Below are 57241 nucleotides of genomic sequence, written 5' to 3' on the forward strand. Positions count from 1 at the left end.
AGTGGCTGGCGCAGTTCGGCGCCGGAGCCGTAGCCGAGCATCAGCGGCAAGGCGCCGAGCAGGGCAGCCAGGGTGGTCATGATGATCGGCCGAAACCGTGTAAGGCACGCCTGATAGATGGCCTCTTCGGGGCTCAGTCCACGGGTGCGCTGGGCATCGAGGGCAAAGTCGATCATCAGGATGCCGTTTTTCTTGACGATACCGATCAGCAATACCAGCCCGATCAGCGCCATGATCGAAAAGTCCTGGCCACATATCCACAGCATCAGCAGCGCGCCAAGCCCGGCCGAAGGCAGGGTGGAGATGATCGTCAGCGGGTGCACGAAGCTCTCGTACAGCACCCCCAGAATGATGTACACCGCCACCAGCGCCGCGAGGATCAGCCACGGCTGGCTGGCCAGTGAACTTTGAAATGCCTGGGCCGCGCCCTGGAAATTGCCGCTGATGGTGCTTGGCATGCCGATATCGTTTTTCGCCTGATCGAGCATCAGCACCGCATCGCCCAGGGCCACGCCGGGCGCGAGGTTGAACGACAGGTTGGCAGCCGGGAACATGCCGTCATGGCTGATCGACAACGGCCCGCTGACGGGCGCATCGACCTTGGCCACGGCTGACAACGGCACCATATCCCCGGTCAGCGGCGAGCGCAGGTAGAAGTAATTGAGGCTCTCGGCCTTGCCGCGCTGCTGCGCGTCGACTTCCAGGATCACGTTGTACTGGTTGGTCTCGGTCTGGAACTCATTGACCTGACGCTGGCCGAAGGCGTCGTACAGCGCCTCGTCGACATCGGTGGCCGTCAGGCCGAAGCGGGCCGCGGCATTACGGTCGATGCTGATATGGGTGATGCTGCCGCCCAGTTGCAGGTCGTTGGAAAGGTCGCGAAAGGCCGGGTTGGCGCGCAGTTTTTCGGTCAGGCGCTGGGTCCAGGTGGTGAGAGTCGGCCCGTCGTTGCTCTTGAGCACATATTGATACTGGCTGCGGCTGGGGCCGGAGCTGAGGTTGATGTCCTGGCCCGCGCGCAGGTACAGCACGATGCCGGGGACCCTGGCCAGTTGCGGGCGGATGCGGTCGATAAACTCGCTGGCCGAGACATCGCGCTGGCCACGGTCCTTGAGGGCAATCCAGAAGCGGCCGTTGGCGATGGTCTGGTTGCTGCCGGTCACGCCCACGGCATGGGAGAACGCCTGCACGGCCGGGTCGTTGCCGATGATCCCGGCCAGCGCCAGATGCTTTTGCGTCATGTCCGGGAATGAAATGTCGGATGCCGCCTCGGTGGTGCCGAGCACAAAGCCGGTGTCCTGCACCGGGAAGAAACCCTTGGGGATCAGCACATAACCGGCGATGGCCATGCCCAGGGTCACGGCGAAAATCCCCAGCATCAGCCGCTGGTGCGCCAGGGCCCGCTTCAGGCCCTTTTCATACAGGGCCAGCAGACGCTCGCCAAAGCCCGGTTTGGCATCAGGCTGGTGTACCGGTGCGCGCATAAACAGCGCGGCCAGGGTCGGCGCGAGGGTCAGTGATACCAGCACCGAAATCATGATGGTCGAGGTCGCGGTCAGGGCGAACTCCTTGAACAGGCGCCCGACCACCCCGCCCATAAACAGCAGTGGGATAAATGCCGCCACCAGCGAGAAGCTGATGGATACCACGGTAAAGCCGATCTCGCTGGCGCCCTTTATCGCCGCGTCGCGCATGCTTTCGCCAGCCTCCAGGTGGCGGTGGATGTTCTCCACCACCACGATGGCATCGTCGACCACAAACCCAACGGCCACCACAATCGCCACCAGCGTCAGGTTATTGATGCTGAAGCCCAGCACATACATCAGTGCGAAACTGGCGATCAGCGATACACCGAGCACTGCCGACACGATCAGGGTGGCTGACCACTGGCGCAAGAACAGCGCCATCACCGCAATCACCAGCAGCACGGCAATCAGCAGGGTGATTTCCACTTCATGCAGGGAGGCGCGGATGGTCTTGGTGCGGTCGCTCAGCACCGTGACCTCGACCGAGGCCGGGAGCATCGCCTGCAGGCCGGGCAGGGCGGCCTGGATACGGTCCACGGTGTCGACGATATTGGCCCCCGGCTGGCGCGAAATCACCAGGTTGAGCCCCGGCTGATGGCCCGACCAGGCCTGCACATAGTCGTTCTCGGAACCGTTGATAACCCGTGCCACGTCGCGCAACTGCACGGGGGCGCCGTCCTTGTACGAGACGATCAACTGGCCGTATTCATCGGCGTCGAACAACTGGTCGTTGGTCGACAGCGTGGAGATGCTCGACGGGCCATACAGCGCGCCCTTGGCCAGGTTGAGGCTGGTTTGCTGAATGGCCAGGCGGATATCGGCGAGGGTCAGGCCGATGGCGGCCAGTTTGTCGGCCGAGGCCTGCACGCGGATCGCTGGGCGCTGCTGGCCGGTGATATTGATCAGGCCCACGCCGTCGATCTGGCTGATTTGCCGGGCCAGCAGGGTTTCAACGTAATCGCTCAGCTCGGTGCCGGGCATTTGCAGCGAGCTGATGCTGAGGATCAGCACTGGGCTGTCGGCCGGGTTGACCTTCTTCCAGGTCGGTAGCGTGGGCATGTCCTTGGGCAGTTTGCCGGACGCGGTGTTGATCGCCGCCTGTACTTCCTGGGCGGCGGTATCGATGCTTTTGTTGAGGGTGAATTGCAGGGTCAGGGTGGTCGAGCCCAGGGCGCTGCTGGAGGTCATCTGGGTCATGCCGGGGATGGCGCTGAATTGCACCTCCAGCGGGGTGGCCACCGATGAGGCCATGGTGTCCGGGCTGGCGCCGGGTAGTTGCGCCGACACCTGGATGGTTGGGAACTCCGCTTCGGGCAAGGGCGCCACGGGCAGTCGCGGGAAGGCAATCAGCCCCACCAGCACCAGGGCGAAGGTCAGTAGTACAGTGGCCACCGGGTGATCGACACACCAGGCGGACAGCGAGCGGCTGCGGGTCATGGCTGCACCCGGGCGGCCGTTGGCTCGCTCAGGATTTCAACCCGCGAGCCGGGCTTGAGCCGCGACTGGCCATCGCTGACCAGCGCATCGCCGGGGTTTACGCCGGTGATGATGCTCAGCTCGGTGTCCTGAAATGTCAGTTGCACCGGGACGGTTTCTACCTTGTCGCCGCTGACCCGGTAGACGAAGTAATTATCCAGCCCGCGCTGCACCACCTGCGGTGGCACCACCAGCGCGTCGCGCTGCAGGCCGGTCTGGATCTCGACATTGACCAGTTGGCCAGGCCACAGGCTTTGCGTGGGGTTGTCGAATTGGGCCTTGGCCTTGATCGTACCGGTGGTGGCCGAGACCTGATTGTCGATCAGGCTCAGACGGCCCTCGCCCAGTGGCGTGGCGCTGTTGTCGGCATTGCCGATAAAGGCCTTGACCCGGGCCGGCTCCTTGGCCATAAGCAGCTCGTGGAGCAGGGGCAATTGCTGCTGGGGCAGGGAGAACTCCACGGCAATGGGGTCGATCTGGGTCACGGAAAACAGCCCCTGGGCATCGCTGACCCGCAAGAAATTGCCTGCATCCACTGCGCGAATGCCCACGCGCCCGCTGACCGGAGACTGTATTTGCGTATAGGACAACTGCACCTGCGCTGCCGCAATGGTTGCCTGGTCACCCTGTGCCGAAGCCTTGAGCTGATTGACCAGGGCTTGTTGCTGATCGAGGGTTTGCCTGGACACACCATTGTCCACGCTTAACAACTGGTAGCGCTTGAGGTCGACCAGTGCCACTTGCAGCTGTGCCTGATTCTGCCCCAGCTGGGCCCTGGCCTGATCGAGGCTGGCCTTGATTGAGCGGTCATCGAGTGTCGCCAGCAGGTCGCCCGCGTTGACCGTCTGGCCTTCCTTGACCCGAATATCAGTGAGGATGCCGTCGATCTGCGGGCGGATGATCACGCTGTGCAGCGACAGTACGGCGCCAATCCCGTTGATATAGCGCGGTACATCCTGTTGCTGCACATGGGCAACCCGCACCGGTATGGGTGCACCAGCCACTGATTTTCCGGGAGCAGGGCGGCTCAACCACCAGATACCGCCGCCGATAAGAGCAAGCACCAGTGTGCCCAGCAAGATTTTTTTGGTTTTATTGGGCATGCGGGATAAGCGCCGTGTGCGTGGAGTAAGGGCTTGTATAAGGGTTATAGCGTGCGGACCCGGTCAGTACAGTGACGGCTAACTGACATTACTGACAGTTTTGAGATTCGTAGCAGCTGCCTCGTTCCTTCGGCAGCTGCTACATCATTGTTTTTTTACGACCAGCGAGTGCAACGCATACTGGGTGCGCAGGTATACTGCGCGGCATTGCGCCACTTGGCCTGTTTATTTCCCGTATTTCGGAGCTTTCATGACTTCTCCTACACCAACGACCGCTCCTGATGACGTGAGCGCCGAGAACCTCGATACCCCGGAAAAACCGGTAATCCCTGCGTTCACCTTCCCGTTCAAGCCTTCCGAGTTTGCCAAGGCCAAGTCCCAGGGCAAGGCGTACTACCAGAAAAGCGGCCTCGGCGGTCACGATAAAACCCCTAACGCTCCGCCTCATGGCACCCGTAAAACCATGGGTAAGCGCTGATTTAATGCCCCAAAAAGTGGCAATATGCCATTAGTGTTTGTTCAGGCCTGATTAACTCATTTAGTCATGCGCCAGATCAGTATTTGCTTAATAGGTGCGCTTAGAGTCGACGACCCTGCCGACTCTTCCTAACAATCCGAGCGCGCCTGACATGAAAATCAATCTACCGATTACCGGCCGATCCGTTGATTTTGCCCCCGACGCCAATATCCTCTCCACCACCGATCTCGACAGTACCATCACCTACGCCAACCCTGACTTTATCCAGGTCAGCGGCTACGAGCTGAGCGAGTTGCTGGGCTCCCCGCACAATCTGCTACGCCACCCCGACATGCCCGCCGCCGCCTTCAGCCATATGTGGCAGACCCTCAAGGCCGGGCGTTCGTGGATGGGCATGGTAAAAAACCGCTGTAAAAACGGTGACCATTATTGGGTCAGCGCCTATGTCACGCCGGTCATGCAAAACGGCGAAACCGTCGAGTACCAATCCGTGCGCACCCAGCCTGCACCCGAGCGGGTCGCGGTTGCCGAGGCGCATTACGCCGCCCTGCGTGCGGGGCGCAAGCCGTGGCTGCCGGTGGGGTTGCGCCTGGGGCTGGGTGGCAAGCTGGGGTTGTTTGTGAGTGCTGTCTTTGGCGCCGTCAGCGCCGTGGGCACGCTGTTGCTGGCCAGCGTCGATGCCCGGGCCGGGCTGGTGATCTGGTTGCTGGGCAGTCTGTTGAGTTCGGCAGCCATCGCCTGGATGCTGCGGCCTTTGCATGCCTTGACCCGTCGCGCCAAAGACGTGGGCGACAACCCCTTGAGCCAGCAGATTTATACCGGGCGCCGTGATGAATTCGGCCAGATCGAGTTTGCCCTGCATATGCTGGAGGCGCAGGTCGGCGCGGTGGTGGGGCGTATCGGCGATGCCTCGCAGCGTCTGGCCGGGCACGCCGGCGAGCTGGTTCAGCACTTGCAAAGCAGCCATGCCAGCACCTTGAATCAACAGCTTGAGACCGACCAGGTGGCCACTGCCATCAACGAAATGGCGGCCAGCGTGGCGCAGGTTGCAACCCATGCCCAGCAGGCCTCGCAAACCGCCGACCAGGTGCAGATCGAAACCCGTGAAGGCCACCAACTGGTGATGCAAAGCCGCAGCACGGTGCAGCACCTGGCATCGGAGCTGGAACGGGCCACCGAGGTGGTGCATCACCTGCAAAGCCACAGCAGCGATATTTCCTCGGTGCTGGAGGTGATCCGCAGTATTGCCGAGCAAACCAACCTGCTGGCGCTCAACGCTGCCATCGAGGCGGCACGGGCGGGCGACCAGGGCCGTGGCTTTGCCGTTGTGGCCGATGAAGTGCGCGGCCTGGCCCAGCGTACGCAGCAATCGACCTGTGAAATCCAGGCCATGATCAGTGCCCTGCAAGAAGGCGCGCAGGCGGCGGTGCAGGTGATGCAGCAAAGCAGTGAGTATGCGCAAAACAGCGTTAACCAAACGCAGATGGCCAGTTGTGCGCTGGACGGGATCAGCCTGCAAGTGCAGAAAATCACCGAGATGAGCGTTCAGATCGCCGCCGCGGTCGAGGAGCAAAGTGTGGTTAGCGAAGACATCAACCGCAATATCGCCGGGATCCGCAGTGCCTGCGAGGTGACGGTGGATGCCGGCCAGCAAAGCCATCGCCATTCGGGGGATGTGGCCGACCTGGCTGCAAGCCTGCGCTCGCTGGCGCAGGAGTTCTGGCAGACCCGGCGCTAAAGCGCTTCGCGCCGGATCAGGGCCATGCCGTGCTGCTCATAAAGGCGCCGGGCCCTGTGATTGTGTTCCATGACCTTGAGGTCGACGCAGGCCTCATGGCGCTGGCGGAACACTTCGAACACATGGCTCAGCAGCGCGCTGCCCAGGCCCTGACCCTGATGATGCGGGTGCACCACCAGGTCCTTGAGGTAAGCGCTGGTCCAGGCTTGAGCCACCGCGATCACCTGGCCTTCATGGAGGATGACAAAACACAGCTGCGGGTCGTACTCGGCGTCATGCAGCAGGTCGTTTTGCCAGCTATGCAAGGGTTCGACGCTGCCCCGGCCGTCGGCGTAACCCAGGCACAGCAGGGCATGCACGGGTTGCATTAACGCCTCGCTAAGTGTCACCAGGCTAAAGCCTTCCGGCCACTGCGCGGCGGGCAATGGCTTGCGCAGGTCCTTGCGCAGCAACAGGCAGTAGTCGCTCATTATGCTCAGAAACCTTGCTCGGCCACCGTGCGCGCGGCGAGGATCAGGCACTGGGTCAGCTCCGGCGAAGAGAACTTGGTCAACACCGCATTGGCCCCGGCCAGACGCGCTTTTTCGCTGTTCATCGCGCTGTTCAACGAGGTGTGCAGCAGTACATACAGGTGGGCAAAGTCCGGAGTGTCACGCACGGTGCGGGTAAAGGCGTAGCCGTCCATTTCGGACATTTCGATATCTGACACCAGCACGTTGATCTGGTCCGGTGTGCCTTGCAGCTCCAGCAAGCGCTCGATGGCTTCCTTGGCGCTGCGCGCGGTGTGGCAGTGCAGGCCCAGGTTGCGCAGGGTAATTACCGACTGCTGCAGCGCTACCTGGCTGTCATCGACCACCAGAATGCGGGCATTGGCCAGCAACTTTGACTCTTCCTTGCTGAGGGTTTCGCCAGTGCTTTCAACTTTCGCCGGGGCGATGCCGTGGATGACTTTCTCGATATCCAGCACCTGCACCAGCACACCGTCGACCTGGGTCACGCCGGTGATGTAGGAGCGCTTGCCGGAGCCGTAGGGCGGTGGACGGATATCGGTGCTCAGGCAGTGCACGATTTTGCTGACGGCCTGCACATGCAGCCCCTGCTTGGAACGGCTGACATCGGTGACGATCAGGCAGCCGCCATCGGGGTCGAGCAGCGGTTGCTCACCGATGGCACGGCTCAGGTCGATCACCGACAGTGACGCGCCGCGCAACACCGCGATGCCTTTCACGTTGGGGTGGGATTCGGGCATTTTGGTCAGTGGCGGGCAGGGAATGATTTCGCTGACCTTGAGCAGGTTGATCGCCAACAACTTGCCGCTGCGCAGAGTGAAGAGCAGGAGGGAGAGTGAATCTGCGCGGGCATTGTTCGATGACATAAAAATCTTCTGTGGTGGGAGCGATACAGGGTTATCGGCGTGAATAAAGAATCCTGTAGCCGCTGACGAGGCACGAGGCTGCGATGTGGGCCGCAGGACCACCGCTTGGGGCCGGGGGGCAACCCATCGCAGCCTCGTGCCTCGTCAGCGGCTACAGGTCGGGGTTATTTCAAGCCCAGGCGCTTGGCCATTCTGCCCAGATTCGCCCGGTCCAGCCCCAGCTCCCGTGCCGCACTGGCCCAGTTGTGCTGATGGCGTTCGAGGCAGGCGCTGATCAATTGGCGCTGGTAGTTTTCGGTGGCCTGGCGCAAGTCGCCCGCGGCGTCCGGCACGCTCTGGGGCTCGATCACCGCAGCGCTGGCGCTGGAGGTCGGCAAGTCCAGATCCGCCGCGGTCAGGGTCAAAATCCGTGGCCGCGTGCTGCAATTGCCCAGCGCTTTAAGGGCGCTGCGGCCAATCAGGTGTTCCAGCTCGCGAACATTGCCCGGCCACGAATACTGCACCAGCGCCGCCTGGGCGTCTGGGCTCAGGCGCAAGCTGCCCAGGCCCATGCGCGAGCGGTTCTGTTCCAGAAAGAAGCCGCTCAGCAGCAACACATCGCGGCCGCGTTCACGCAAGGCCGGCACCCTGAGCGGGTATACGCTCAAGCGATGGTAGAAGTCGGCCCGGTAACGGCCGCTGCGCACTTCTTCGGCCAGGTCGCGGTTGGTGGCCGCGATCAGGCGCACATCAACCCGGTGTTCCTGGTCCGAGCCCAAGCGCTGTAACTGCCCGCTTTGCAGCACCCGCAGCAACTTGGCCTGCACGGTCAGCGACAGCTCGCCCACCTCGTCGAGAAACAGCGTACCGCCATTGGCCAACTCGAACTTGCCGCGTCGATCCTGGGTGGCGCCGGTAAAGGCGCCGCGCACATGGCCGAACAGCTCGCTCTCCACCAGGGTGTCGGGCAGGGCCGCGCAGTTAAGGCTGATCAGCGGTTTGTCCGCGCGTGGCGAGGCGGCATGAATGGCCTGGGCCACCAGTTCCTTGCCGACCCCGGTTTCGCCGGTAATCAAGACCGTCAGGTCACTGCCACCCACCAGGGCGATTTCTTCAAGCAGGCGTTTATGCACCTTGCTCTGGCCAATCAGCTCCTTGTTGGGCGAATCGTTGGCCTGTCGATAGAGTTCGGCTTTTTGTCGTTCATCCTCAACCCGCAACGCTAGGCGCTCGATGCGCTGAGCCACATTGACCGTGGCCGCAGCCAGGCTGGCAAAGGCCTGCAGGTCATCCAGCGAGACCGGTTCGAAGCGTTTGGAGTCCAGTGCGTCGAGGGTCAGCAGGCCCCAGGGACGCTCTTCGACAAACAGCGGGCAGCCCATGCAGTCGTGGACCTCCAGGTGCTCGGCCAGCCCGTCGACCAGGCCATCATAGGGGTCAGGCAGCTCGCAGTTGCTGGGGAAACGGGTGGGCCCGGGGCTGGCGAGCAACGCCTGAAAGCGCGGGTGCTCGCTGACTTTGAAGCGTCGCCCCAGGGTATCCAGGCTCAAGCCGTCGACGGCCAGCGGCACCAGCCATTCGCCGTCCAGTCGCAGCAGGGCTGCGGCGTCGCAGGGCAGCAGGGTGCGCAAGGCATGCAGCAGGCGCCGATAGCGTTCGCCCTCGGGCAGGTCGCGGGACAGATCGTCCACCAGCGGCAGTAGGGTGGTCAGCAGCAGTTTTGCAGTCATTTTGACCTCGTGTAGTCTTTAAGACTATAAGTCAGCATGAGTCATAATGACTATATATTATTTAAGTACTTGTTTTTAAAGGCTTAAATAGTTGGCACGGAAACTGATATGTAAAAGGTAATTGTTAAAGCCTACGTGCTCAGGAGTCACCCTTATGCTTACTGCTCAGGATCGTGCCATCGTAAAATCCACCGTGCCACTGCTGGAAAGCGGCGGTGAAGGGCTGATCACACACTTCTATCGCATGATGCTCTCGGAATACCCGCAAGTGCGCTCATTGTTCAACCCGGCCAACCAGGCCAGCGGCGACCAGCCGCGTGCACTGGCCACCGGTGTGCTGATGTATGCGCGGCATATCGATCAGCTCGACCAGTTGGGCGACCTGGTAGCCAGGATCATCAACAAGCATGTTGCGCTGCAAATCCTTCCCGAACACTACCCGATTGTCGGCAGCTGCCTGTTGCGGGCCATCGAGGAAGTGCTGGGCAGCGACATCGCCACCCCGCAAGTGCTCAGTGCCTGGGGCGCAGCCTATAACCAGTTGGCCGATATCCTGATTGGTGCCGAAGCGGCCATTTACGACGAAAAAGCCGCGGCTCCGGGTGGCTGGCGTGGCGGGCGTGAATTCAAACTGGCAGCCAAGGTTGAAGAAAGCGCTGAAATCACCTCGTTTTACTTCCGCCCGGTCGACCAGCAGCCGATTCTCGATTTCGCCCCGGGCCAGTATATCGGCCTGAAAATGATGATCGATGGTGAAGAAGTGCGCCGCAACTACTCCCTGTCCGCACTGGCCCAGGTGGGGCGCTACCGGATCAGCGTCAAGCGCGAGAAAGGTGGGGTGGTGTCAAACTTCCTGCATGACCGTTTGAATGTGGGCGACACCCTGGAGCTGTTCCCGCCTGCAGGCGAGTTCACCCTGACTGACAGCGACAAACCGCTGGTGCTGATCAGCGGTGGCGTGGGTATTACCCCGACGCTGGCGATGCTTGAAGCGGCGCTGGCAACCAAGCGCCCGATCCATTTTATCCACTGTGCCCGTAATGCCGATGTGCATGCCTTCCGCACCTGGGTCGATGAACTGGCTGCCCAGCACCCGCAACTGCAGCGTTTTTACTGCTACGACGAGCAGGACGAATCTGCAAATCATGTAGGCCTTTTAACGGAGGACGTGCTGGCACAATGGTTGCCGCAAGAGCGTGACCTGGATGCCTACTTCCTGGGGCCAAAAGGCTTTATGGGCGCGGTCAAGCGCCACCTCAAAGCCCTGGGTGTGCCGGAGCAGCAAAGCCGCTACGAGTTCTTCGGCCCGGCGGCAGAGCTGAACTAAGGCTTATTCGCGGGGATAGGTGGGAGCGGGCTTGCTCGCGATGCAGACCACGCGGCCTGTCAGGCAGGCCATGTCGATGCCATCGCGGGCAAGCCCGGCTCCCACAGGTCGTGCATAGCCGAAGTAGTTGCATCGTTTAATCCCCCTGCGACACTTTCCCTGTAACGTTCAGATACATCCAGGCATCCGGTCTGGGTGTAAACTGTACGCCTTACACATAAACAGGCTAAGGGACGCGGGATGACCAATGACATGTTGCAACTGGGTCGGGAGAAGCGCTTCCTGGTCCTGCTCGGGCTGATCTGCCTGGCGCTGATTGGCGGTGCACTCTATATGCAGATCGTGCTCGGTGAAGCACCGTGCCCACTGTGTATCCTGCAACGCTATGCCCTGTTGCTGATCGCCATCTTTGCTTTTATCGGTGCGGCCATGCCGAGCCGGCGCAGCCTTACGGTATGTGAAGTGCTGGTGGTGCTGAGCGCCATTGGCGGCATCATTGCTGCCGGGCGTCATGTGTATATCCTCGCCAATCCGGCAGTAAGCTGCGGTCTTGATGCCTTGCAGCCGATTGTCGACGGCCTGCCGCTGGCGGCGATCTTCCCTTTGGGATTTCAGGTCGACGGCTTTTGCTCAACGCCCTACCCGCCGGTACTCGGCCTGTCGCTGGCGCAGTGGGCGCTGGTGGCCTTTGTGCTGACCGCCGTGCTGGTGCCGCTGGGCATCTATCGCAACCGGAGCAAATCGAGCTGAGCAACGGCTAAATTGTGTTCAGGCGGCCTCGTTCTTCTTCTGGATGTGCGGGGCGTTTTTTTGTCCGTACATAAATGTAAAGAGGGTGTGAGCCGAGCGTCGAAAATGGGTGTGCGACACTGCGACATATTGTCACGGACGGCGTGTCGCAGGCCGTGCCTTTGTCTGACAAGCGGTCTTTTAAAGGTATGACTTTGTGTAACACGCCTGAGGTGTTTTGACGCTGGGGGAAGGGTTGAAAAGTGCCTGGAGAGACTCCATGCAAATTGGCTCAAGCCCTTTTTATTTGGGCGTTTAAGCGGGTTCGGGGGGAGGCGGGATGCGCTAAAAAGGGGCGTTCTGATTGAGGGGTTGTGGCGTGCTACAGCCCTGATTTTGAGGGGCGTTTCAACGCGGGGCGTAATAATAGGTGGGGATTGTTACCGTGGCCGAGAAGAATTATTTCCGAATGAGACGTGGTTTATAGAGAGCTACCTAACTACAATCGCCCGCACTGAACGTCCAGCCTGCTCATCCCTGAGCCCAAGCGGGAAGTTGAAGGCCGACTGGGTTGTTCAATACAGGCGTCCCATGCGACTCCCAGGTACTGGCAACCCTTCTAAGTTCCGCACCAAATGGAATTGGTCTGTGACAAGGCCATTGACCACGTATCGAATAAGAAATCACTGCTAACCCGGAATTTGCCCGTTCGCCTGATGGTGATAGAGCAGGCTTTCATTCAATTCCGGAAAAGAGCCAACCCTTGGCAGGGCGAAGTGTTGGCGAAAAAAACCAACTGCATTGTGCAAGCTGTTTTAGAGGTCGTGAGATGACTAAAAAAAGGTACCCCAGACTCCTTGGCTTATTGCCACTTTTCGGCACGTTGTTGCTGGGAGGTTGCAACATGACATTGCTCGATCCGGTGGGGCAGGTCGGGATCGAAGAGCGGAATCTGATCATCACTGCAACACTGCTGATGCTTCTGGTCGTGGTGCCGGTCATCATTATGACCCTGGTATTTGCGTGGAAATATCGCGCGTCGAACACCAGCGCTACCTACACACCAAAGTGGTCGCACTCCACCAAGATCGAAGTCGTGATCTGGACTGTGCCAATTCTGATCATCATCGCCCTGGGCGTGATCACCTACAAGTCGACCCACGCGCTGGACCCGTATCGTCCGCTCGAGTCTGACGTCAAGCCGATTACCATCGAAGTGGTGGCAATGGACTGGAAGTGGATGTTCATCTACCCGGAACAGGGTATCGCCACCGTCAACAAGATCGTGTTCCCGGCCAACACCCCGGTCAATTTCCGTATCACCTCTGACACGGTCATGAACTCGTTCTTCATTCCAGGCCTGGGCGGTCAGATCTACGCCATGGCCGGCATGACGACCAAGCTGCACCTGATTGCCAACCGCAACGCTGAAATGGAAGGCATCTCTGCCAACTACAGCGGTGCCGGTTTCACTGGCATGAAATTCAAAGCGATCGCGACTTCTCAGGCTGACTTCGATGCCTGGGTAAGTGAAGTCAAAGCGTCACCTAAACAGCTTGATGAAGCTGCTTATGCCGCCTTGTCCGTATCCAGTCAGAACAATCCCGTTGAGCTGTTCTCCTCGTACACACCGAACCTGTTTCAGAAAATCGTCGACAAGTACGAAGGTATGACACCAGGCAAACCGGTGAAGCACGAGAAGAAAGAAGTGGCCGGGAACGACGTGGCGGACACGAGTGAGCATTCAGCTGCCGGGGCAGAGGAGTAAACGATGTTTGGTAAATTAAGTTGGGAAGCGGTCCCGTTCCACGAGCCGATCGTGATGGTGACCATCGCCATGATCGCGCTGGGTGGTCTGGCACTGTTTGCAGCAATCACCTACTTCAAGAAGTGGACCTACCTGTGGACCGAATGGCTAACGTCAGTCGACCACAAGAAAATCGGCGTGATGTACATCATCGTCGCCATGATCATGCTGCTGCGCGGCTTTGCCGACGCCGTGATGATGCGTACCCAGCTGGCCATGGCCACCGAGGGTTCGCCTGGCTACCTGCCACCTGAACACTATGACCAGATCTTCACCGCTCACGGTGTGATCATGATCATCTTCATGGCGATGCCATTCTTCACCGGCCTGATGAACCTTGCAGTGCCGCTGCAGATCGGCGCCCGTGACGTGGCCTACCCGTTCCTGAACTCCCTGAGCTTCTGGCTGCTGGTGTCCGGCGTTGTGCTGGTCAACCTGTCGCTGGGCGTCGGCGAGTTCGCCAAGACCGGTTGGGTTGCTTATCCGCCGCTGTCGGGCTTGCAGTACAGTCCGGGCGTGGGGATGGATTACTACATCTGGGCTCTACAGCTATCGGGGTTAGGTACGACGTTAACCGGGGTCAACTTCCTGGCGACTGTTCTGAAGATGCGTGCCCCTGGCATGAAACTGATGGACATGCCGATCTTCACCTGGACCTGCACCTGGGCAAACGTCCTGATCGTGGCTTCGTTCCCGATCCTGACCGCTACCCTGGCACTGCTGACACTTGACCGTTACATGGATTTCCACATTTTCACCAATGAACTTGGTGGCAATCCAATGATGTACGTCAACCTGTTCTGGGCGTGGGGTCACCCTGAGGTTTACATCCTCATTCTGCCGGCGTTCGGTATCTTCTCCGAAGTGATCTCCACGTTCACCGGCAAGCGTCTGTTCGGTCACCACTCGATGGTCTACGCCTCCGGCGCGATCTCGGTACTGGGCTTCATGGTTTGGCTGCACCACTTCTTCACCATGGGTTCGGGTGCAAGCGTCAACGCCTTCTTCGGTCTGGCGACGATGCTGATTTCCATCCCGACGGGTGTGAAGCTGTTCAACTGGCTGTTCACCATCTACCAGGGCCGTCTGCGCTTCACCAGCCAGGTTCTGTGGACCCTGGGCTTCATGGTGACCTTCGCCATCGGCGGCATGACTGGCGTACTGCTGGCCATCCCGGGTGCTGACTTCGTACTGCACAACAGCCTGTTCGTTATTGCTCACTTCCATAACGTGATCATCGGCGGCGCAGTATTCGGTTACATCGCAGGCTTCAGCTTCTACTTCCCTAAAGCGTTCGGCTTCAAGTTGAACGAGAAGTGGGGCAAGGCAGCGTTCTGGTTCTGGATCGTCGGCTTCTTCATCGCCTTCATGCCGCTCTATGCACTGGGCTTCATGGGCATGACCCGTCGTCTGAACGCCAGCACCAACCCTGAGTGGGTGCCTTACCTGTACGTTGCCCTGTTCGGCGCAATCCTGATCGCTTGCGGTATCGCCAGCCAGCTGATCCAGCTGTACGTCAGTATCCGTGACCGTAACAAGCCAGAGAACGCCTGCGAATTCGGCGATCCTTGGAATGCACACACGCTGGAATGGTCGACTTCGTCGCCACCACCGTTCTACAACTTCGCTGTACTGCCAAAAGTCGACGGTATCGACCCGTTCACCGAAGCCAAGGAAAACGGTACTGCGTACCAGGCTCCGGCCAAGTACGAGCCGATCCACATGCCGAACAACACGGCAACGGGTGTGTACATGGGTGCACTGCTGACCGTCTTCGGTTTTGCAATGATCTGGCACATCTGGTGGCTGGCCATCGTTGGTCTGGTTGGCACCGTCGTGGTCTTCGTGGCTCACGCTGCACGTGACGACCAGGGCTACATGGTGCCGGTAGAGACTATCGAGCGCATCGAGGCCGAGCAGCACAAGCGTCTGGTAGCCGCCAAAGCAATCCCGGCTACTCGTGTTGAAACCAAGTTGGAACAGGCTTAAACCATGTCGAACTTAGCGACCACTGCTGGACACGCTCATGGTCATGACCATGGGCACGACGACCATCACCACGACTCGGGCGAGACTACCGTATTCGGTTTCTGGCTCTACCTGATGACCGACTGCATCTTGTTTGCGTCGATCTTCGCGGTATACGCGGTATTGGTGAACAACGTTGCAGGTGGCCCGTCGGGCCACGACATCTTCGAACTGCCTTATGTACTGGGTGAAACCGCCCTGTTGCTGTTCAGCTCGATCACCTACGGCTTCGCCATGCTGGCGTTGTTCAAGGGCAAGAAACAGCAGGTGCTGTTCTGGCTGGGCATGACGTTCCTGCTTGGTGCAGGCTTCATCGCCATGGAAATCAACGAGTTCCACCTGTTGATCTCCGAGGGCTACGGCCCTAGCCGTTCGGGCTTCCTGTCTGGCTTCTTCACCCTGGTCGGTACCCACGGTCTGCACGTGACCAGCGGTCTGATCTGGATGGCGATCATGATGTACCAGGTGCAGAAAAACGGCCTGACCTCGACCAACAAGACCCGCCTGAGCTGCCTGAGCCTGTTCTGGCACTTCCTGGACGTGGTCTGGATCTGCGTATTCACCGTTGTTTACCTGATGGGGACTTTGTAATGGCTAACGCACATTCCGACGGCGCCAACCACGGCAGCGTGAAGTCCTACGCGATCGGCTTCATCCTGTCGGTGATCCTGACCGTTATTCCGTTCGGGCTGGTGATGTACCCATCGCTGCCCAAATTCACCACCCTGGCGATCGTGCTGTTGTTCGCCGTGGTGCAAGTGGTTGTTCACCTGGTGTACTTCCTGCACCTGGACCGCTCGCCTGCACAACGCAACAACGTCACCGCGCTGGTATTTGCTGCGCTGGTAATTGTGCTGCTGGTGGGCTTGTCCCTGTGGATCATGTTCAGCATCCACACTGAAATGATGGCGAAGTGAGGTAAGACCCGATGTCCTTCAAGCACTTTATCCAAATCACCAAACCGGGGATCATTTTCGGTAACGTGCTTTCTGTGGCAGGCGGGTTCTTCCTGGCCTCGAAGGGGCATTTCGATCTTGCCCTGTTCCTGGCCGCGGTAATCGGCACCTCCCTGGTGGTAGCGTCCGGTTGTGTGTTCAACAACTGCATCGACCGCGACATTGACATCAAGATGGACCGCACCAAGAACCGCGTACTGGTTCAAGGCCTGATCTCCCTCAAGGTGGCACTGGTTTACGCCACCTTGCTGGGGGGCGCCGGCCTTTACCTGCTGTATCGCGTAGCCAACCCGCTGGCGGCACTGTTCGCCGCGATCGGCTTCGTGATCTACGTCGGTCTGTACAGCCTGTACTTCAAGCGCAAGTCGGTTCACGGCACGCTGATTGGCAGTCTGTCGGGTGCGATGCCGCCGGTCATCGGCTATGTAGCTGTGAGCAACAGCTTCGACATGGCCGCTTTGACCTTGCTGGTGATGTTCAGCCTGTGGCAGATGCCGCATTCCTACGCCATCGCGATCTTCCGCTTCAACGATTACCTGGCCGCATCGATTCCGGTGTTGCCAGTGAAGCGCGGGATCAAGGTTGCCAAGAAGCACATCCTGCTCTACATCCTCGCGTTCCTGATCGCGACCCTGATGCTCACCCTCGGCGGTTACGCCGGCATGAGCTACATGGCCGTGGCAGCTGCGATGGGCATGTACTGGCTGTACATGGCGTGGACGGGCTACAAGGCCGTCGACGACAAGGTCTGGGCACGCAAGCTGTTCGTGTTCTCGATCTTCACCATCACCGCCCTGAGCGTCATGATGTCCCTGGATTTCAAAGCGCCTGCCGAGTTGTTGCTGACTTACGCGCATTGATTTAGCCAGACCCGAAAAAAACCCCGCCTTCGAAAGAAGCGCGGGGTTTTTTTTGTTTGTGATTTGTTGTGTGGCAAGTGGAGTGCGTAGTCATTTCCTACATAGTCTGAGGGGATAACCCTGCATTATTTAAAATTTCCCGGTGATCCAATATGCCCGCTGAATTCAATTTATTGAGTATCGGGCAAGTAAAAATCAGGAGCATGTTGTGCAGAAACTTTTATTAAAAAAACGCCTGGTCTACAAGGCGCAAACAAGGCCAACGTGAACCTGAATGCGGGTAGAGCCCCCAAGTTCGACCGTAAGGACATGGTGTATTCCACAAGCAACAAGATTCAGGACGGCCAATGGCACGAACTTGGGCTGAGTCGCACCAATATGGGCATCGGCAACGCCAAGGCGGAAACGTCATATGAGTTTGTTTTGGACAAAATGGGTGCAGCCCCAACGTGCTGGACTGAAAGGTTGGGGTTCTGAATAGATTGTCTTGAGCATGATGTAGTGTTGGTTTTGCTGATGGGCTCTTTCTTGCTGGACTATTGCCAGCAAGAAAGAGTGTGTTGCAACAAGGTGGGAGTTAATGGCTTCGTGCGCGATTTGATCTGTGTCTCACTGAAAGGAGTCAGCAAATATTACCGTCATGAAGGTCAGCCCCATTCCATTATCGCCGGGGTGACCTTTGAGGTTGGCGCAGGGCAAAGCTGCGCCATTATCGGTCAGTCAGGTTCAGGTAAAAGCACACTGCTGAATATTATCGGCCTGCTGGATTTTGCCGATTCCGGGGAATATGTGTTTATGGGGCGCCCGGTTGCGAAAGCCCGGAGTGATGAACTGGCAACACTTCGAAAAATGACAATGGGTTTTGTCTTTCAGCATTTCAATTTGATACCGCGCTTGAATGTTATTGAAAACGTTGCCTTGCCGCTTCGTTACCGTGGTCTCGATCGCGCATGCTCTCTGAAACGCGCCATGTCCGAGTTGCAGCGTGTTGGGATGGCCCACCGCGCCAGTTATAAACCCGCCGAGCTGTCTGGTGGGCAAAAACAACGAGTGGCCATTGCCCGTGCTCTGGTAGGGCAGCCTTCGCTGATTTTGGCGGATGAGCCGACTGGAAGCCTGGATAGCCAGTCGTCAGGCGACATCCTAGACCTGTTGTTGTCGATTCAGAAAGAGCAGGGCGTGACGTTATTGATTGTGACCCACGACATGAGTGTTGCTCAGAGAATGCAGCGCCAGTTTGTAGTGCATAACGGCCTCGTTGAGGAACTGCAAGCGTGATGCGTCTGGCAGGGTCAAGACAAGTGGTGGGGGATGCGATTGACACTTTTCGGACATTGGGCAAGCGCACGGTGTTGGCGTTGCTGGGAATTGTCATTGGCAGTGCCTCGATTGTCGCCATCCTTAATATCGGTTTTAACGCCGGGCAAGAGGCCACACGGATATTTCATGACATGGGCGTCGATACCCTTGTTGCGAGTCTGAACAACGATCGGGGTGTTGACGACTCCTTGTTATCGACCGAGGTCGAGAAAATACGTTCATTGAACCTGCCCGGCCTGGTGATTTCCCCGGTTGCGCAAGTTTCAGTCAAATTGACTTTCAATCATCACCCGGTTGATGCGCGGGCGGTAGGTGTTGAACCAGCGGTCACTTCAATCCTGAAGTTGCCAATAAGGCGTGGGCGCTTCTTGCATGCTTTGGACACTGCTGAAAATGTTGTCGTGTTGGGGCACGCGGTGGCCACGTCACTGGGTGATCGCGGTATTGCTGTTGAGCCGGGTGAGTGGGTGAGAATCAACACTTATTTATTCAGGGTTGCAGGTGTTTTGCAGCCAGCCGAGGCGTCGATGATCAGCCCCGTCTTGACCGATCACTCGGTATTTATGCCGTTCGCGGCCCTGGCGCGTGTGGCTCAAAGTAGCAATGTCAGCACGGTACTGGCGCGTGTTCTGCCCCCGCTTGACAGTAGCGAAGGCGCTTCCCGGGTATTTGAAGGCTTGAGCCACGCATTTAAAACACGCCGCGTGGAAATGACAGTGCCGCAACAAATGATCGACGCGATGGCGCGACAGAACAAGACGTTTGAATATCTGTTGCTGGCATTGGGCGTCATTACTCTGGTTGGGGCTGGCGTTGCAGTCATGAATGTTATGTACATGAACGTCTGCGAACGGCGCAACGAAATAGGCTTGCGTATGGCCATTGGTGCGCGCGGGCAGGATATACGCAATCTTTTCCTTATTGAGGCACTTGCCTTGAGTGCAATGGGTGCCCTGTCGGGAGCGTGCTTGGGAATAGTGCTGGCCTGGCTTTATGCCGTGATCTCGCAATGGACATTCGAGTTGTCGATGGTGTCCATCCCCTTGGGGGTTGGCAGTACGTTACTGGTAGGGGTTTTGTCAGGATTGAAGCCCGCCCTGGCCGCCTCTCGGTTGACCCCCGTCGAGGCACTGCGTGTTTATTAAATGCTCAGCACTGGTCAGTGGCGCATGTTATGCGGTGTTGATTTCAGACCTCACTATTGCGGCTGTCAGCCAGGTTCAAGGCAGTGCCTCCCGCTACACAGAGTCACAGGGGTCGTCGTTGAGCCAGCATTCAATGGATATGTCGTTGAATGAAGCTGTGTCGCTGGGCTTGCGGCGTAACTACAACATCAGAAGCCTCAAACTCCAGCGTGCAAGGGAGAAGTTCGATCTGTATGTCACTGAAGGCATGTTCAACCCCAAATTGAAACTCAGTGGTGAACACCGGCTGGCCAGGGGCAGTGCCGACCGTAGTCGCACGACCCGTATTGCGCCTGCGGTGAATCTGTTGGGCGAGTATGGAACCAACGTTGAACTCGGTTGGAACCAGCGGTTCAGTACCACTAAAAAAACGGGCGAGCTGAACAGCGAGGGGCTGGGGCTGACGGTCATTCAACCTTTACTCAGGGGGGCAGGTAAAGAGGTGACTTCGGCGCCCTTGCGGCTCGCCCATTTGACTGAGCAAGTCAACAAACTGAACGTGAAGTCCAGCGTCTCTGAAACCCTGTACCAAATAGTCTCGGCCTATCGTGCCCTGATGAAGTCCCAGAACCAGGTAGTCCTTGCTACGAATGCACATAAACGAGCCGTTTCGCTGCTGGCGGTCAACGAGTTGCTGATCGCGTCAGGCCGCGTCGCCAAATTTGATGCTGTGCAGATTGAGGCTGACATCGCGACACAGGAATTGGCAGTAGAAGAAGCAAAAAACCAGCAGCAGGCCAGTCGATTGCTGTTGCTCAAGTTGCTGGCCCTTGACCTGTCTACGCCGATCCGTGCCAGTGACAGCCTGAAGGTGGTCAGGCTTGAAATCGATCAGGACACCGCGTTAAGGCTGGCCCAAGCCAATCAACCGCAGTTCCTGTCGACGTTGTTGCAGAGTGAACAGGCCGCTCTGAACCTGTTGCTTGCCCAGGACAAGTCTCGCTGGGACTTGTCCCTGGAGGCCGGTGTCAACCAGTTGAATGAACAACACGGCAGCACGGGTGCCAACCGCGCATGGGACAGCTACACGGGTTTGAAGCTGGAGATCCCCATTGGTGATCGCAGCAGCAAGCAAGGCGAGGTTCATGCTCAAACGCTGCTTGAGCAGCAAAAGTTGCTTGAGGAACAGGCGCTGCTTGAGTTGAAAACCCGAATCACTGACGCGATCCGAGGTTTGGACACTTTGTTGCGCCAGCTCGAAATTTCGCAGCGCGTCATTGATCTGTCTAAACGAAAGCTGGCCATTGAAACAGAAAAGCTGAATGCCGGGCGATCCACCAATTTTCAAATTATCAGCTTTGAAGCGGACTTGCGGGCGGCTGAAGATTCCAACCTGAATGCGCAGATGTCATATCTGGACGCCAGGTCTCAGCTGGACCTGCTGTTGGGGGTGATGTTGGAACACTGGGAGATTTCCCTTGAACACTTTTAAGGGCGGCACATGTCTGCGAACACTTGGCGCGCGCTCGGGGCGATGGAAATACCTGGTTGGCGTTGGCCTGGTGGTTGTCGCGCTGTTGTTGTTTTGCCTGCCGAAGGCACCTGACGACGAATCTTCGTGGGTGTCTGTCACCCGCCAGAAGCTGGAGCATGAAATCGGTCTGGTGGGAAAAATAGAACCAATGGACGCCGTCATTATCAATGCGCCTTTTGAAGGTTCTGTTCTGGCCAACGAGTTGACTCCGGGCATGCAAGTCGAGAAAGGACAGGCCTTGTTGTCATTTGATCCTGCGTTGCTTGAAATCAAGATCAGGGATGCACTGGCTAACAAGTTGAAGGCGCAGCAGAACGTTGAGTCTTACCGCCGCTGGGCTACAGGCCCTGATGTGAGGCGAGCGAAGCAGGCGCTCAGGGTTGCCGAGTTGAGCATGCAAAATCTTGAGTTGGAGTATTCGAACGTTGAGGCGTTGTATCAAAAAGGCATCGTCCCCCGTAACGAGCGAGACACCCTGGAGCAGCAACGCTACCTGCAATCACTTGAGCTGGTGGCCGCTCAGGCCGAACTCAAAAATGTGCTGGCTGTCGGTGTTGGAGAGGCCCGCACGATTGCAGATATGGAGTACATGAATGCTTCGGTTATCCACGAGCAACTAAGCCAATTGCTGGAAAAGAAAACGCTCTATGCGCCGTTTTCTGGTGTTGTTCTTTCTGTGGGAACGCCGCAGGCAACGGGAGCAGAAGCCGGGGTGCTGCAACAGGGCGCTTCTTTTACCCAGGGCTTGCAGGTGCTCAAGCTGGCCAATATGGAAGGACTCAAAGTGGTAGCCCAGGTCTCGGAAGTCGATGTGGGCAAGTTCTCCCTGAACCAGCCAGTCATCATCTCCGGTGATGGTTTTTCGGGTCAGCCATTAGGCGGTTTTATAAGCGCCATCAGTCAACTTGCCATTCAGGATGAAAATGCCGGTGCTGCAGCAAGGTTTCCGATCACCGTCACGCTGACCTCAACGTCAGACAATGATCTCCAGAGTGTCAGGTTGGGCATGAGTGTGCATATGACGATTGTGACCTATAGCAACGACAGCAGTTTCATCATCCCCCATGCGGCCATAGAGAAGGACGGTGACACGCTGTTTGTAGAGCACCGCGACGGGCTTGACGCCCCGGTTGTGCGTCGAGCCGTGACCACAGGCCAGTCCACCGTCCAAGGCGTTGAAGTGTTCGGTGTGACTTCGGGGTTTGTTCGTGTCAGGTAGTCACTTGCAGGAGCGGGGTTACCCGCTCCCACCGGCACATCATGCCGTGCGCAGCTTGCCCGCCGGTAACACTGGCAACACATTGGTCAGCCCGGCCGCCACCCCGTAAGGGCGCAGCACACTGAACAATAACCCGCTCGCCAGCAGGTAACCGCCGGAGCAGATCACCAGTGACCAGCGCAAGGCATTGACGCCCATTAGCGGGGTCAGGTGGTCGCTCAGCACGCCCACGGCCAGCGGCCCGAAACCCGCACCGATTGCCATGATCCCGAAGTTGTAGAGGGCGATCATGGTTGCGCGGCGCTCAGGTACTACCAGTTGGGCAATGGCGGTGTAGCTTGGTGCCATCCACCACATGCCGAATACCGACATGCCGAACATGAATACCGTTGCCTGCGGCACCTGCAACGCGCCCAGCGCCCAGGGGTGGCCAGCCGGGTAAAGGGCAAAGGCCATCGACATCGGCAGCGCCAGCAATGCGCCGACAATCGGCACGCCCAATTGCCAGCGGCTGTCGCGCCGGGCCAGATGGGCACTCAGCCAGCCGCTGGACAGTGAACCGATAATGGCCCCGGGGCCAGCCGCCAGGCCCATGATGATGCCCGCATCCTTGAGCGTTAGCCCGTGGCTGCGCACCAGGAACGCCGTGCTCCAGATACTGAACGCATAACTGGCAAATGCCAGCAGCGCGCCGGCTATGGCTATGCGCACAAAGGTTTTCGACGCCCAGGCCACGCGCATCACTTGCATCACGCTTTCATGGGGCACGGCAGGGCGCGCCTCGCGGGCTTTTTCCCATAGACCGCGCAAGGGTTCGGCAGCCGTAAACCGTAGTAACAGCGCGGCAGCGATGCCCGGCAGCGCCATCCAGATAAAGGCTTCGCGCCAGCCGTGGTAGTACGCGATATAGGCGCCCAGGCTCATGCCCAGTAGTGCGCCGATAGGGGCTCCGAGCATAAATACGCTGATGGCCTTGGAGCGCTGATGGGGCGGGTAGAGGTCGGCGATCATCGACATCGACGCCGCACCGCTGCCCGATTCCCCCACCGCCACGCCAATACGCGCCAGGGCCAGGGTCCAGAAGTTACTGGCAAAGCCGCAGAGCATGGCCATCACGCTCCAGAATGCGCAGCACCAGCCGATCAGGTTACGGCGGTGGCCTCGGTCGGCAAACCGCCCCAGGGGTATCGCAAACAGGCAGTAGACCAGGGCAAAGGCCAGCCCCGTCAGCAGGCCGATCTGGGTGTCGGAAACGTGAAACTCGGCTTTGATCGGCTCAATCACAACGCCCATGACCTGGCGGTCGATCAGGCTGACCGCCGAAATCAGGAACAACACAAACAAGGTGTAATGACGGCGAAATCCAGAGATGTGGGTGTTCATCATTTCAATCCCATCGAGCAATGTTCATCGGTTGCGTGGCTTACAGCGGTGCGCGTCGATCAGCCCAGGGGCTGGCCTGCTCGAGTTGCCCGGCCAATTGGAACAACAGGTCCTCACGGCACCAGCCGGCGCTGAACATCATGCCGATGGGCAGGCCTTCGCGGCTGGTGCCCAGCGGCACCGACATGGACGGTTGGCCGCTGACATTGGCCAGCACGCTGTAGCCGATGCTGCCGACGACGCCCTGGATGTAGTGCGGGTAATCCTGAGCCAGGCTGGCCACTTCCAGCTCGGGGGTGACCTGCGAGGTGACCGGGCTGAGCAGCAGGTCATAGTCGTCGAACAGGTGTTCCATGCGGCTGCCGATCAACTCGAAACTGCGTCGGGCACGGTACAGGTTTTCGGCGGTCGCGGATGCGGCGTTGTTCACCAGATAACGGCTGACGTGCTCCAGTTCGTCGTCATGCAACGGACGGCCCAGGACGGTTTCGCGATCACGCACGGCGGCCAGCAACGCGGCCGCGCCCACGGCCCCGTGAGCGGCGTAGACCTGCTGCGGGTCGACGGGCAGGGTCACGGGGTCGACCCGGTGTCCGAGGCCCAACAGCAGATCAACAGTTGTGTGCAAAACGCTGCGGATATCGGCGTCCAGTTCCACGCCGGTCATGGCTTGCTCGACCACGCCGATGCGCAATGAACCGGGGCTGCGGCGCACCGCCTCGCTGAAGGTCCCGGCCTGTGGCGCGAGCCAGTAGGGGCTGCCTTTTTCATGGCCGTGGCTGACGTCCAGAAGCAAAGCCGAGTCGCGCACGCTGCGTGACACTACATGGCCGCAGCTGGCGCCGAACCAGCCTTCGAAGGTATCCGGGCCTTGCGGGGTGCGATAGCGCGTGGGTTTGAGACCAAACAGGCCGCAATACGACGCCGGGATGCGGATCGAGCCGCCGCCGTCGGTGGCATGGGCCACGGGCACGATACCAGCGGCCACCGCTGCCGCTGCACCACCCGATGAGCCGCCAGCGCTGTGGGCCAGGTTCCACGGGTTGCGCGTCTGGCCCCACAGTGAGGACTCGGTGGTGGTGGTCAGGCCGTATTCGGGGCTGGTGGTCTTGCCGAAAATCAGCATTCCGGCGGCCTCGTAGCGCTGCACGATGGTGCTGTTGCGCGTTGCCGGCGGTGCGTCGGCAAGCATGCGCGAGCCGTTGGTGGTCACGGTACCGGTGAGGTAGGTGTTCAGGTCCTTGAGCAGCATCGGCACGCCGGCCAGTGCTCCCAGTTGTTCGCTGCCAGCATGGTGGCGGGCGCGCAGTACGCTGTCAGCATGTTCGTCGTGGCGCATGTTCACGGCATTGATCTGCGGGTTGACCGCATCGCAGCGCGCCTGGGCGGCGCTGAGCAGCATGCGGGCGGTCAGCTCGCCGGTTTTGACCGCATCGGCCATGGCCGTGGCATCCAGCGCCAGGTAGTCATTGGTGGACAGTTGATAACGTTCATCGCTCATGTGTACGACCTCGCATTAGCACCTGGGCTGCGCTGCAAAGGGCCAGGTGACGGCTATAACGGTTGGGGGCTGGCGCTTTAAAACAGGAAGTTCAGCGATTCCTGCAGCAGCAGGGCGTCGGAATGGATGGGCGTGAACACCGGGTTTTTGGTGTAGGTCAGCCCGCTGATCAAATACACGCCGGGGATCAGGCGGGCGGCATATGAAGCGGTGACCGCCAGGGTGTAGGGCGCTGCTTCCAGGCCGTAGCTCCTGGTGACGTCACGCAGATCCTTGCTGTAATAACTCTTGGTCAGGCCCACGGCGGCCATGTCGGCCGGGCGGCTGGCAAAGGGGCCGACATTGAAGGCACTGACCTGGAAGGCCTTGTTGATGGCGTTGACCGAGTCCGGCGAGTAATCGAGTTTGCTGTCCAGGTACCAGCCGCGGGCATCGCCATAGGGCTTGGTTACCTGCACGGTTTCGGCCAGGTACATGCCGTAGTTGTTGTCCGATTTCTCGCCGGTGGTGAATTCGGTGTAGTGGCTGGTGTTGTACATGGCGCCGGCGCGCAGCCACATGGCGTTGGAGTTGGCCGACGGCGCCTGCTTGTAGCCGAACTCGTTGATCAGCATGGCGCGGGCATCGGGCACCTTGAGGCGCAGGCCGCTGGGGTTGAGGTCGACGTCCTTCTGGATGCCTTCGGGGCTGACGCTGCGGGTCAGGGCGGTGCTGTTGTAGAAGCGCAGCGACGGGTCACGCACGATCACGTTGACGGTGGGCGTCGGTTCGGTGGCCGACATGCCGACCTGGAACGGCACCACGCTGCTTGGGCCCAGGGCGGCGGTCGAGGCGCTGCCGCCCAGTGCCATGCCGTAGAACAGACGCACGCCGGGGATAAAGCCGTATTCCAGTTCCAGCTGGTGATTGAAAAAGGACTGGTTGATGGCGAATACCGACACGGTTTTGACCCGCGGGTTGGCGGGGGTGTAGGTCGAGTCCACCCAGTTGCCGGCCAGTGTCAGTTGCGCGTCATTGGCAAAACCGATGCGGGTCAGGTCGTAGGTCAGGTACAGGTTGAGCGAGGTGTTATAGCTGGGGTTCTGGCCGTTATACACCTGCTTTCTGGCGTTGTTGCCCAGCACGTCATAGGTGTAGCCGTTATAGGAGGTGGCGGTAAAACCGATGCCATGCTCGGCCAGCTCCTTGCGCAGCCCCCACAGGTCGGGCTTGATCCGCGCGCAAATAGGCACGTTCTTGAAGGCCAGTTCGGCGCGGGTCAGCAGCTTTTCATACTGGGCACATTCGGGGGCAGCGGGCGTGTCGGCTGCCAGCGCATGCTGGGTGAAAGCGAAGGCGGCAAGGCTGACGGCTAACGGATACTTTGCGTAAAACATAGTGAGAGTTTCCCATCCTTAACGTTTTGTTTTCAGGACGACGCCAAGTGCTTTGGTGGTCAGCAGTAGTACTGCATATCCGTGACCAGCGAATGGGGCCAGCGGGGACTATCGATAGGGCCAGGGGCTGGTCGTGCGACTACCGTGTGGGAGCCGGGCTTGTGGGAGCCGGGCTTGCCCGCGATGGGGTCACTGCGGTTGGCCAGATGCACCGTGTTGCCTGCATCGCGAGCAAGCCCGCTCCCACAGGGGAATGTGGCGCAGGGGTTGTGGGAGCCGGGCTTGCCCGCGATGGGGTCACTGCGGTTGGCCAGATGCACCGTGTTGCCTGCATCGCGAGCAAGCCCGCTCCCACAGGGGAATGTGGCGCAGGTGTTGTGGGAGCCGGGCTTGCCCGCGATGGGGTCACTGCGGTTTGCCAGATGCACCGTGTTGCCTGCATCGCGAGCAAGCCCGCTTCCACAGGGGAAGGTGGTGCAGGGGTTGTGGGAGCCGGGCTTGCCCGCGATGGGGTCACTGCGGTTGGCCAGATGCACCGTGTTGCCTGCATCGCGAGCAAGCCCGCTCCCACAGGGGAATGTGGTGCAGGGCTTGTGGGAGCCGGGCTTGCCCGCGATGGGATCACTGCGGTTGGCCAGATGCACCGTGTTGCCTGCATCGCGAGCAAGCCCGCTCCCACAGAGGAATGTGGTGCAGGGGCAATGCAGGCGCTGTTGTGGGGCAAATGGCTTAGCCGCGCACAACCGCAGGTCGTTTTGCGTGGGCGTTGATTACCAGCCCCAGCTCGCGAATGCCGGGGGCGATCAGTTCCTGGGCGATGGAGCCAAACCCCAGGCGCAGGCAAGGCCGGGGCAGGGTGTCGGGTTCGGCACAAAACGCACTGCTGGGGTCAAACAGCACGCCCTTGGCCAGCCCCGCGTAATACAAGCTCAGCAGGTCGTGTTGGCCCGCCAGTTGTAGCCACAGCGTGGCACCGCCGCTGGGCATGACGAAATCGGCATCCGGCAGTACTTCACGCAAGGCCGTGGCCATTGCTGCTGCACGCAGTTGCAGTTTTTCCCGGGCCTGTTGCAGCAGCCGGTCGTAGTGGCCCTGCTGGATAAACAGCGCGGCGGTGATCTGGTTGTTGCCCGGGATCTGGCGAATCATCAGCCGTTGCAGCTGGCGCAGTTGCTCAATCACTGGCGCCGGGGCGACGATGAAGCCGATGCCCAGCCCCGGCGACAGCAACTTGGACAAACTGCTGAGGTAGATCACCCTATCCCCCGGATCGGTGGCCTTGAGCGCTGGCAGGGCGCGGCCGTCGTATTCGGTTTCGGGGTCGTCATCGTCCTCGAAAATCACTTGATCGTGCACCTGCGCATGGTCAAGCAATGCCTGGCGCCGCGCCAGGCTCATGGTCACTCCGGTGGGGCACTGATAACCGGGAGTGCAATACAGGTAGTCGCAAGCCGCCAGTGCCGGTGATATCTGTAACCCGTGTTCGTCGACAGGCAACGAGACTATTTGCGCGCCGTCGTGGGCAAAGGCATTGCGCGGGTCGCGAAAGCCCGGTTCTTCAACGCCAACCACGCTACCGGGGCGGGCAAACAGGCGCGCCAACAAGTAAAAACTTTGCTGGCGGCCCAGGGTCAGCAGCACTTGATCGTGGGTGGCAGCAATTCCGCGGCGCGGCAACACACGGCGAATCAGTTGGTCGATCAACTGGCTGGCACCCACGTTTTCGCCTTCCTGCCACCAGCGATCCACGGCTTTCAATTCCAGTGCCTGGCGGCTGCACTGGCGCCATTGCGTGAGGGGGAACTGCCGTGGGTCGAACTGCCCGTAAATAAACGGATAGCGCACTTCGCGCCAGGTGGGCGGGCGGTCCATAAATACCACCGGGTTACGCGGCAGGTGCATGCGCGATGCCCAGTCAGGTGGCTGCGCGGGGTGCTCGGGCAGCGGCTGGGTGCCCTGGGTGGGAGTGATGGCGGCGCCAACAAAAAAGCCGTCACGGGGCCGCGAATCCACATACCCTTCGGCCACCAACCGTTCGTAGACCAGTACCGCGGTGTTGCGCGAAACCCCGGTCAGCATTGCCAGATCACGGCTCGACGGCAGCCGCGTACCGCCGGGCAAACGCCCGTCGAGCATGGCCGTGACAAACGCGGTGCACAACTGCACTTGCAACGGCTCATCGTGCTTGCGCACTTTGGGCAGCAGCTGGCGCCACATCAAATCGTGCTGGCTGGAGCGCATGGCTTATCCGGGAATCAGGTCGGGGAGCGCCACCCTAACCCAAGACTCTTTTGCAGGGCTATGTAGTCCTTGATCAACTGACCGTCACTGTGAACCCGGTCCTGTTCGGCGTGGTAGCGGGTGCGTTCGGCATCCAGCCAGTCGAGCACGCTACTGGTACCGGCGCGGTAGCGTTGTTCGGTCAGGGCCGATGCGCGTACGGCGCTGGTTTCGACCCGGCCCAGGGTGGCCCGGCGCTGGCGCTCATTGCCGTAACGGGCCAGCGCCACATCGGCATCGCGCAGGGCGTTGAGCACGCTGCTGCGGTATTTGGCCAGGGCTTCGTCGCGGCCGGCTTCAGCCTGTTTGACCTGGGCCTGCACGCGGCCAAAATCCAGCCAGTTCCATTGCAGGTACGGCACCCCCAGAGCGCTGAAATTGTCCTTGCGCAACAGGTGGCCCGGTGCGCTGGCGCTGAAACTCAAAGAGCCGAACAGGCTGACCTTGGGGAAGGCGGCTGCCTTGTGTTCGCCAATTTGCGCCGTGCTGGAGGCCAGCCGGCGTTCTGCGGCGCGAATATCGGGGCGCTGTTGCAGCAACTGCGCCGGGTCGCCGATATTGACGGTTGCGGGCAGTGTCGGCAGCGGCGTTTCGCGGCTTAACCGGGTGTCGAGGGCGCCGGGTTCGAGGCCACTGAGCAGGGCCAATTCGTCGAGGGATTCGATCACCTCAAGCTCCAGGGCGATGGATGCGGCGCGGGTTGTTTCGACCTGGGTGGCGATGCGTTCGCGGTCCAGTTCCGAGGCGGTACCCTGGGCCAGTCGTTGCTCGGTAAAGTCCAGCAACTGGCGTTCAAGCTGCTCGGACTGGCGGGCGATGCGCAGTCGTTGTTGCTGGTCGCGCAGACCGATATAGGCCTGGCCCACTTCGGCGGCCAGTTGCACATGGGCATCGGCCATGTCGGCCTGCACCGCGTCGGCTTCGGCATTGGCAGCCTCGACCGCCCGGCGGCTGGCGCCGAAAATATCCAGCTCCCAACTGGCGTCAAAGCCGCTCAGGTACAGGTGGGTGGCATCGGTCTGGCTGTCTCCCGAACCGGTGTACAGCGCTGCCGCAGTGGCCGAGCTTTTGGGCAGCAGGTTGCTGCGTTTTTCTGCCAGCCCGGCTCGGGCCTGGCGCAGGCGTGCGGCCGCTGCTTGCAGGTCGGGGCTGTTACCCAGCGCGCTGTCGATCAATTGGTCTAGGGCCGGGTCATTCAGGTCGCGCCACCAGTCGGCAACCTGCGGGGTTTGCGCCTGTGTGCCGGCTACCTGACGGGCAAACGCCTTGCCTTGCAGTTGGCTGTCGGGCGCCGCGTTGTAGTCCGGCCCCAGGGTGCAGCCCACCAGCAGCAACGGGCACAACAGGCTCAAGGGTTTGCAAGCGATCATGGTCAGTGTCCTGTGCTCAAGGGCGTACCGGCAGGCGGTTTTTTCAGAAAGAGGGCGAGGGGCAGGCACAGCAGCAAGGCGATGCCGAGCACATAGAAGGTTTCGCTGTAGGTCATCACTTGCGCCTGCACCTGAATCTGCCCGGCCAGTTGACTGAGGGCCTGGAGCTGGGCATGGGCGAGGTCGCCGTGGTCGGCGAAAAAGCCCTGGGCGGACGCGGCCAGCTGAGTTTGCGCTTCGACCGATTGCACGCTCACGGCGTCGCGCAGGGTGGCGTCATGAAAGCTGCTGCGCCGCTCGATAAACGTGCCCAGCAGCGCCAGCCCCACCGAGCCGCCGAGGTTGCGCGCCATGTTGTAAATACCCGCAGCCTCACCAGCCTCGTGGGCCGGCACGCAGCTCATGGAGGCCTGATTGAGCGGCATCATCGCCATCACCTGGCCCAGGCCTAGCAGCAGTTGGGTGCGGGTGAAGTTGTCGCCCACGCTGTCGGCGGTCAGCCCCATTGCCAACAGGCAACTGCTGGCCAGGCAACCGAGGCCAAGCATGACCATGATGCGGGTATCCACGCGGCCGATCAGGCGCGGCAAAACGGGCATCATCAAAAACGCGGGCAAACCTGACATCAGCATCACCGCGCCAGATTGCTGGGCGTTGAAACCGGCAATATTGCTCAAGAACTGCGGCAGCACAAAGGCCACGCAATACAGCCCGCAGCCCACCACAAAGACGATGGCAATCACGCTGGCAAAGCGCGGATTGAGCAGCAGTTTGAGACGCACAATCGGCGTCTTCGACAGCTTCTGCGCCACCAGCAACAGGGCGATGCCGGCGACCGCCAGCAGGCTCAGGCCGATGATGTGCGAGGACTCGAACCAGCGTTCGCGATTGCCTTCTTCCAGCACCACGGTCAGGGCGCTCAGGCCCACCGTAAGGCCAATGATCCCCAGCCAGTCGGCCTTGATAAACGCCTGCCAGTCGCCCGCGGTTTTGTTCAGGCCCTGGCCGAGCATCAACAGCAGCAGCGCACACACCGGGATGTTCAGGAAAAAACACCAGCGCCAGCTGAAATTCTCGGTCAGGGTGCCCCCCAACACCGGCCCCAGCAGTGGCCCCAGCAGCACAATCAAACCGAACATCGTCATGCCGATGGGCATCTGATGGCGTGGCAGCCGGGTCGCCACCAGCACTTGCGCGGTGGGGATCATGGCGCCCCCGGCAAAGCCCTGGCCGAGCCGGCCGATGATCATTTGCGGCAGGGTTTCACTGATACCGCAGAGGATCGAAAACAGACTGAACAGGATCGCATTGCCGATCAAAAAATTGCGCAAGCCGAACACTCGGGTCAGCCACGCGGTCAGCGGGATCATGACGATTTCGGCCATCAGGTAGCCGGTGGAGATCCAGGTGCCTTCGGTGCCCGATGCGCCGATCTGGCCCTGAATCTGTGGCAGGGCCGAGTTGGTAATGGAGATGTCCAGTGTGGCCATCAAGGCCCCCAGGGCACCGGCCAATACCACGATCCAGTCGCTGGTGCTGGCATTGGCCCGGGGCGGCTGCAGCGCTGCGGATGCAGCCGCCGCGCTAGCCACGACGGGTGTCGACGTCGACAGTGGCCGACAGCCCCGGCAGCCATTCGATGCCGGTTTCAGGCGAGGCGTTCAGGCGAATGCGCACCGGTACCCGCTGCACGATCTTGGTGAAATTGCCGGTGGCGTTGTTGGACGGCAGCAACGCAAATTGCGAACCGGTGCCCGGGGAGAGGCTTTCGACCACGCCTTCAAACTGGATCCCGGGCCAGGCATCGATATGCACCGCCACGGCCTGCCCGGGGTGCATACGCTCGATCTGGGTTTCCTTGAAATTGGCGGTCAGGTACACCTCATCGAGCGGCACGATGGTCATCAGCCGTGTGCCGGGTTGCAGGTATTGGCCAACCCGCACCGAACGGCTGCCGACGCGGCCGGCCAGGGTGCTGTAGACCACGGTGTCCTGTTCATCGAGCTTGCTTTGGCGGGTGCTGGCCTGGGCACTGGCCAGTTGCGCGCGGGCCTGTTCAATGGCGGCGCGTTGGGTTTGCAGCTGGCGCTGGGCAACGTTGAGCGCCGCCGCCTGGGCAGCCCGCCGGGCGCTGGCCTGACGCAGGGCGTTACCCAGCTCGGCCATGCGCTCTTGCGTCTCGGCGCCGCTTTTGGCCAGGGGTGCGTAGCGTTTGACTTGCGCGGCGGCGTACTGCTCGTTGGCGCTTTCGCCCTCCAGTTGCGCCTGCACCTGGGCAATCGAGGCCGAATGCTGGGCCAGTTCCGCCTCGCCCCGGGCAATATCGGCTTCGGCGGCGCGAATGGCTGCTTCGGATTTTTCCCGGGCCGCCTGATAGGGCCGGATATCGAGGCGCACCAGCGGCTGGCCGACGCTGACGGTCTGGTTGTCGCTGACATACACCTCGCTCACCGTGCCCGAGACCTTGGCGGCGACACTCAGGCTGTCGGCCTGCAGGTAGGCATCGTTGGTGCTCTCGATAAAGCGCCCCACGCTCCACCAGTGCGCCCCCCCCACAGCCGCGCCCAGCAGCGCCCCCAGGCCGAGCACGCCCAGCGCCAGGGTTTTGCCAGGCCTGCGTTTGGGCCTGGCCTTGATCGATGGGTCTAGCGCCTGATGTGCGGTCATGGTGTTCTCAATTGTTAGCGGTTGTAACAATTATTACGATCGGTAAAATTATGTCAATCGATATAAATTCAGGCACACTCGCGGCTTCATCGATCAAGGAGAAGCCCATGACCACCATTCACCGGCGCCGACCTGCCAGCGAAGGCGGCTATACGTGTGGGGATGAAACCAGTGCGCGGATTATCGAAGCGGCCCTCAACCTGTTTGGCGAGCGCGGCTACGAGGGTGCCTCGACCCGCGATATCGCCGAGCTGGCAGGGGTGAATGCGCCAGCACTGAATTACTACTTCAAGAACAAGGAAGGGGTGTACAGCGCCTGCACCGAGTACATGGTGGAGCGGATCTGGGATTACCTGGCGCCGACCATCGAAGCGGCCCAGGCGTTGCTGGGCACACGGCCGGACACCGAACAATTGATCGACACCTTCTGCGCCATCCAGAGCAAGATTGCCGAGTTCATGCTGGTGTCCAACCGCACCAACAGCTGGCGCAAGTTCTATGCGCGTGAGCAGGCGGGGCTGGGGCCCAGTGGCGGGGAAGAAATGATCAGCCAGCGCATAGGCCAGCGCATCATCGGCGTCACCAGCGGGATTATTTCGCGGCTGATGGGCCCGGATGCCAGCGATGAAGAATGCATCCTGCGCTCCATGACCCTGACCGGGCAGTTGCTGCCGTTCCACCTGACCCGCACCAGCTCGCTCAAGTCACTGGGCTGGGACACACTGACGCCCGAGCGCTACGCCATGCTGATGGGGATTGTGCGTGAGCAGACGGTAACCCTGTTGCGCGGGTTGGGTGGGAGCGGGCTTGCTCGCGATGGTCTCGACGCGGTGTAGCAGGAAAACCCGCGGCGCCCGGATCGCGAGCAAGCCCGCTCCCACAACAGCCGGCTAGCCCCGGCCCTTCCACGGCACCAGTTTGCGTTCCAGCCAGCGCATGCCCAGGTCGAACAGCAGGGCCAGCGCACCGATCACCAGGATGCCCATGATCACCACATCGGTGGCCATGAACTTGGACGCCGTGAGCACCATAAAGCCCAGCCCTGCCGTGGCCGCGACCATCTCGGCGGCCACCAGGGTGGTCCAGCCAAAGCCAATGGCGATGCGCATGCCGGTCAGTATCTCCGGCAGGGCGGCAGGCATGATCACCTGCCTGAGCACTTGCCCGCGGCTGGCCCCCATCGAATAGGCGGCGTGGATCTGTTCAATGGCCACCGACTTGACCCCGGCCCGGGCGCTGAGTGCCAGCGGCGCAAACATCGCCAGGTAAATCAGGAGGATTTTCGAGCCTTCGCCAATGCCCATCCAGATCACCACCAGCGGCAGGTAGGCCAGCGGCGGCAACGGGCGGTAAAACTCCACCAGCGGGTCGAACACGCCCCGGGCGACCCGGTTGACGCCCATCAGAATGCCCACCGGAATCGCCGTTACCACTGCCAGGGCAAAGGCGCCAAACACCCGCAGGGCACTCCAGCCGATATGCGTCCACAGGCTGGCATCGGCAAACCCGTCGCGGCTCACCTCCACGATCTGCGCCCACACCGCCTGGGGTGAGGGCAAAAACAGTGGCTTGATCCAACCACCATTGGTGGCGATGTACCACAGGGCAAATACGACGATGAGGGTGCCCACACTCAGGCCCATGCTGGAGCCATTGCCCGGTGCGCCATATTGCTCGCCAGGTTTTGCCGGTGCGGCGCGGCGCAGTTCGTTGAGGGTGCGCAGTACGGCGTTGCGTTGTTTTTCGTCCAAAAGGCTCATTATGCTGCCTCCTCGTCACCGTGGATGATGCTCAGGATTTGCTCGCGCAGGGCAATAAAGTCGGGGCTGGACTTGACCGCGCGGGCGTCGCGGCACTTGAGGAAACGCTGGCCGAAATCCACCGCAAATTCGTGGGTGATGCGCCCCGGGCGCGGTGACATGATGATCAGCCGGGTGGCCATGAACAGCGCCTCTTCGACATCATGGGTGATAAAGAACATCATCTTTTGCGTGCGCTGCCAGATCTCCAGGATCAGTTCCTGCAGGCGTTCGCGGGTCAGGGCATCCAGCGCGCCCAGCGGTTCGTCGAGCAGCAGCATTTTCGGGTCGTTGGTCAGGGCGCGGGCAATCCCGACGCGTTGCTGCATACCGCCCGACAGTTGGTAAGTGGCGTGATTGCGAAACTCCGCCAGCCCGGTCAACTGCAAGAAATGCAGGGCGCGTTCTTCGCGTTCGGCTTTGGGAATGCCGCGCAACTTGAGGCCGAAGGCTACGTTGTCGATCACGTTGAGCCACGGCAGCAGCGCGTGCTTCTGAAACACCACACCGCGTTCGGCACCGGGGCCGGTGACCTGGTCGCGCAGCTCGGCGCCGTCGATCCGCGCGGGTACCTGACCGTGATAATCGCCCAAGGTAATCACTCCGCTGCTGGGCTGGATAAAGCCGGCCATCAGGTTGAGCAGGGTGGTTTTGCCGCAGCCTGAGGCCCCGAGGGCGACGACAAAATCACCGGCGGCAATGTCCAGATTGACCCCGGACAGAGCCCGTACCGGCTGACCCTTTTGCTGCCCGGGGTAGAGCACCGACACATCATGGATTTTAAGGCTGAGGGGCATGGAGTGTTCCTCGTTTCAGCGTTTTGGATTCCGTAGCAGCTGCCGAAGGCTGCGTCCGGCTGCGCAGCAGTCGCAAAACCAAATTTCCGGGTGCGCCTGACACAACGAAGTACCTGACTTTACGTCTGCTTCGCAGCCGGACGCAGCCTGCGGCAGCTGCTACAGGGGTTGTATGCACCTGCGGGTTATTGGGTGTTCTGCACAAACGTCGGGTTGATCGCCGCGCTGTAGTCAGGCAGCAATGCCGGGATTTTCTTTTGAGCTTTCAAAAACTCGGCGGTGGCGGCCAGTGCCTTGGCCGCGCCACCGCCCAGCCACGCCGGACCGGCCTGCTCGCTGGCCAGCGGGAACTGGTACAGCGCCAGTACCGGCGGCACTTCTTCAGGCTTGGCCCCGGACTGTTTGGCGACGTTGATGACCTGCGGCGATTCTGCGGTCCAGGTTTTCGGGGCTGCGACGTAGTTCGCCGTGCTGTCTTGCAGCACCTGGGTAAACGCCTGCATGCCGGGGCCGTTGGCGGCAGCGAACTGCTTGTCCACCACCAGGCCGTCGAAAGTGGCTTTGCCCCAATCAGTCAATTGGCCCGAGGTCAGCAGCACATGGCCGCTTTGCTTGAGGCGGCCCAGGGCCGGGTCCCAGATAAACGCTGCATCGATATCCCCGCGCTCCCAGGCTGCCGGAATGTCCGAGGGTTGCAGGTTGATCACCTTGACCTTGCCGGTCAGGCCGAACTGCTCAAGGGCAAACAACGCATGGAAGTGGGTGGTGGAGACAAAGGGCACAGCGAGGGTTTTGCCGGCCAGGTCCTGCGGCGCGACGATGCCGCTGCCATTGCGTACCACCAGCGCCTCGGCGTCGGCGATGTTGTCGAGAATCCAGAACAACTGCGCGTCCACCCCGCGGCTTACCGCTGCAGCAATCGGGCTGCTGCCCGCCACGCCGATCTGCACATCGCCCGAGGCCATCGCCATCATCACGTCGCCGCCGCTGTCGAAGTTGCGCCATTTGATATCCCAGCCGGTGGCTTTCTCGAACTGCTTTTGCGCGATGGCGTCCTTCCAGGGTGCAAACATGCTTTGCACGCCGATGGTGACGGTCTGGGCCTGGGCGTTGGCCACCAGGGCCACGGCGGTCAGTGGCAACAGCACTGCGCGGCGGATCCATTTGTTCAGGGGCTTGAGCATGGTGAGACTCCGAGCTGGGGGGAGGTCTGTTTTTTGTCAGCCCGATCTTAGGCGCTGGCTCGGCGCTTGCTTTAGATCCAGTTGCTGCAAGCTGTGGTGCCAGGGGTCGTTGCAGGCCTTGTGGGGCAAGGGCTGTAGCGCATCGGGTGCGCCATGACGGGGCGCCGGGCGAGGAGCTTGAACCATGTTGGAGCGTTATTTTCGGCCCTTCGAAGCCGGGCGGGGTTTGCAGGAGCAACTGCGCGAGAGTTTGCTCAGCGCGATCCTCGACGGGGCCATGCCGCCCAGTGAGCCGATGCCGTCCTCGCGCAAGCTGTGCGAGCTGCTCAAGGTGTCGCGCAATACTGTGGTGCTGGTGTACGAGCAGTTGGTGCAGGACGGTTACCTGATCCCGTCGGACCGGCGCGGTTACTTTATCAACGAGAAGTACCTGCGCCAGCAGCTCAATGTCAGCCTCAAGCCCGCCACGCAAAAAATCTTCGAGCGCCCCGACCATGCACCGGACTGGGAGGCACGCCTGCAAAGCAGTTCGTCGCAGCTGCGGGCCATTGTCAAACCGCGCAACTGGCGTGAGTACCGTTACCCGTTTATCTACGGTCAGGTCGAGGCCGATGAGCAAACCGCTGCCCGCTGGCGCGACTGTTCGCGCATCGCCAGCACTGGCGCACATATGCGCAGTTGGGTTGATGATCAGGTGATGCTCGACGATCCGCTGTTGATTGAACAGATCGTGCAGCGCGTGCTGCCCAAGCGCGGCATCAGCGTATCGGCGCAGGAAGTGATGATCACCATCGGTACGCAGAACTCGCTGTATATGCTCGCCCGGCTGCTGGGCCGCCCGGGGCTGGTAATGGGGCTTGAAGAGCCGGGTTATGTGGATGCGCGCAACATCTTCGGCCTGAGCGGTTGTGAGCTCAAACCCTTGCGCATCGATCGCCAGGGGCTGGTGGTCAATGAGCAACTGGCGGACTGCGAGATGGTGTTTTGCACACCCAGCCATCAGTCGCCCACTGGCGTGACCATGCCGCTGTACCGACGCCTGGAGTTGATGGCCAGTGCCCGCGAGCGGGACTTCTTGATCATCGAAGACGACTACGAAAACGAGCAGAATTTCCTGGGCAGCAACCATCCTGCATTGAAGAGTTTTGATGACAGCGGGCGGGTGATCTATCTGGGCAGCCTGACCAAAAGCCTGCTGCCGGGTGTGCGGCTGGGGTTTATTGCCGCGGATGCCGAATTGATCCACGAGTTGCGCGCACTGCGCCGGTATATCTACCGGCATCCGCCGTCGAATAACCAGCGCACCCTGGCGCTGTTTTTATCGATGGGGCATTACGACGCCCATGCGCGGCGCTTGCGTGATCGGCTGGCGCGCAAGTGGCGGGTGATCAGTCGGGCAATGGCCGAACACCTGCCGCAGCTCAATGCCAGTGGCATGGCGGGGGGCTCGTCGCTATGGGTCAGTTGCCCGGTGGATGTGGATGCCTGGGTGTTGCAGCGGCTGGTGGCCAGGCGTGGTGTGTTGATTGAACCGGGGGATATTCATTATTTGAGCGAGCAGCGGCCGTTGAATTGCTTTCGGCTGGGCTTCGGCGCGATTGCCGAAGAGTTGATTGAACCGGGGATCATGGCGCTGGGCGAGGCATGGCGGGAGATGCAGGCAGGATGATGTGGGAAGGGGGGGATGGTGTGAGAGGGAGGGAATTAGGTCAGCATCATGCCTTGAGGGCACCACTGAACCTGTGGGAGCTGGCTTGCCTGCGATGCAGACGACGTGGTCTGCATGGTAAACCGCAGCGATACCTTCGCGAGCAAGCCCGCTCCCACAGAGGGAGTGTGGCTTACAAAACCTCACGCCCCAGGGTGTCTTTCAATATGGCAAACATCCCGTCCAGATCGGCCCGCCCAGTCACCAGCGCCGGGGCAAAAATGATCGCGTCGCCGGTGGTTTTCACATGCAGCCCGGCGTCATACAGCGCCCTTTGCACCCGTGCCCCTTTGGCCCCCGGCGCATCCCCGGGCGTCAGTTGAATCCCGCTGAGCAAACCATAACCACGCAAGTCGCTGACCTGCGGCAAGCCTTGCAACCCGCTCAGGCACTCCAGAAAATACGGCGCCAGTTGCGCGCCTTTGGCGAACAAGTCCTCGTCACGGTAGATATCCAGCGAAGCCAGCGCCGCCGCACAGGCCACCGGGTGCCCGGAGTAGGTATAACCGTGGAACAGCTCCGGGCCGCCGCCCTTGCTGGCATTGATCACCGTGTCGTAGACCATCTCGTTCACTGCCACCGCACCCATCGGGATTGCCCCGTTGGTCAGGGCCTTGGCCATGGTGATGAGGTCCGGCTTCACATCAAAGCTCTGCGCTGCAAAGGCCTGGCCGGTGCGGCCAAAACCGGTGATGACTTCATCGAACACCAGCAAGATCCCGTGTTTGTCACAGATATCACGCAGGCGCTTGAGGTAACCCGCCGGCGGCACATAAACGCCGATGGAGCCGGCAATCGGCTCCACAAAACAGGCGGCAATGCTGTCGCCGCCGTGCATGGCGATGATCCGTTCAAGGTCGCTGGCCAGGTCAGCGCCCTGTTGCGGTTCGCCCAACTGGTAGCGCTGGTCTTCCTGCCAGGTGTGACGCATATGGCTGACGTGGGGCAGGCCGCCGGTGGCGAAGGCCTGGCGGTTGCGCATCATTCCCGACAGCGCCACGCCGCCAAAATTGACCCCATGATAGGCCCACTCCCGGGACACAAATCGGGTGCGCTGGGCTTCACCGCGGGCACGGTGATAGGCCAGGGCAATCTTCATCGCGCTGTCCACCGACTCGGAGCCGGAGTTGGTGAAAAACAGCTTGTTCAGCCCCTCGGGCAGCAGTTCGCTCAAACGCTCGGCCAACTCGAAGGACAACGGCGAGGCGCGCTGGAAGTGCGGGGTGAAATCCAGGGTCAGCAATTGCTTGCACACCGCTTCGGCGATCTCGGTACGGCCATGCCCGGCGGCGCTGCAGAACAGCCCGGAGCTGCCATCGAGCAACTCGCGGCCTTCAGCATTCCAGTAGCGCACGCCCTCGGCGCGGACGAACAACTGCGGTGCGCGCTGGAACTCGCGGTTGTCGGTGAAAGGCATCCATTGGTGGTTCAGATTCGTCGCCATGCGTGTCACTCCTGAGGCTCGGCCCGGTGCGGCCAGTTGCTCGCAGACTAGTCACGACCGGGGCCGATCCTTAGCTCCAGATGGGGTTTTCGATAGGGCCAGTTCTGGCCCCATCGAAAGCCCAGGCTGGATCTAAGTGCCGGGGTGTGCGGCTGACTACAGTGGCGCCATTGAGCACCCCGGAGCTGCGTATGAACCCTGAAGCAAGTTGGGCCCTGAGTGCGCTGTGTGTGCTGGTGGCGGCGGTGGTGCGCGGGCTCACGGGCTTCGGTTTTGCCGCGATTGCAGTGGTCGGGCTGGCGATGCTCGGGTCGTTGCAGCAGGCAGTACCCCTGGTGCTGTTTCTGGAGGTGGCGTCCAGCGTGATGCTGTTGCGCAGCGCCTGGCGCGAGGCGCATTACCCGCTGCTCAAGCGCCTGCTGCTGGCAGCCGCGTGCGGGGTGCCGTGCGGCATCTGGTTGCTGACCGGCATCGACAGCGGCGGGCTGACGGTGGGGGTGTACCTGCTGGTGGGCTTGCTGGCAATTATGGGGTTGGCGCGGATTCGCCTGCCGATGGGCGAGGGCCGCGCCGGTGCCTGGCTGGTGGGCGGCAGCAGCGGGGCGTTGATCGCCGCGTTCAGTATTGGCGGGCCGCTGGTGGTGGCATGGCTCAGCCATTGCGGGCTGCGGGCCCGGGTGCTGCGGGCGACGCTGATCATGTTCTTTTTTGCGGTCGATCTTGCGGCGCTGGCCGGGCTGGCGGCGGCCTCGGCCATCCCCTCCGGCACCGGCTGGCAAGCCTTGCTGATGCTGCCTGCATTGTTGCTGGGCTTGTGGCTTGGGCAACAATTGTTCGTGCGTATTCAGGCCGAACAGGCCGCCCGTTTTACCCAATGGCTATTACTGGTGCTGGCAGGCGTTGGCCTGTTGGGCCGGGCGTGGCCCTGATCAATCCCGAGGAGCTGTTTATGATGCCGACTGTTTTTATCACCGGTGCCACGTCCGGTTTTGGCGAAGCCTGTGCCCGCCGTTTTGCCGCTGCTGGCTGGTCGCTGGTGCTCACCGGGCGCCGGGCCGAGCGCCTGCATGCGCTGGCCGATGAACTGTGCGCTCAGGCCAGAATCTTGCCGCTGGTAGTGGACGTACGTGACCGCGTTGCGATGGAGCAGGCCATTGAACAACTGCCTGCAGAGTTCAGCACCCTGCGCGGGTTAATCAACAATGCCGGGCTGGCCCTGGGGACCACGCCAGCCCCCGAGTGCTCGCTGGATGACTGGGAGACCATGGTGGATACCAATATCAAGGGCCTGCTGTACAGCACGCGCTTGCTATTGCCACGGCTGATCGCCCACGGCGCCGGGGCGGGCATCGTCAACCTGGGGTCGATTGCGGGCAACTGGCCGTATCCCGGCAGCCATGTGTATGGCGCGAGCAAAGCCTTTGTCCGGCAGTTCTCATTGAACCTGCGCTGTGACCTGCAGGGCACCGGGGTACGCGTCACCAACCTTGAGCCGGGCCTGTGCGAGAGCGAGTTTTCGCTGGTGCGCTTTGCCGGGGACAAGGCCAGATACGACTCGGTCTACGCCGGCGCCCAGGCGATTCAGCCGGCGGATATTGCCGAGACAATCTTCTGGATTCTCAACCAGCCGGCGCACATCAATATCAACAGCCTTGAGTTGATGCCCGTGAGCCAGTCGTGGAGCAACTTTGCGATTGAGCGGGCTTGAGCCCGGCTTTCCAGGGCGTGTACTCGACGCGATGGAAGGCGCTGGTCATGCCCTGGGTATTAGCTACAAAGCCCGGCATGGTACTCATGTCCAGCTGCTTGCAGCGCTGGACCAGGCCGGCAAGCAAGGCATCGTCCTGCCTGAATTCGGACGGGCGCAAAGAATGCGGGTCCAGGCTGGCGGCACACTCGCGCACCTGCCCGGTGCTGTCGGTCATCATCATCAGCGTGGCGACACCGATGCTGTCGATGGGCAACGGGGCGAGCAGTTGGGTGAACAGAAAATCGTTTTGCGCCTTGTCGTGCAATGCGGCTTCGCGGCGTGCGCGGGTGTCCGGGGAAAGCGCCACCAAGGGGTAAACCAGAACTGGCGCCACGACCCTTGCGGTTTTGGTCTCGGGGTCGATCAGCGACGAGGGCAGCTCGGGGAACACCGCTGTCCAGCAGATCGAGCGCAGATCCTCGGCCAGCTTGCGGTTGTAGGGGTAGATCCGGGCATCCACTTTCTTGTTGGGCAGCGTGCCACAGCCAATGATGCGGTTCTTGTCATCAAGGGTCAGCATCAGGTTGAAACTGCCGTCGCGGCCCTGGGTATTGGCCAGATCGCCTTCGCGGGCCAGTACCCTGCTGATCAGCTTTTCATACACATCGCGTTGTAGCGCCTGGTCCTTTTCCTGTGCCGCAGTGAGTTTGGGCGAGCGGTAGGAATCATGGCCGCCAGACTGGCAGCCGGCGAGTAGCAGCGCGGAAAAAGCGAAGGTGAATGAGCGTATGAACATGACAATCCTTGTACAAGAGACAGGCCCGTTGCAGTCCTGAGGGCGTTTTGGCGGCGGGGAGTTTATCGTATTTAACGGGGTTGTTGCAGATGGGTTTTATTCGCGTTTGCGAGGCGTAGCACCCGTTAGACCGCGCAGCTACCATCGCGAGCAAGCCCGCTCCCACAGGAGAGGATGTGGGAGCGGGCTTGCTCGCGATTTGTATTACTCAAAAATCAGCCTTGAGCGACATCACAAAGTTGCGCGGTTCACCGTAGAAGTTGCCGAACCCTTCGGTGCCAACGGTGGCGTAGTAGCGTTTGTCGAACAGGTTGTTGCCGTTCAGGGCCACCGACCAGGTGTCGTCGATTCGGTAGCCAATCCGGCCGTTCCAGATGGCGTAACCCGCCTGGGTAATGTCGTTGCCGCTGATGGGTGAAACCCGGTAGTTGCTGCTTTGTGCATTGACCCCGGCGCCGATCGTGACCCGTTCCAGAGCACCGCTCAGGGCGTAATCACCCCATACGCGCAGCAGATGGCGCGGCACATAGGAGTTGTAGGCCAGCCCGTCCTGGGCTGCATCGGCGTCTTCCAGAACCTTGGTCTGGGTATAGGTATAACCGGCCAGCAATTGCAGGCGCTCGATCACTTCACCGCTGACCTCGGCTTCAAAACCCTGGGCGCGAACCTTGCCGGAGTTCAGCGAGCAGCCACCGTCCGGGCACAGCGGGTCGGTCTGGGCCGCGTCTTTCTGGACAGTGCGGAACAGGTTGAATGAACTGTTGAGCCGACCGTTGAACCACTCGCCCTTGATCCCCAGCTCGTAGCTTTGCCCGATCAGCGGCTTGAGGGTCGCGCCGCTGATGGTTCGATAGCCGCCCTGGGGGGTGAAGATATCGGTGTAGCTGGCATAGGTGGTCAGGTTGTCGTTGAGGTCGAACAACAAGGCGGCAAACGGCGTGACTTGCCCGCTCTCTTTGGCCTCGGAGTACACCGGGGTGCCTTCGCCGCGCCAGTAGGAGATGGCGTCGTTGGTCGATGAGTACCAGCTGACCCGGCTGCCCAGCACGAAGGTCAGCGGATCAGCCAGTTTCAAGCGGGCCAGGGAGTAGGCGCCGTACTGCTTGACGTGGATGTCCACCGGGCCGCCCCGTGAGGCATTGGCCAGGTAGTAGCTTTCATCGGGGCGCGGCAGGTTGTGGTTGGGGTTCAACACATTTTGACGATCTGCCAGCGCGGCCACGGCGTAGAAGTCATCCTTGTGCGAGCGGCTGGCGTTGGCACCCACGATCAGTTCGTGCTGCTGGCCAAAGGCGTCGAATTTACCGTCTACATAGGCATCGAAGCCGTAGTCGGTCTGGTTGTAGTCATAGATGCTGCCGAGCATCAGGGTGTTGCTGCTGGTTGCGCCCACGGGTACCGCGCCGCTGGGGAAGGCGTACTCCATGTCCTGGGTATTTTTTGAATAGACCCCGGCCACCTTCAGTGCCCAGTCGTCATTGATTTGCTGCTTGAGGTCCGCGAACCAGGTGGTGCGCTTGCTGCGCTGGTTGTTCCACGAGGTGTTCAGGCAGGTGGAGCGCTTGAGTTTCAGGTCGCTGCCATCGGCATAGCGCGGCAGGCCGCCCCAGCAGGGTGTGGCGTCGACGTCTTCATAGGCCAGGCCCAGCCCCAGGGTGGTGTCGGGGCTGAGGTCGAAGTCCAGTGCGCCGTAGTAGACCTGATCCTTGCGGGCGGCAACGTCATAGAAATACTGGCGGGTTTGTTGGGTCACGACCGCCCGGCCACGCAGGGTGCCGGCTTCGTTCAGCGGGCCGCCGGTATCGACTTGCCCGCGGTAGTTGTCCCAGGTGCCGGCCGACAGCGCCAGTTGTGTGTGCGGGGTGGCTTCGCCGCGCTTGCGCACAAAATTCACCCCGCCTGCCGTGCCGCCGGCGCCTTTCATCATCCCGGCTGCGCCGCGCAGAACTTCGACGCGGTCATAGATCGCCATATCGCTGTTGAAGCTGTCGGCCTGTACATAGCTGCTGCCGATGTCCAGTGGCACGCCGTCGTACTGGTACTGGCCGCTCATGCGAAAGCCGCGGGAGTAGAAGTATTTGCCGCCCATGGGCGAGTCGTAGACGGTGATCCCCGGGGTTTTTTCCATCACCTGTTCAATGGTGTTGAGGTTCTGGTCGTCGAGCATTTTTCGGGTGATGACGGTGACCGATTGCGGGGTGTCTTTGAGCGTGTGGGCACCCTTGCCGATGGTGACGGCTTGCGCAGTGTAGGAACCCGAGCCTTCGGTAGTGGCGTCGAGGCTGCGCTCGGTGACGTTGGTGACGCCCAGTTGCAGCGCAGCGCCGGTTTGCGGGGCCGGCTCAACGCTGAAATTGCCTTGTCCGGTGATGCGCAATTGCAGGCCGCTGCCGCGCAAAGCCGTGTCCATCGCCTGTTCCGCGGACATCAGGCCGATCACCGCCGGGGCTTGCTTGCCCTGCACCAGCACGGGCTCCAGCGAGACAATCCGGCCGCTCTGGCTGGCAATGGCATTCAGGCTGTTGGCCAGCGGGCCGGCGGGCAGGTTGAAGCTTATATCCTGGGCCAGGGCAGGGCTGGCCAGGGTTGCCAGGGCAACGGCGACGCTAAGGGTGTGGGGCCACGGGTTGAGCACAGCATTCTCCTGATCGTGTGGAAGTCTCAGGAGATAGGTGGGCCGAGATCTGAAAACCGGACACGAATGCGATCAATTATCAAAAAAACTTTTCACCGGGGGCTTATGCGGGCCGAATGATGGTGAGCCATGGGCTGTAGTGATCCACACGAATGGGCAGCGTTTCGGCCAGTGCCGTGAAGGCGCGCTCAGGGTTGTCCAGTGGGTATACGCCCTGTACCCGCAGACCGCGCACCTCGGGGGCCACGCGGACAAAACCGCGGGTATAGGGGCGCAGGGCCGCGACGACGTCTTCCAGCGGGTCATCCAGCACGTTGAGCCTGGCCCGCAGCCAGTCGGCACGATAGCGCTGGTCGCCGCTCATGGGCACGATGCTGCGCGGGTAGAGCATGGCCGCCTGACCTTCTTGCAGGTCGAGGGTCAGGCCGCTGAACAACCGGGCCTGGACGCTGTGCTGCAGCACCACCAGCCGGGTTGCCTGCTCCTGTTGGGCGACCAGAAAGCGCGTGCCCAGGGCACTGATTTCACCTTCGGCACTGCGCACCCGTAACGGGCGCTCGGGGTCGGGTGCCACCTTGATCACCAGTTCGCCGTGGCGCAGGATCACCAGCCGTTGCCGCGCAGTGAAGTGCAGGTCAACGGCGCTGCTGGCGTTCAGGCTCAGGCGGCTGCCATCGGCCAGGTTGAAGTCCTGGCGCTGGCCGCGACCGGTGGACAGGTCCGCCAGCAGCGAGTCACCCAGCGGAGTGCTGGCGCCCAGCCATAAACCACCGCCGAGCAGGCCCAGGCCGGTGATTGCGCGCAGTGCGTCGCGGCGTGATGCCGAGGGTTGCAAGAGCAGTTGGCGGGCTTCCCCTGCCTGGCCCGGGAGGCGTTGCTCCAGCGTGCGCAGTGTGTTGAAGGAGCCGCCCAGGCGCCTGTGCAATTGTTCCCAGGCCTGGGCATGGGCCGGGTCCTTGGCCAGCCACAGGTTGAACCGTTCTTGCAGCGCGGCATCGGGCGTAGCGGCGCGCAGCTTGACCATCCAGTCGATGGTCTGCTCGCTCAAGGGGTCCAGACGTTGTTTGCTCACAGGCTGGCCTCGCTCAGGTAGCACTGGCGCAAAGCCTGTTTCATATAACGGCTGACGGTGCGTTCCGACAGCCCCAGCTTTTGCGCGATGGCCACATAGCTCAGGCCATCGAGCTGGCTGTAGAGGAAGGTGGCCTTGACGATCATCGGCAAGCCGTCGATGGCGCGGTCGATGGCCACCAGGGCCTCGATCAGTTGCAGTTGTTCCTCGGGGGACGGCGCTACGGCCTCGGGCAACAAGGCCAGACGATCCAGGTAGGCGGTCTCCAGCTTGCGCCGGCGATGGCGGTCGAACATCAGGCGCCGGGCAATGGTGGACAGGTAGGCACGAGGTTGCTCGATGCTGTCCGGGTCGACCCGTGCCGCCAGCATCTGGCAAAAGGTATCGGCGGCGGTGTCCTCTGCATCTGCGTGATTGCGCAGACGACGCTGAATATGTTGCAGCAACCAGCGGTGATGGTGGCTGAAAAAGAAGCCCAGCTTGTGAGTCGGGAGAGAGGGCACCGGTCGAGCTTCCAGATGTGAGTGCGAATCGTTCCCAATGGTATCGGCAAGATGATGGCCACTGCAATCCCGGTGCGTAAATCCCTTCGCCAGCTGCTACGCAGGGAGGGGCTTTATCAATAGGCAAACACCTTGCGGTGCTTCTCTACAAAGTCCTCCCAGCTCACCGGCTGGCGCCCTGTGATCTGGCTGAAGTTGTCGAACGTCTCTTCCACGCCGGGGATCTGCCGTGCAGCCATGCGGGTGAAGTTGTCATGTACGCAGTTCATGTAAGCCATTTCTGCACCAGCCGCGCGCATATTCTCCACAAACACGTCAGGTGACTGTGCGTCATAACGAAATGGCTGGCCCAGCACCCGGCTCATGATCGCGGCGATATCGCCATAGGACTGCACATCGTAGCCCAGCCGATAGGTCTGGCCGGCGTGCCTGTCCGGGTGCAGCAATGCTTGCGCAGCCACCCGGGCAACGTCTTCACCGTCGACCCAGCTGAACCGCGCATCGCCGGTGTACTGCTCGATCACTCCGTTGATGACTGCCCGGGTGCCATCGTAGCTGAGCAGGTTTTGCATAAAACACTCCGGGCGCAAATGGGTAAACGAGAACCCCGACCACTCGATGTAGCGCTCCACAAACTGGTGCCAGGCCCAGTGGCCGATGGTGGTGTCGTCCCGCCCGCACGCACCGAGATGCACCATGTGCTGCACGCCGGATTTTTTCGCCTGGTCGATAAATGCCTTGCTCTGGCGCAGCATGTCCACGGTGTAGCCGGTGACCAGCAGGGCGCGGTCGATGCCCTCCAGCGCCGGGGCCAGGGTGTGTTCCTGGTCGAAGTCCATGATCACGGTACGAATGCCCTGTGCTGCAAAGGGCTGCGCCTTGGCGTGGGAGCGCACGGCCGCGACCAGCGTAATGCTCTGGTCGGCTTGCAGGTTGCGCAGGGTGTCGCCGCCGATCTGGCCGGTGGCGCCGGTGATTAAAACGGTGGGTTTGTGCGAAGTCATAAATACGCCTGATGCTTGAGTAAGTTCTTGGTGTAAAAGCTTACTGGGGAACTGATGGCGTATTTACGATGCCTTTTACCTAATAAGATGAACTGAATTCACTAATGAGGGCCGTGCATGTTCGCTTCCGAGCGCCTGAAAGGGATCGATGTATTTGTCTGTGTCGCCGACTCGGGCAGCTTCAGGGCTGCTGCCGAGCGCCTGAACCTGACGGCTTCGGCGATCAGCAAGGGTATCGCCCGGCTGGAAGACAGGCTTGGGGTGCGCTTGTTCCAGCGCACCACGCGGCGCCTGGCATTGACTGATGCCGGTGCGGCTTTTTACCGGACCTGCACTGGGGTTCTGGCCGAACTGGAAGAGGCCGAGCTGGCCATGCAGGCCGACAATGCCGAGCCGCAGGGCAGGCTCCGCATTGATTTGCCAGCGGCCTTCGGGCGTTTGCAGGCGTTGCCGGTGATTTTGCAGTTTGTGCAGAAACACGCGCTGCTGCTGCCGCATATTTCCTTCTCCGACCGCTTTATCGATCCGGTCGAAGAGGGCGTGGATATCGTCGTGCGGGTTGGTGGGCCGGATATCTGGCCTGCGGCGCTGGAGCATCGCTTTCTGGGGCGCGAGCGGCATGTGTTCTGTGCTGCGCCGGCTTATCTGAACATTTACGGCACGCCTGTGACCGACCGCGATCTGGAGCATCACCAGTGTGTGGCCTATGGGCGGGCCGACGGCACCGTCAGCCCCTGGAACTTCGCGGGCAGCCGCCCTGGAGAGATCGAGCGCCGGGTAATGCCCGCCAGGTACATCGTGGGTGATGGGGAAGGGCAAGTGATGACAGTGCTGGCGGGGTGCGGCATCGCCCAACTGCCCACCTGGCTGATCAAGCAGCATCTGGCTGATGGTTCACTTGTGCAGGTGTTGCCACATCTGGCGAGCGAGGGGCTGGCGATCAACCTGGTGTGGCCAAAAAGCCGCAAGTCCCTGCCCAAGGTCAGCGCCTTGCTCGATGCCCTGACAGTCGGGTTGATGCCGTTGGCGGATTAATTTGCGGGTTGCACTCGACCTGTGGGAGCGGGCTTGCTCGCGATTGGATCACTGCGGTTTTACAGTGACAGCGCATCGCCTGCATCGCAGGCAAGCCAGCCCCCACACGTTTTTATGCAGCCTCACAACGGCAGCATGCGGTCCTGAATAACCCGCTTCATCACCAGTGTGGAGGTCAGGCGTTGCACGTTGGGCAATGAGGTCAGGCGTTCATCGTAGAGCTGCTGGAAGGCCGGCAGGTCGGCGGCGACCACATGCAGCAGGTAGTCGGGGTCGCCGAATAGCCTTTGTGCGTCGACGATTTGCGAGGTCTCGATCACGGCCGCTTCAAAGTCGGCAATGGCCTGGCGCGTCACTTCGCGCAGGGTGACAAACACCATCGCGGAAAAGTTAAGCCCCAGCTCACTCGGCGCCAGCAGGGCGCGATAGCCAAGGATCACGCCGGAGTCTTCCAGCGCCCGCACGCGCCGATGGCAAGGGGAGAGGCTCAAGCCCACCCGATCTGCCAGCTCAGTGAGCGAAAGTCGGCCATCGGCTTGCAGTTGCGCAAGAATATTTCTGTCAATGCGATCCATATGGAAGAACCTTCCTTGGCTGTGGCTTTTTATTAGGATAAACGAAAGATAATCCTGGAGGCATTTGCTTATTCTTCTTTTGCCCGCTGACGCCTTTCCAGGTGGCGGCGGCGAGGGGCTTGTGGCCCATCTCTCATTCTTAAAGTTGCAGCGTAGAAAGGAAATGTCCCGTGACTCTCAGCGTCCTGGCCGCGTTTTGGGCGGTATCGTTCTTGTTTATCATCACCCCCGGCGCAGACTGGGCCTATGCGATTTCTGCGGGCATGCGCGGCCGGCTGGTGACGCCGGCGGTGGCGGGCATGCTCTCGGGGCATTTGCTGGCAACGGTGATTGTGGCGGCAGGCGTAGGCGGGCTGGTGGCGCGTAACCCGATGATCCTCAGCGTGCTGACGGTTGCGGGGGCGCTGTATTTGCTCTGGCTGGGGGTGTGCATGCTCAGGGATCCCGCAACGCCGCAGTCCGGGCAGGGGCAGGCATCTGATTCATGGTCGCGCTGGGCGTGGAAGGGGTTGTGTGTCAGCGGCCTGAATCCCAAGGTGTTGTTATTGTTTCTTGCGCTTTTGCCGCAGTTCACCGACCCGCTGTCGAACTGGTCGATACCGACACAGATCATTGCCCTGGGCGGGCTGCATGCAGTGAGTTGCGCGCTGGTGTATCTGGCGGTCGGCTTCAGTGCCCATGCCGTATTGCGCACCAGGCCAGGGGCGGCGAAAAACGTCAGCCGGGTATCGGGGGCGATAATGATCCTGATTGCGGTGGTGCTGCTGGCGGAGCAGGCCTACAGTTGAGGCTTGGCCAACAACGTGAGGATGAGACTGTGGCAGCGACCGGGAAGGATGAGCAGGTAACACCGCAAGCGGTCATCGAGTTCTGGAAACAGGCGGGCCCCAAGCATTGGTTCGCCAAGGATAAAGCCTTCGATACCTTGTTTCGCGACACCTTTTACAGCGCCCATTTCCTGGCCGCCAGTCGCCAGCTGGAGCACTGGCTGGCACAACCGGAAGGTGCCCTGGCATTGCTGTTGCTGCTGGACCAGTACCCGCGCAATGCCTTCCGTGGAACTGCACATATGTTTGCCACCGACTCCCTGGCGCGCTTTTATGCCCGGCACATGATCGATGGCAGCATGGACAAGGCGCTTGAGGCCGACTTGCGGCTGTTTTGTTATTTGCCGTTCGAGCATTCCGAAGACGCTGCCGACCAGCAACTGTCGTTGCAACTGCATCACAGCCTTGGTCCGCAAGCGAGCGTATGGGCACAAGAGCACGCCGAGATCATCCAGCGATTTGGGCGCTTTCCCCATCGCAATGAGGTGCTGGGGCGCGAGACCACTGAGCAGGAGCGCATGTTTCTGGATCAAGGTGGATTTGCGGGTTAAAGCCGTGTCTTGACCATCAGCAAGGTGCTACTGCAGATGAGCAGGCATAATTGCCGCCTGAGCCTGAACACCCTCACCTGATGGAGTTGCCGATGAAGTCCCCAGCCTTGTTGACCCTGAGCCTGTGTGCCGCGCTGCTGAGTAACAGTGCGATAGCCGCGGGGGATGCTGAAGCGGGGGGCAAGCTGTTCACTAAAACCTGTGGCGGTTGCCACAGCATCGGGGTTAACGCGCGCAATGGTTTTGGCCCGCAGCTCAATGGTGTGATCGGACGCCAGGCGGGCACCAGCGAGGGCTACCTGTACTCCGACGCCATGAAAAATTCAGGCGTGGTGTGGACCAGGGAAAAACTCGCCGCCTACATTGAGGCCCCGAAAAAAGTGGTGAGCGGCACGCGGATGATCTTCTGGGGCATCAGCGACCAGGAGAAGATCGACAACCTGCTGGCCTATATCGAGTCCGTTCAGGGGCAGTGATTACTGCACGTCCTTGAGGTAATCCTTGAGTGTCAGCAGTGCCGGGTGCATTTGTTCCAGGGTGTGGGCATTGCGTACATCACCGGACAGCTTCTGCAGCTCGCGGCCCATCGGGCTCTGCTCGCCCCCCAGGGCTGCCAGCGCCAGCGCCAGGCAGCGCTCGATTTTACCCTGGATGGCCGCGATATCGCCCTTGCGCACGTCGAAGGCAAAAACATCGCGCTGATAGTCGCTCATGGCCGGATCGTCGCGCAAAATCGGGCTCGAGCCTTCGCGCTCATACGCCAGCTTGAGTGCATAAAGGGCGACTGTTTCCAGTGGCAATTCCATCTTCAGGTTCCTCTTTTATATCGGGCACTGCATAAGCGGCGTGCAGGGTGCGGCGATTGTACTGGCACTGGGGCAGGCAGGATACAGGCGGCGGAGTAATGGCTGAGTTGCAGGGCTTACAACAGCTGGGGTTTTTAAATCGACTGTTTGATCAATAATATTTAAGAGGCGGGGGCGAGTTGGCGGATCGGCATAAGCCACGGGAAAGCCGTTTAAATGGTTCTAAGAATATTTGGTTAGTACACGCCTTGGTGATGTATTTATTGAAGTTGTGTAAAGGGCGAAGGCGGAATTGAACAGCCAGTTAGAGCGGCTGGTGACGGAGTGGCCGAGGTGGCTTAGTTGTGGGTTAACAGGGGTGGCGAAGCGTGCGATAAACGGCATTATTTTTTTTATTCCATTCAAAAGCATGGGTTGCAAGGTGGGCGCGAATTTTTATCAATGCATATGCGTGCTTTTAACTGTCAGTTATGACAGTTTTTCAACAGTGGGAAATTGCAAGTCCGCCTGCCTGGCGTCCGTAGGCGTCGAGGAAGTGGGTAAGTTGCTGCTAAAATTAGTTTTAACAATATTATTAAAATCAGCGTCTCGGATGTAAGATGAACAGTCCGGTTATTATGCTGGAAGAGCAGTTGGGCGATATACATTCGAGTCAGATTGCTTACAAGCTAACTGTGCGCAATGCCAGTGCGGAACCCCTGTTGATAATGGCGCTGCAGCCCCATGTGCCTAAAGGTGCGCAACTAATGGATGTGTCGGACAGCGAGTCGGAGACGGGAAACTCTACCCGGTCAGCATTGATTGTTGAACTTAATAACTTGCTCAATGATTTTTTATGGATGGAGCTGCAGGCATTCAGGAAAGACTTTATTGCCGCCCAAGTGGACAGCTACAGGTCGATCTTCAAGTTCAAGGGGGTACTCAAGGCCTATCTGTATATTGCCAATCGGCGGGACGTTTTTGAAAGACATGTGAGAGTGAATATTACCAGTTTTCGCTATGAAATAGCCTCGGGAGACGATGCGCGTCGCGCCTACTCAACCTGGCTGGATGAAAGCGATAGTTCTTTTGCCGGGCCGCATCATGATCAACAAGGCATCAGAGTCTTGTTCAAGGCGAAGCTTGCACAACTGGAGGCGGTCGAGGCCAGGCTATTGGAAATCGTGAGGGAGGGCTCTGACCTCACGTTTATCGAGCCTGAAACCTCTTTTTCGGCAACTTATGTAATGCGGTTTGACAGGGCCCTGCTGGAGCCAAGGAAATACCAGGTGGGTTTTGATGTTCGCTACAAGTTGGCGGGAGCAAAGGTGCCAAAATCGGCCTCCGTGGCCACCAATATACAAATCACCCCCTCGCCGTTGAGCCTGTCGATTGTTGCCATAGTGGCCGCGATACTTGGGGCGACGCTGCGCGGTTCACTGGAGGGGGACGTCAACAAGTTCGAGGAGATCATAAAGTCGGCAACCACGGGGCAAATCATTGTTGGCCCGATCGTCGCGTTGGTGTTCTTCAACATCTACGAGCACACCAGGTTGGGCAAGGAGTTGAATTTTTCTATCAGTTGGAGGAGTGCGCTGTTTGTCGGGGCGCTTTGCGGCCTGGCACAGGATCGGGTGATCGCGGCACTGACAGCGTTGATTGGTGGATGAGGGGGTAATCGACAGGCACAAAAAAACCGGCGCCAGGGCCGGTTTTTTTGTGTGTTCAAGGTGCATTGAGCGGCACCTTGAATCTATGTTTGGTGCCCCGAGGGAGAATCGAACTCCCACTTCTTTCGAAAACGGATTTTGAATCCGCCGCGTCTACCAATTCCGCCATCAGGGCTCAATGGCGGCGAAGTATAGAGATGAGGTTTAGGTCGGTCAACAACTTATTGGTCTATTTTTGCCAAGTCCGTTAAACTCCCCGGCCCTGCTAGACGAAACCTATCATGCGCGTTGCTGACTTTACTTTCGAGCTCCCTGATTCACTCATCGCACGCCATCCTTTGGCGGAGCGCCGCAACAGTCGCCTGCTGACCCTGGATGGGGAGAGCGGCGTACTGGCACATCGTCAATTTACTGATTTGCTTGAACATTTGCGTCCAGGCGACTTGATGGTGTTTAACAATACCCGGGTGATTCCAGCCCGTCTGTTTGGCCAGAAGGCCTCGGGCGGCAAGCTGGAAATTCTGGTTGAGCGGGTGCTCGACAGTCACCGTGTGCTGGCCCATGTGCGCTCCAGCAAGTCGCCAAAACCAGGGTCGAAGATCCTGATTGATGGCGGTGGCGAAGCCCAGATGCTGGCGCGTCACGATGCGTTGTTCGAGCTGGGCTTTGCCGAAGAGGTGTTGCCGCTGCTCGACCGTGTCGGGCATATGCCGCTGCCTCCTTATATTGATCGCCCGGACGAAGGTTCGGACCGCGAGCGCTATCAAACGGTCTACGCCCAGCGCCTTGGCGCCGTGGCGGCACCGACCGCCGGGCTGCATTTCGATGAGCCGCTGATGCAGGCCATCGCCGCCAAAGGCGTCGAGACCGCATTCGTGACCCTGCATGTGGGCGCAGGTACGTTCCAGCCAGTGCGGGTCGAGCGTCTTGAAGATCACCATATGCACACCGAATGGCTGGAAGTGGGCCAGGATGTGGTCGATGCCGTGGCCTCGTGCCGTGCCCGAGGCGGGCGGGTAATCGCCGTGGGCACCACCAGCGTGCGTTCGCTGGAGAGTGCCGCGCGTGATGGCGTGCTCAAGCCGTTCAGTGGCGATACCGATATCTTTATTTTCCCCGGTCGACCCTTTCATGTGGTCGACGCGCTGGTAACCAATTTCCATCTGCCGGAATCCACGCTGCTGATGCTGGTTTCGGCGTTCGCCGGTTATCCCGAAACCATGGCGGCCTACAAGGCTGCGGTTGAGCATGGGTACCGCTTCTTTAGTTACGGTGATGCAATGTTCATCACCCGCAATCCTGCGCCGACGGCTCCTGCCCCGGCCCCAGAGGATCAAGCATGAGCAACTGTCGTATGTCCTTCGAGCTGCTGGCCACTGATGGCAAGGCTCGTCGCGGTCGCCTGACCTTCCCCCGTGGTGTGGTTGAAACCCCTGCGTTCATGCCGGTCGGTACCTACGGTACGGTCAAGGGCATGCTGCCGCGTGATATCGAAGCCATCGGCGCGCAGATGATTCTGGGCAACACTTTCCACCTGTGGCTGCGCCCGGGCACTGAAGTGATCAAGAAGCACGGCGATCTGCACGACTTCATGAAGTGGCAAGGCCCGATCCTGACCGACTCCGGCGGTTTCCAGGTGTTCAGCCTGGGCGCCATGCGCAAGATTAAAGAAGAAGGCGTGACCTTCGCCTCGCCGGTCGATGGCGCCAAGGTGTTTATGGGCCCGGAAGAGTCGATGCAGGTCCAGCGCGACCTGGGCTCTGATGTGGTGATGATTTTCGACGAGTGCACCCCGTACCCGGCCGATGAAGACACCGCTCGTGTCTCCATGGAGCTGTCGTTGCGCTGGGCGCAGCGCTCCAAGAATGCCCACGGCGACAACACGGCGGCACTGTTCGGTATTGTTCAGGGCGGCATGCACCAGAACCTGCGCGAGCGCTCCCTCGAAGGCCTGAACAAGATCGGCTTTGATGGCCTGGCCATCGGCGGTTTGTCGGTGGGCGAGCCCAAGCACGAAATGATCAAGGTGCTGGATTACCTGCCGGCGATGATGCCCGCTGACAAACCTCGTTACCTTATGGGGGTTGGCAAGCCGGAAGATCTCGTTGAGGGTGTGCGCCGCGGTGTGGACATGTTCGATTGCGTGATGCCAACCCGCAATGCCCGCAATGGGCATCTGTTTATCGACACGGGTGTGATCAAGATCCGCAATGCGTTCCATCGCCATGATGATTCGCCGCTGGATCCGACCTGCGATTGCTACACCTGCCAGAACTTCTCCCGCGCTTATCTGCATCACCTGGACAAGTGCGGCGAAATGCTGGGTAGCATGCTCAATACCATCCATAATTTGCGCCACTATCAGGTGCTCATGGCTGGTTTGCGCGAGGCTATTCAACAGGGTACATTGGCCACCTTTGTCGACGCCTTCTATGCCAAGCGCGGGCTGCCTGTGCCGCCCTTGGACTGAGTTTCGGACCTTTAAGAAACAACATTGCAACTGGAGTGCTTAATGAGCTTTTTCATCTCTTCCGCTTTCGCGGACGCTGCTGCACCTGCCGCTGCTGGCCCTATGGGCGGCGGTTTTGAATGGATTTTCCTGGTCGGCTTCCTGGTCATCTTCTACCTGATGATCTGGCGTCCACAGGCCAAGCGCGCCAAAGAGCAGAAAGCCCTGTTGGGTAACCTGCAAAAAGGCGACGAGATCGTGACCACTGGCGGTATCGCCGGCAAAATCGTCAAGGTTTCCGATGCTTTTGTAGTCATCGAAGTGTCTGACACTGTCGAGCTGAAAATTCAGAAAGGCTCGGTTGCAGCCACGTTGCCTAAAGGCACGCTGAAAGCGATCTAAGTTTCAACTTTCAACAATCGACGGGGCGCGCAAGGCGCCCCGCGTTTTAAGCGGGCGGCGTGATTGATGCTGAACAAATACCCTCTGTGGAAATACATACTGATCCTGGCAGTGCTGGCGATCGGTTTTATTTATTCCGCTCCCAATCTGTACCCTGATGATCCGGCCATTCAAGTGTCGGGTGCGAGCACGGCCCTGCAGGTCACTCAAGCTGATCTGGATCGCGCAAGCAAGGCGCTGACGGATGCAGGCATTGCGGTAAAGGGCGCCTCTGTGGCCCAGAACGGCAAAGGTGGCCTGTTACGCCTGGTCAAGAAAGACGACCAGTTGCCAGCCAAGGATGTAGTACGCAAGGCCCTGGGCGACGACTATGTCGTAGCGCTCAACCTGGCACAGACCACGCCACAATGGTTGCGCAGTCTGGGTGCTCACCCGATGAAACTGGGTCTGGACTTGTCGGGCGGTGTGCACTTCCTGCTGGAAGTGGACATGGACAAAGCTGTCGATGCACGCATGAAAGTGTACGAGAGCGACGTCAAAAGCCTGCTGCGCAAAGAAAAAGTGCGTTATCGCAGCCTGCCGCAACTCAACGGTGCCATTCAGTTGGGCTTTACTGATGAAGCAGCCCGTGAGCAAGCGCGCAGCCTGATCCGCAAGAGCTTCAATGACTTCGACATTACCGCTGCAGACCTGAACGGTCAGCCGGTGCTGCGTCTGGCGATGACCCCGGCCAAGCTGGCGGAAATCCGTGAATATTCCATCAAGCAAAACCTGACAACCGTCCGTAACCGGGTCAACGAGTTGGGTGTTGCCGAGCCTCTGGTTCAGCGTCAGGGTGCCAACCGCATCGTGGTTGAGCTGCCAGGCGTACAAGACACCGCCGAAGCCAAGCGTATCCTGGGCAAGACGGCCAACCTTGAGTTCCGTCTGGCAGCAGAGCCGGGCGCTTCCAAAGCCACTTCCGAAACTTTCGAGTTCCGTGAAGGCAACCGTCCTTCTGCACAGATCGAGCGCGGCCTGATCATCACCGGTGACCAGGTAACCGACGCCCAGGCAGGTTTTGACGAGCACGGCCGTCCACAGGTGAACATCAAGCTTGATGGTCACGGTGGCGAGTTGATGAGCCGTTCGACCCGCAGCAACGTGGGCCGCAGCATGGCGGTAATCTTCATCGAGCAGAAGCCGGTGACGACTTACACCAAGCAAGTGGTTGACGGTGTCGAGAAGGACGTACCGGTTCAGTCGTTCAAGGAAGAGAAGAAGATCATCAGCCTGGCGACCATCCAGTCGCCGCTGGGTAGCCAGTTCCGCATTACCGGCCTCAATGGCCAGGGTGAGGCTTCCGAGCTGGCCCTGCTGTTGCGTGCCGGTGGTCTGGCCGCGCCAATGTACTTCGCTGAAGAGCGCACCATTGGTCCGAGCCTGGGTG

The 57241-nt window shown here is 60.3% G+C and carries 49 protein-coding genes, 1 tRNA gene and 2 pseudogenes (2 of these 52 only partly in view); 27 read left to right on the forward strand and 25 right to left on the reverse strand.

The genetic code is table 11. The features are described from left to right. Together BLU25_RS19380 and BLU25_RS19385 are read right to left on the reverse strand one after the other, a co-directional pair. Window positions 1–2963, reverse strand: the 5' portion of a protein-coding gene (locus tag BLU25_RS19380) for a multidrug efflux RND transporter permease subunit (protein WP_016779543.1). The gene continues 142 nt to the left of window position 1, outside the view; 2963 of the gene's 3105 nt are visible here — the first part of the coding sequence; the start codon lies at window positions 2961–2963; its stop codon lies beyond the left edge, outside the window. After that, window positions 2960–4105 (reverse strand): efflux RND transporter periplasmic adaptor subunit, encoded by a 1146-nt coding sequence (locus tag BLU25_RS19385; protein WP_016779544.1) that lies wholly within the window; start codon window positions 4103–4105, stop codon window positions 2960–2962. Before BLU25_RS19385 ends, BLU25_RS19380 begins: the two co-directional genes overlap by 4 nt. A gap of 250 nt (window positions 4106–4355) precedes the next feature. Between BLU25_RS19385 and BLU25_RS19390 the strand changes: the two genes are divergently transcribed. The 3 genes and pseudogenes from BLU25_RS19390 to BLU25_RS24010 form a co-directional block, all read left to right on the forward strand. Next, a complete protein-coding gene (locus BLU25_RS19390) occupies window positions 4356–4583 on the forward strand; it encodes a hypothetical protein (RefSeq protein WP_029611247.1) in 228 nt (75 codons plus the stop codon). A gap of 151 nt (window positions 4584–4734) precedes the next feature. Beyond that, window positions 4735–5016: pseudogene (locus BLU25_RS24005) on the forward strand (PAS domain-containing protein); the annotation flags it as partial. Window positions 5017–5328: 312 nt separating this feature from the next. Beyond that, window positions 5329–6321 (forward strand): annotated as a pseudogene (locus BLU25_RS24010) (methyl-accepting chemotaxis protein); the annotation flags it as partial. On the opposite strand, the gene BLU25_RS19400 reads toward BLU25_RS24010, so the two are convergent. The 3 genes from BLU25_RS19400 to norR form a co-directional block, all read right to left on the reverse strand. Next, window positions 6318–6791: a GNAT family N-acetyltransferase gene (locus BLU25_RS19400; protein ID WP_016779547.1), complete on the reverse strand. Its 474-nt coding sequence runs from the start codon at window positions 6789–6791 to the stop codon at window positions 6318–6320. The pseudogene BLU25_RS24010 and the gene BLU25_RS19400 sit on opposite strands and share 4 nt — an antisense overlap. 5 nt (window positions 6792–6796) lie before the next feature. Next, window positions 6797–7696 (reverse strand): chemotaxis protein, encoded by a 900-nt coding sequence (locus tag BLU25_RS19405; protein WP_029611248.1) that lies wholly within the window; start codon window positions 7694–7696, stop codon window positions 6797–6799. A 164-nt stretch (window positions 7697–7860) separates the two neighbouring features. After that, on the reverse strand, window positions 7861–9405 hold the full coding sequence (norR, locus tag BLU25_RS19410) for a nitric oxide reductase transcriptional regulator NorR (protein ID WP_083369781.1): 1545 nt from the start codon (window positions 9403–9405) through the stop codon (window positions 7861–7863). 154 nt (window positions 9406–9559) lie between these two features. Here norR and hmpA point away from each other — a divergent pair, with 154 nt between their 5' ends. The 11 genes from hmpA (at window position 9560) to BLU25_RS19475 (ending at window position 22309) form a co-directional block, all read left to right on the forward strand. Continuing rightward, window positions 9560–10732 (forward strand): NO-inducible flavohemoprotein, encoded by a 1173-nt coding sequence (hmpA, locus tag BLU25_RS19415; RefSeq protein ID WP_083369782.1) that lies wholly within the window; start codon window positions 9560–9562, stop codon window positions 10730–10732. A 240-nt stretch (window positions 10733–10972) separates the two neighbouring features. Beyond that, the gene (locus tag BLU25_RS19420; protein WP_016779551.1) at window positions 10973–11482 is read left to right on the forward strand and encodes a disulfide bond formation protein B; all 510 of its coding nucleotides are present in this window, start codon (window positions 10973–10975) and stop codon (window positions 11480–11482) included. 808 nt (window positions 11483–12290) lie between these two features. Further along, the gene (cyoA, locus tag BLU25_RS19430) at window positions 12291–13229 is read left to right on the forward strand and encodes a ubiquinol oxidase subunit II (RefSeq protein ID WP_029611249.1); all 939 of its coding nucleotides are present in this window, start codon (window positions 12291–12293) and stop codon (window positions 13227–13229) included. A gap of 3 nt (window positions 13230–13232) precedes the next feature. Next, window positions 13233–15257 (forward strand): cytochrome o ubiquinol oxidase subunit I, encoded by a 2025-nt coding sequence (gene cyoB / locus BLU25_RS19435; protein ID WP_016779554.1) that lies wholly within the window; start codon window positions 13233–13235, stop codon window positions 15255–15257. A gap of 3 nt (window positions 15258–15260) precedes the next feature. After that, window positions 15261–15887, forward strand: a complete 627-nt coding sequence (locus tag BLU25_RS19440) for a cytochrome o ubiquinol oxidase subunit III (protein ID WP_029611250.1) — start codon at window positions 15261–15263, stop codon at window positions 15885–15887. After that, window positions 15887–16213 (forward strand): cytochrome o ubiquinol oxidase subunit IV, encoded by a 327-nt coding sequence (gene cyoD / locus BLU25_RS19445; protein WP_016779556.1) that lies wholly within the window; start codon window positions 15887–15889, stop codon window positions 16211–16213. Before BLU25_RS19440 ends, cyoD begins: the two co-directional genes overlap by 1 nt. Window positions 16214–16224: 11 nt before the next feature. After that, a complete protein-coding gene (gene cyoE, locus BLU25_RS19450; RefSeq protein WP_016779557.1) occupies window positions 16225–17112 on the forward strand; it encodes a heme o synthase in 888 nt (295 codons plus the stop codon). A gap of 501 nt (window positions 17113–17613) precedes the next feature. Further along, complete coding sequence (locus BLU25_RS19460; RefSeq protein WP_016779559.1) at window positions 17614–18390, forward strand: ABC transporter ATP-binding protein; 777 nt, start codon at window positions 17614–17616, stop codon at window positions 18388–18390. Continuing rightward, the gene (locus BLU25_RS19465) at window positions 18390–19577 is read left to right on the forward strand and encodes an ABC transporter permease (protein WP_016779560.1); all 1188 of its coding nucleotides are present in this window, start codon (window positions 18390–18392) and stop codon (window positions 19575–19577) included. Before BLU25_RS19460 ends, BLU25_RS19465 begins: the two co-directional genes overlap by 1 nt. Then, on the forward strand, window positions 19567–21048 hold the full coding sequence (locus BLU25_RS19470) for a TolC family protein (RefSeq protein WP_228795878.1): 1482 nt from the start codon (window positions 19567–19569) through the stop codon (window positions 21046–21048). The genes BLU25_RS19465 and BLU25_RS19470 overlap by 11 nt, the downstream gene beginning before the upstream one ends. Beyond that, window positions 21035–22309 carry an efflux RND transporter periplasmic adaptor subunit gene (locus tag BLU25_RS19475; RefSeq protein WP_228795877.1) on the forward strand — a complete coding sequence of 425 codons (1275 nt, stop codon included), beginning with the start codon at window positions 21035–21037 and terminating at the stop codon, window positions 22307–22309. Before BLU25_RS19470 ends, BLU25_RS19475 begins: the two co-directional genes overlap by 14 nt. A gap of 39 nt (window positions 22310–22348) precedes the next feature. On the opposite strand, the gene BLU25_RS19480 is transcribed toward BLU25_RS19475, so the two are convergent. The 8 genes from BLU25_RS19480 to BLU25_RS19515 form a co-directional block, all read right to left on the reverse strand. Further along, window positions 22349–23692, reverse strand: coding sequence for a spinster family MFS transporter (locus BLU25_RS19480; RefSeq protein ID WP_016779563.1), 1344 nt, complete (start codon window positions 23690–23692; stop codon window positions 22349–22351). Between the two features lie 40 nt (window positions 23693–23732). Further along, the gene (locus tag BLU25_RS19485) at window positions 23733–25193 is read right to left on the reverse strand and encodes an amidase (protein ID WP_016779564.1); all 1461 of its coding nucleotides are present in this window, start codon (window positions 25191–25193) and stop codon (window positions 23733–23735) included. 77 nt (window positions 25194–25270) lie between these two features. Further along, window positions 25271–26569, reverse strand: a complete 1299-nt coding sequence (locus BLU25_RS19490; RefSeq protein ID WP_083369783.1) for a carbohydrate porin — start codon at window positions 26567–26569, stop codon at window positions 25271–25273. A 59-nt stretch (window positions 26570–26628) separates the two neighbouring features. Next, window positions 26629–27213: a hypothetical protein gene (locus tag BLU25_RS23480; protein ID WP_156883334.1), complete on the reverse strand. Its 585-nt coding sequence runs from the start codon at window positions 27211–27213 to the stop codon at window positions 26629–26631. Window positions 27214–27298: 85 nt separating this feature from the next. Further along, a complete protein-coding gene (pdxR, locus tag BLU25_RS19500) occupies window positions 27299–28810 on the reverse strand; it encodes a MocR-like pyridoxine biosynthesis transcription factor PdxR (protein ID WP_016779567.1) in 1512 nt (503 codons plus the stop codon). A 14-nt stretch (window positions 28811–28824) separates the two neighbouring features. Continuing rightward, complete coding sequence (locus BLU25_RS19505; RefSeq protein ID WP_016779568.1) at window positions 28825–30219, reverse strand: efflux transporter outer membrane subunit; 1395 nt, start codon at window positions 30217–30219, stop codon at window positions 28825–28827. Window positions 30220–30221: 2 nt separating this feature from the next. Further along, a complete protein-coding gene (locus BLU25_RS19510; RefSeq protein WP_016779569.1) occupies window positions 30222–31811 on the reverse strand; it encodes a DHA2 family efflux MFS transporter permease subunit in 1590 nt (529 codons plus the stop codon). Next, window positions 31804–32886, reverse strand: coding sequence for an HlyD family secretion protein (locus tag BLU25_RS19515; RefSeq protein ID WP_016779570.1), 1083 nt, complete (start codon window positions 32884–32886; stop codon window positions 31804–31806). Before BLU25_RS19515 ends, BLU25_RS19510 begins: the two co-directional genes overlap by 8 nt. Window positions 32887–32993: 107 nt before the next feature. Between BLU25_RS19515 and BLU25_RS19520 the strand changes: the two genes are divergently transcribed. Then, a complete protein-coding gene (locus BLU25_RS19520) occupies window positions 32994–33722 on the forward strand; it encodes a CerR family C-terminal domain-containing protein (protein WP_016779571.1) in 729 nt (242 codons plus the stop codon). A 54-nt stretch (window positions 33723–33776) separates the two neighbouring features. Here BLU25_RS19520 and BLU25_RS19525 read toward each other — a convergent pair whose 3' ends face one another. From BLU25_RS19525 to tauA, 3 genes are all read right to left on the reverse strand, one after another. Continuing rightward, complete coding sequence (locus tag BLU25_RS19525) at window positions 33777–34646, reverse strand: ABC transporter permease subunit (protein ID WP_083369785.1); 870 nt, start codon at window positions 34644–34646, stop codon at window positions 33777–33779. Further along, window positions 34646–35482 (reverse strand): taurine ABC transporter ATP-binding protein, encoded by an 837-nt coding sequence (locus BLU25_RS19530; RefSeq protein WP_016779573.1) that lies wholly within the window; start codon window positions 35480–35482, stop codon window positions 34646–34648. Before BLU25_RS19530 ends, BLU25_RS19525 begins: the two co-directional genes overlap by 1 nt. A gap of 185 nt (window positions 35483–35667) precedes the next feature. Then, window positions 35668–36666 carry a taurine ABC transporter substrate-binding protein gene (gene tauA / locus BLU25_RS19535; RefSeq protein WP_016779574.1) on the reverse strand — a complete coding sequence of 333 codons (999 nt, stop codon included), beginning with the start codon at window positions 36664–36666 and terminating at the stop codon, window positions 35668–35670. A gap of 184 nt (window positions 36667–36850) precedes the next feature. Here tauA and pdxR (BLU25_RS19540) point away from each other — a divergent pair, with 184 nt between their 5' ends. After that, a complete protein-coding gene (pdxR, locus tag BLU25_RS19540; protein WP_083369786.1) occupies window positions 36851–38335 on the forward strand; it encodes a MocR-like pyridoxine biosynthesis transcription factor PdxR in 1485 nt (494 codons plus the stop codon). 172 nt (window positions 38336–38507) lie between these two features. Here pdxR (BLU25_RS19540) and aptA read toward each other — a convergent pair whose 3' ends face one another. Next, complete coding sequence (gene aptA / locus BLU25_RS19545) at window positions 38508–39818, reverse strand: omega-aminotransferase AptA (protein ID WP_016779576.1); 1311 nt, start codon at window positions 39816–39818, stop codon at window positions 38508–38510. A gap of 191 nt (window positions 39819–40009) precedes the next feature. On the opposite strand from aptA, the gene BLU25_RS19550 reads away from it, so the two are divergent. Next, the gene (locus BLU25_RS19550; RefSeq protein ID WP_016779577.1) at window positions 40010–40747 is read left to right on the forward strand and encodes a sulfite exporter TauE/SafE family protein; all 738 of its coding nucleotides are present in this window, start codon (window positions 40010–40012) and stop codon (window positions 40745–40747) included. Between the two features lie 20 nt (window positions 40748–40767). Next, complete coding sequence (locus tag BLU25_RS19555; RefSeq protein ID WP_083369873.1) at window positions 40768–41526, forward strand: SDR family oxidoreductase; 759 nt, start codon at window positions 40768–40770, stop codon at window positions 41524–41526. Here the strand turns inward: BLU25_RS19555 and BLU25_RS19560 are convergent. From BLU25_RS19560 to BLU25_RS19580, 5 genes are all read right to left on the reverse strand, one after another. Continuing rightward, window positions 41462–42304, reverse strand: coding sequence for a hypothetical protein (locus BLU25_RS19560; RefSeq protein WP_083369787.1), 843 nt, complete (start codon window positions 42302–42304; stop codon window positions 41462–41464). The two genes, BLU25_RS19555 and BLU25_RS19560, sit on opposite strands and share 65 nt — an antisense overlap. A 208-nt stretch (window positions 42305–42512) precedes the next feature. After that, a complete protein-coding gene (locus BLU25_RS19565) occupies window positions 42513–44939 on the reverse strand; it encodes a TonB-dependent siderophore receptor (protein WP_016779582.1) in 2427 nt (808 codons plus the stop codon). 103 nt (window positions 44940–45042) lie between these two features. After that, complete coding sequence (locus tag BLU25_RS19570) at window positions 45043–46011, reverse strand: FecR domain-containing protein (protein ID WP_016779583.1); 969 nt, start codon at window positions 46009–46011, stop codon at window positions 45043–45045. Further along, entirely contained in the window at window positions 46008–46514 is a 507-nt protein-coding gene (locus BLU25_RS19575; RefSeq protein WP_083369788.1) for a sigma-70 family RNA polymerase sigma factor, read from the reverse strand. Before BLU25_RS19575 ends, BLU25_RS19570 begins: the two co-directional genes overlap by 4 nt. A gap of 116 nt (window positions 46515–46630) precedes the next feature. Beyond that, the gene (locus BLU25_RS19580) at window positions 46631–47518 is read right to left on the reverse strand and encodes an SDR family oxidoreductase (protein ID WP_016779586.1); all 888 of its coding nucleotides are present in this window, start codon (window positions 47516–47518) and stop codon (window positions 46631–46633) included. A 117-nt stretch (window positions 47519–47635) separates the two neighbouring features. Here BLU25_RS19580 and BLU25_RS19585 point away from each other — a divergent pair, with 117 nt between their 5' ends. After that, window positions 47636–48553 (forward strand): LysR family transcriptional regulator, encoded by a 918-nt coding sequence (locus BLU25_RS19585; protein ID WP_016779587.1) that lies wholly within the window; start codon window positions 47636–47638, stop codon window positions 48551–48553. Between the two features lie 122 nt (window positions 48554–48675). On the opposite strand, the gene BLU25_RS19590 is transcribed toward BLU25_RS19585, so the two are convergent. After that, window positions 48676–49128 (reverse strand): Lrp/AsnC family transcriptional regulator, encoded by a 453-nt coding sequence (locus BLU25_RS19590; RefSeq protein WP_016779588.1) that lies wholly within the window; start codon window positions 49126–49128, stop codon window positions 48676–48678. 170 nt (window positions 49129–49298) lie between these two features. On the opposite strand from BLU25_RS19590, the gene BLU25_RS19595 reads away from it, so the two are divergent. From BLU25_RS19595 to BLU25_RS19605, 3 genes are all read left to right on the forward strand, one after another. Beyond that, on the forward strand, window positions 49299–49916 hold the full coding sequence (locus BLU25_RS19595; RefSeq protein WP_016779589.1) for a LysE family translocator: 618 nt from the start codon (window positions 49299–49301) through the stop codon (window positions 49914–49916). Window positions 49917–49945: 29 nt separating this feature from the next. Continuing rightward, window positions 49946–50506 carry a DUF924 family protein gene (locus BLU25_RS19600; protein WP_016779590.1) on the forward strand — a complete coding sequence of 187 codons (561 nt, stop codon included), beginning with the start codon at window positions 49946–49948 and terminating at the stop codon, window positions 50504–50506. A 92-nt stretch (window positions 50507–50598) separates the two neighbouring features. Continuing rightward, the gene (locus tag BLU25_RS19605; RefSeq protein ID WP_016779591.1) at window positions 50599–50982 is read left to right on the forward strand and encodes a c-type cytochrome; all 384 of its coding nucleotides are present in this window, start codon (window positions 50599–50601) and stop codon (window positions 50980–50982) included. Here BLU25_RS19605 and BLU25_RS19610 read toward each other — a convergent pair whose 3' ends face one another. Continuing rightward, window positions 50983–51312, reverse strand: coding sequence for a hypothetical protein (locus tag BLU25_RS19610; RefSeq protein WP_016779592.1), 330 nt, complete (start codon window positions 51310–51312; stop codon window positions 50983–50985). A 599-nt stretch (window positions 51313–51911) separates the two neighbouring features. Here BLU25_RS19610 and BLU25_RS19615 point away from each other — a divergent pair. Further along, complete coding sequence (locus BLU25_RS19615; protein ID WP_083369789.1) at window positions 51912–52961, forward strand: hypothetical protein; 1050 nt, start codon at window positions 51912–51914, stop codon at window positions 52959–52961. A 90-nt stretch (window positions 52962–53051) separates the two neighbouring features. Here BLU25_RS19615 and BLU25_RS19620 read toward each other — a convergent pair. Then, window positions 53052–53136, reverse strand: a tRNA-Leu gene (locus tag BLU25_RS19620). A gap of 106 nt (window positions 53137–53242) precedes the next feature. Here BLU25_RS19620 and queA point away from each other — a divergent pair. The 4 genes from queA to secD form a co-directional block, all read left to right on the forward strand. Continuing rightward, window positions 53243–54304, forward strand: a complete 1062-nt coding sequence (gene queA / locus BLU25_RS19625) for a tRNA preQ1(34) S-adenosylmethionine ribosyltransferase-isomerase QueA (RefSeq protein WP_016779594.1) — start codon at window positions 53243–53245, stop codon at window positions 54302–54304. A gap of 11 nt (window positions 54305–54315) precedes the next feature. Continuing rightward, window positions 54316–55431, forward strand: a complete 1116-nt coding sequence (tgt, locus tag BLU25_RS19630; protein ID WP_083369874.1) for a tRNA guanosine(34) transglycosylase Tgt — start codon at window positions 54316–54318, stop codon at window positions 55429–55431. Window positions 55432–55473: 42 nt separating this feature from the next. Beyond that, the gene (gene yajC / locus BLU25_RS19635; RefSeq protein WP_003443398.1) at window positions 55474–55812 is read left to right on the forward strand and encodes a preprotein translocase subunit YajC; all 339 of its coding nucleotides are present in this window, start codon (window positions 55474–55476) and stop codon (window positions 55810–55812) included. A gap of 66 nt (window positions 55813–55878) precedes the next feature. Next, on the forward strand, window positions 55879–57241 hold the 5' portion of the coding sequence (secD, locus tag BLU25_RS19640; protein WP_016779596.1) for a protein translocase subunit SecD. The gene runs 506 nt beyond the window's last position; the window shows 1363 of its 1869 coding nt (coding positions 1–1363); the start codon lies at window positions 55879–55881; the stop codon falls past the right edge of the window.

This window comes from Pseudomonas fragi, assembly GCF_900105835.1.
Lineage (GTDB): Bacteria > Pseudomonadota > Gammaproteobacteria > Pseudomonadales > Pseudomonadaceae > Aquipseudomonas > Aquipseudomonas fragi.

Bases quoted from the DNA above. Each gene is read 5' to 3' on its own strand.
- BLU25_RS19420 (WP_016779551.1), top strand. From the start codon at position 10,973: ATGACCAATGACATGTTGCAACTGGGTCGGGAGAAGCGCTTCCTGGTC.
- BLU25_RS19610 (WP_016779592.1), bottom strand. From the start codon at position 51,312: ATGGAATTGCCACTGGAAACAGTCGCCCTTTATGCACTCAAGCTGGCG.
- BLU25_RS19585 (WP_016779587.1), top strand. From the start codon at position 47,636: ATGTTCGCTTCCGAGCGCCTGAAAGGGATCGATGTATTTGTCTGTGTC.
- BLU25_RS19385 (WP_016779544.1), bottom strand. From the start codon at position 4,105: ATGCCCAATAAAACCAAAAAAATCTTGCTGGGCACACTGGTGCTTGCT.
- norR (WP_083369781.1), bottom strand. From the start codon at position 9,405: ATGACTGCAAAACTGCTGCTGACCACCCTACTGCCGCTGGTGGACGAT.
- BLU25_RS19405 (WP_029611248.1), bottom strand. From the start codon at position 7,696: ATGTCATCGAACAATGCCCGCGCAGATTCACTCTCCCTCCTGCTCTTC.
- BLU25_RS19615 (WP_083369789.1), top strand. From the start codon at position 51,912: ATGAACAGTCCGGTTATTATGCTGGAAGAGCAGTTGGGCGATATACAT.
- BLU25_RS19390 (WP_029611247.1), top strand. From the start codon at position 4,356: ATGACTTCTCCTACACCAACGACCGCTCCTGATGACGTGAGCGCCGAG.
- BLU25_RS19480 (WP_016779563.1), bottom strand. From the start codon at position 23,692: ATGAACACCCACATCTCTGGATTTCGCCGTCATTACACCTTGTTTGTG.
- pdxR (WP_083369786.1), top strand. From the start codon at position 36,851: ATGTTGGAGCGTTATTTTCGGCCCTTCGAAGCCGGGCGGGGTTTGCAG.
- BLU25_RS19485 (WP_016779564.1), bottom strand. From the start codon at position 25,193: ATGAGCGATGAACGTTATCAACTGTCCACCAATGACTACCTGGCGCTG.
- queA (WP_016779594.1), top strand. From the start codon at position 53,243: ATGCGCGTTGCTGACTTTACTTTCGAGCTCCCTGATTCACTCATCGCA.
- cyoA (WP_029611249.1), top strand. From the start codon at position 12,291: ATGACTAAAAAAAGGTACCCCAGACTCCTTGGCTTATTGCCACTTTTC.
- BLU25_RS19525 (WP_083369785.1), bottom strand. From the start codon at position 34,646: ATGAGCCTTTTGGACGAAAAACAACGCAACGCCGTACTGCGCACCCTC.
- BLU25_RS19465 (WP_016779560.1), top strand. From the start codon at position 18,390: ATGCGTCTGGCAGGGTCAAGACAAGTGGTGGGGGATGCGATTGACACT.
- BLU25_RS19515 (WP_016779570.1), bottom strand. From the start codon at position 32,886: ATGACCGCACATCAGGCGCTAGACCCATCGATCAAGGCCAGGCCCAAA.
- BLU25_RS19590 (WP_016779588.1), bottom strand. From the start codon at position 49,128: ATGGATCGCATTGACAGAAATATTCTTGCGCAACTGCAAGCCGATGGC.
- BLU25_RS19560 (WP_083369787.1), bottom strand. From the start codon at position 42,304: ATGTTCATACGCTCATTCACCTTCGCTTTTTCCGCGCTGCTACTCGCC.
- BLU25_RS19520 (WP_016779571.1), top strand. From the start codon at position 32,994: ATGACCACCATTCACCGGCGCCGACCTGCCAGCGAAGGCGGCTATACG.
- BLU25_RS19605 (WP_016779591.1), top strand. From the start codon at position 50,599: ATGAAGTCCCCAGCCTTGTTGACCCTGAGCCTGTGTGCCGCGCTGCTG.
- BLU25_RS19580 (WP_016779586.1), bottom strand. From the start codon at position 47,518: ATGACTTCGCACAAACCCACCGTTTTAATCACCGGCGCCACCGGCCAG.
- BLU25_RS19490 (WP_083369783.1), bottom strand. From the start codon at position 26,569: ATGTTTTACGCAAAGTATCCGTTAGCCGTCAGCCTTGCCGCCTTCGCT.
- tgt (WP_083369874.1), top strand. From the start codon at position 54,316: ATGTCCTTCGAGCTGCTGGCCACTGATGGCAAGGCTCGTCGCGGTCGC.
- BLU25_RS19400 (WP_016779547.1), bottom strand. From the start codon at position 6,791: ATGAGCGACTACTGCCTGTTGCTGCGCAAGGACCTGCGCAAGCCATTG.
- cyoB (WP_016779554.1), top strand. From the start codon at position 13,233: ATGTTTGGTAAATTAAGTTGGGAAGCGGTCCCGTTCCACGAGCCGATC.
- cyoE (WP_016779557.1), top strand. From the start codon at position 16,225: ATGTCCTTCAAGCACTTTATCCAAATCACCAAACCGGGGATCATTTTC.
- cyoD (WP_016779556.1), top strand. From the start codon at position 15,887: ATGGCTAACGCACATTCCGACGGCGCCAACCACGGCAGCGTGAAGTCC.
- BLU25_RS19440 (WP_029611250.1), top strand. From the start codon at position 15,261: ATGTCGAACTTAGCGACCACTGCTGGACACGCTCATGGTCATGACCAT.
- hmpA (WP_083369782.1), top strand. From the start codon at position 9,560: ATGCTTACTGCTCAGGATCGTGCCATCGTAAAATCCACCGTGCCACTG.
- BLU25_RS19550 (WP_016779577.1), top strand. From the start codon at position 40,010: ATGAACCCTGAAGCAAGTTGGGCCCTGAGTGCGCTGTGTGTGCTGGTG.
- aptA (WP_016779576.1), bottom strand. From the start codon at position 39,818: ATGGCGACGAATCTGAACCACCAATGGATGCCTTTCACCGACAACCGC.
- BLU25_RS19555 (WP_083369873.1), top strand. From the start codon at position 40,768: ATGATGCCGACTGTTTTTATCACCGGTGCCACGTCCGGTTTTGGCGAA.
- pdxR (WP_016779567.1), bottom strand. From the start codon at position 28,810: ATGCGCTCCAGCCAGCACGATTTGATGTGGCGCCAGCTGCTGCCCAAA.
- BLU25_RS19505 (WP_016779568.1), bottom strand. From the start codon at position 30,219: ATGATCGCTTGCAAACCCTTGAGCCTGTTGTGCCCGTTGCTGCTGGTG.
- tauA (WP_016779574.1), bottom strand. From the start codon at position 36,666: ATGCTCAAGCCCCTGAACAAATGGATCCGCCGCGCAGTGCTGTTGCCA.
- BLU25_RS19530 (WP_016779573.1), bottom strand. From the start codon at position 35,482: ATGCCCCTCAGCCTTAAAATCCATGATGTGTCGGTGCTCTACCCCGGG.
- yajC (WP_003443398.1), top strand. From the start codon at position 55,474: ATGAGCTTTTTCATCTCTTCCGCTTTCGCGGACGCTGCTGCACCTGCC.